This is a genomic window from Bosea sp. F3-2, from assembly GCF_008253865.1.
GTDB lineage: Bacteria > Pseudomonadota > Alphaproteobacteria > Rhizobiales > Beijerinckiaceae > Allobosea.
In genome coordinates, this window is the sequence record NZ_CP042331.1 from 1353102 (window position 1) to 1410075 (window position 56974).

Annotated in this window: 52 protein-coding genes (1 of these 52 running past the window's edge); 29 read left to right on the forward strand and 23 right to left on the reverse strand. The window is 65.8% G+C overall.

All coding sequences use genetic code 11. The features are described from left to right. Nucleotides 1-124: 124 nt before the first annotated feature. Nucleotides 125-1270, reverse strand: a complete 1146-nt coding sequence (locus tag FQV39_RS06255) for a fructose-1,6-bisphosphatase (RefSeq protein ID WP_149129504.1) — start codon at nucleotides 1268-1270, stop codon at nucleotides 125-127. Nucleotides 1271-1659: 389 nt separating this feature from the next. On the opposite strand from FQV39_RS06255, the gene FQV39_RS06260 reads away from it, so the two are divergent. The 4 genes from FQV39_RS06260 (at nucleotide 1660) to FQV39_RS06275 (ending at nucleotide 4432) form a co-directional block, all read left to right on the forward strand. Beyond that, a complete protein-coding gene (locus FQV39_RS06260; RefSeq protein WP_149129505.1) occupies nucleotides 1660-2346 on the forward strand; it encodes a L,D-transpeptidase in 687 nt (228 codons plus the stop codon). A gap of 87 nt (nucleotides 2347-2433) precedes the next feature. After that, nucleotides 2434-2625, forward strand: a complete 192-nt coding sequence (locus FQV39_RS06265; RefSeq protein ID WP_149129506.1) for a hypothetical protein — start codon at nucleotides 2434-2436, stop codon at nucleotides 2623-2625. A gap of 50 nt (nucleotides 2626-2675) precedes the next feature. Then, entirely contained in the window at nucleotides 2676-3227 is a 552-nt protein-coding gene (locus FQV39_RS06270) for an acyl carrier protein (protein WP_149129507.1), read from the forward strand. Continuing rightward, entirely contained in the window at nucleotides 3224-4432 is a 1209-nt protein-coding gene (locus tag FQV39_RS06275) for a beta-ketoacyl-[acyl-carrier-protein] synthase family protein (protein ID WP_149129508.1), read from the forward strand. The genes FQV39_RS06270 and FQV39_RS06275 overlap by 4 nt, the downstream gene beginning before the upstream one ends. Nucleotides 4433-4467: 35 nt before the next feature. On the opposite strand, the gene FQV39_RS06280 is transcribed toward FQV39_RS06275, so the two are convergent. Genes FQV39_RS06280 through FQV39_RS06290 form a run of 4 tightly spaced genes read right to left on the reverse strand, consistent with a single transcriptional unit; the run spans nucleotide 4468 to nucleotide 6544 of the window. Next, entirely contained in the window at nucleotides 4468-5259 is a 792-nt protein-coding gene (locus FQV39_RS06280; protein ID WP_149129509.1) for an SDR family NAD(P)-dependent oxidoreductase, read from the reverse strand. 13 nt (nucleotides 5260-5272) lie between these two features. Continuing rightward, a complete protein-coding gene (locus FQV39_RS34090) occupies nucleotides 5273-5401 on the reverse strand; it encodes a hypothetical protein (RefSeq protein WP_282570246.1) in 129 nt (42 codons plus the stop codon). 7 nt (nucleotides 5402-5408) lie between these two features. After that, nucleotides 5409-5996: a thiamine pyrophosphate-dependent enzyme gene (locus tag FQV39_RS06285; RefSeq protein WP_149129510.1), complete on the reverse strand. Its 588-nt coding sequence runs from the start codon at nucleotides 5994-5996 to the stop codon at nucleotides 5409-5411. Nucleotides 5997-6001: 5 nt separating this feature from the next. Continuing rightward, nucleotides 6002-6544: a thiamine pyrophosphate-binding protein gene (locus FQV39_RS06290; protein WP_210251217.1), complete on the reverse strand. Its 543-nt coding sequence runs from the start codon at nucleotides 6542-6544 to the stop codon at nucleotides 6002-6004. A 126-nt stretch (nucleotides 6545-6670) separates the two neighbouring features. Between FQV39_RS06290 and FQV39_RS06295 the strand changes: the two genes are divergently transcribed. The 4 genes from FQV39_RS06295 to FQV39_RS06310 all read left to right on the forward strand — a co-directional run bounded on the left by FQV39_RS06295 (nucleotide 6671) and on the right by FQV39_RS06310 (nucleotide 10889). Then, nucleotides 6671-7630, forward strand: coding sequence for a LysR family transcriptional regulator (locus tag FQV39_RS06295; protein WP_149129511.1), 960 nt, complete (start codon nucleotides 6671-6673; stop codon nucleotides 7628-7630). Between the two features lie 92 nt (nucleotides 7631-7722). Continuing rightward, nucleotides 7723-8883, forward strand: a complete 1161-nt coding sequence (locus FQV39_RS06300) for an acyl-CoA dehydrogenase family protein (protein ID WP_149129512.1) — start codon at nucleotides 7723-7725, stop codon at nucleotides 8881-8883. A gap of 10 nt (nucleotides 8884-8893) precedes the next feature. Next, nucleotides 8894-10006 (forward strand): CaiB/BaiF CoA transferase family protein, encoded by a 1113-nt coding sequence (locus FQV39_RS33630; protein ID WP_149129513.1) that lies wholly within the window; start codon nucleotides 8894-8896, stop codon nucleotides 10004-10006. Between the two features lie 22 nt (nucleotides 10007-10028). Continuing rightward, nucleotides 10029-10889 (forward strand): HTD2 family dehydratase, encoded by an 861-nt coding sequence (locus FQV39_RS06310; RefSeq protein ID WP_149129514.1) that lies wholly within the window; start codon nucleotides 10029-10031, stop codon nucleotides 10887-10889. Nucleotides 10890-10973: 84 nt separating this feature from the next. Here the strand turns inward: FQV39_RS06310 and FQV39_RS06315 are convergent, their stop codons facing one another. Then, the gene (locus tag FQV39_RS06315) at nucleotides 10974-11885 is read right to left on the reverse strand and encodes a LysR family transcriptional regulator (protein ID WP_149129515.1); all 912 of its coding nucleotides are present in this window, start codon (nucleotides 11883-11885) and stop codon (nucleotides 10974-10976) included. A 125-nt stretch (nucleotides 11886-12010) separates the two neighbouring features. Between FQV39_RS06315 and FQV39_RS06320 the strand changes: the two genes are divergently transcribed. From FQV39_RS06320 to FQV39_RS06335, 4 genes are all read left to right on the forward strand, one after another. Beyond that, nucleotides 12011-12199 carry a hypothetical protein gene (locus tag FQV39_RS06320; protein ID WP_149129516.1) on the forward strand — a complete coding sequence of 63 codons (189 nt, stop codon included), beginning with the start codon at nucleotides 12011-12013 and terminating at the stop codon, nucleotides 12197-12199. After that, the gene (locus FQV39_RS06325; RefSeq protein ID WP_149129517.1) at nucleotides 12196-13125 is read left to right on the forward strand and encodes an AEC family transporter; all 930 of its coding nucleotides are present in this window, start codon (nucleotides 12196-12198) and stop codon (nucleotides 13123-13125) included. The genes FQV39_RS06320 and FQV39_RS06325 overlap by 4 nt, the downstream gene beginning before the upstream one ends. A gap of 140 nt (nucleotides 13126-13265) precedes the next feature. Further along, nucleotides 13266-14471: a trans-sulfuration enzyme family protein gene (locus tag FQV39_RS06330; RefSeq protein ID WP_149129518.1), complete on the forward strand. Its 1206-nt coding sequence runs from the start codon at nucleotides 13266-13268 to the stop codon at nucleotides 14469-14471. Nucleotides 14472-14663: 192 nt separating this feature from the next. Then, nucleotides 14664-15239 carry a LysE family translocator gene (locus tag FQV39_RS06335; RefSeq protein ID WP_149129519.1) on the forward strand — a complete coding sequence of 192 codons (576 nt, stop codon included), beginning with the start codon at nucleotides 14664-14666 and terminating at the stop codon, nucleotides 15237-15239. A gap of 14 nt (nucleotides 15240-15253) precedes the next feature. Here the strand turns inward: FQV39_RS06335 and FQV39_RS06340 are convergent, their stop codons facing one another. Genes FQV39_RS06340 through FQV39_RS06350 form a run of 3 tightly spaced genes read right to left on the reverse strand, consistent with a single transcriptional unit; the run spans nucleotide 15254 to nucleotide 19223 of the window. Further along, the gene (locus tag FQV39_RS06340) at nucleotides 15254-16876 is read right to left on the reverse strand and encodes an ATP-binding protein (RefSeq protein ID WP_149133695.1); all 1623 of its coding nucleotides are present in this window, start codon (nucleotides 16874-16876) and stop codon (nucleotides 15254-15256) included. Nucleotides 16877-16935: 59 nt separating this feature from the next. Then, a complete protein-coding gene (locus FQV39_RS06345) occupies nucleotides 16936-17640 on the reverse strand; it encodes a response regulator transcription factor (RefSeq protein ID WP_149133696.1) in 705 nt (234 codons plus the stop codon). Further along, nucleotides 17640-19223: a DUF4153 domain-containing protein gene (locus tag FQV39_RS06350; protein ID WP_149129520.1), complete on the reverse strand. Its 1584-nt coding sequence runs from the start codon at nucleotides 19221-19223 to the stop codon at nucleotides 17640-17642. Before FQV39_RS06350 ends, FQV39_RS06345 begins: the two co-directional genes overlap by 1 nt. A 588-nt stretch (nucleotides 19224-19811) precedes the next feature. On the opposite strand from FQV39_RS06350, the gene FQV39_RS06355 reads away from it, so the two are divergent. Next, nucleotides 19812-22163, forward strand: a complete 2352-nt coding sequence (locus FQV39_RS06355; protein ID WP_210251178.1) for a xanthine dehydrogenase family protein molybdopterin-binding subunit — start codon at nucleotides 19812-19814, stop codon at nucleotides 22161-22163. Between the two features lie 306 nt (nucleotides 22164-22469). Here FQV39_RS06355 and FQV39_RS06360 read toward each other — a convergent pair whose 3' ends face one another. Further along, nucleotides 22470-23696, reverse strand: coding sequence for an MFS transporter (locus tag FQV39_RS06360; protein WP_149129521.1), 1227 nt, complete (start codon nucleotides 23694-23696; stop codon nucleotides 22470-22472). Nucleotides 23697-24036: 340 nt separating this feature from the next. Between FQV39_RS06360 and FQV39_RS06365 the strand changes: the two genes are divergently transcribed. From FQV39_RS06365 to FQV39_RS06440, 16 genes are all read left to right on the forward strand, one after another. Beyond that, complete coding sequence (locus FQV39_RS06365) at nucleotides 24037-25074, forward strand: ABC transporter ATP-binding protein (protein WP_149129522.1); 1038 nt, start codon at nucleotides 24037-24039, stop codon at nucleotides 25072-25074. A 54-nt stretch (nucleotides 25075-25128) separates the two neighbouring features. Next, nucleotides 25129-26418 carry an ABC transporter substrate-binding protein gene (locus tag FQV39_RS06370; RefSeq protein ID WP_149129523.1) on the forward strand — a complete coding sequence of 430 codons (1290 nt, stop codon included), beginning with the start codon at nucleotides 25129-25131 and terminating at the stop codon, nucleotides 26416-26418. 195 nt (nucleotides 26419-26613) lie between these two features. Next, complete coding sequence (locus FQV39_RS06375) at nucleotides 26614-27492, forward strand: carbohydrate ABC transporter permease (RefSeq protein WP_149129524.1); 879 nt, start codon at nucleotides 26614-26616, stop codon at nucleotides 27490-27492. Beyond that, nucleotides 27489-28352, forward strand: coding sequence for a carbohydrate ABC transporter permease (locus tag FQV39_RS06380; protein ID WP_149129525.1), 864 nt, complete (start codon nucleotides 27489-27491; stop codon nucleotides 28350-28352). The genes FQV39_RS06375 and FQV39_RS06380 overlap by 4 nt, the downstream gene beginning before the upstream one ends. Nucleotides 28353-28368: 16 nt before the next feature. Next, complete coding sequence (locus tag FQV39_RS06385) at nucleotides 28369-29211, forward strand: endonuclease/exonuclease/phosphatase family protein (RefSeq protein ID WP_149129526.1); 843 nt, start codon at nucleotides 28369-28371, stop codon at nucleotides 29209-29211. Then, nucleotides 29208-30032 carry an inositol monophosphatase family protein gene (locus FQV39_RS06390; protein ID WP_149129527.1) on the forward strand — a complete coding sequence of 275 codons (825 nt, stop codon included), beginning with the start codon at nucleotides 29208-29210 and terminating at the stop codon, nucleotides 30030-30032. The genes FQV39_RS06385 and FQV39_RS06390 overlap by 4 nt, the downstream gene beginning before the upstream one ends. A 160-nt stretch (nucleotides 30033-30192) precedes the next feature. Continuing rightward, nucleotides 30193-31089, forward strand: a complete 897-nt coding sequence (locus FQV39_RS06395) for a LysR family transcriptional regulator (RefSeq protein WP_149129528.1) — start codon at nucleotides 30193-30195, stop codon at nucleotides 31087-31089. A 307-nt stretch (nucleotides 31090-31396) separates the two neighbouring features. Beyond that, nucleotides 31397-32203 carry a carbon-nitrogen hydrolase family protein gene (locus FQV39_RS06400; protein WP_149129529.1) on the forward strand — a complete coding sequence of 269 codons (807 nt, stop codon included), beginning with the start codon at nucleotides 31397-31399 and terminating at the stop codon, nucleotides 32201-32203. Between the two features lie 12 nt (nucleotides 32204-32215). After that, on the forward strand, nucleotides 32216-32884 hold the full coding sequence (locus FQV39_RS06405) for an RraA family protein (protein WP_149129530.1): 669 nt from the start codon (nucleotides 32216-32218) through the stop codon (nucleotides 32882-32884). An 89-nt stretch (nucleotides 32885-32973) separates the two neighbouring features. After that, on the forward strand, nucleotides 32974-34020 hold the full coding sequence (locus tag FQV39_RS06410) for an ABC transporter substrate-binding protein (protein WP_149129531.1): 1047 nt from the start codon (nucleotides 32974-32976) through the stop codon (nucleotides 34018-34020). A gap of 12 nt (nucleotides 34021-34032) precedes the next feature. Then, nucleotides 34033-35100 carry an ABC transporter ATP-binding protein gene (locus tag FQV39_RS06415; protein ID WP_149129532.1) on the forward strand — a complete coding sequence of 356 codons (1068 nt, stop codon included), beginning with the start codon at nucleotides 34033-34035 and terminating at the stop codon, nucleotides 35098-35100. Then, nucleotides 35097-35981 (forward strand): ABC transporter permease, encoded by an 885-nt coding sequence (locus tag FQV39_RS06420; protein WP_149129533.1) that lies wholly within the window; start codon nucleotides 35097-35099, stop codon nucleotides 35979-35981. The genes FQV39_RS06415 and FQV39_RS06420 overlap by 4 nt, the downstream gene beginning before the upstream one ends. A gap of 12 nt (nucleotides 35982-35993) precedes the next feature. Further along, nucleotides 35994-36788 carry an ABC transporter permease gene (locus FQV39_RS06425; RefSeq protein WP_149129534.1) on the forward strand — a complete coding sequence of 265 codons (795 nt, stop codon included), beginning with the start codon at nucleotides 35994-35996 and terminating at the stop codon, nucleotides 36786-36788. A 117-nt stretch (nucleotides 36789-36905) separates the two neighbouring features. Beyond that, nucleotides 36906-38954 carry a hydantoinase/oxoprolinase family protein gene (locus FQV39_RS06430; RefSeq protein WP_149129535.1) on the forward strand — a complete coding sequence of 683 codons (2049 nt, stop codon included), beginning with the start codon at nucleotides 36906-36908 and terminating at the stop codon, nucleotides 38952-38954. Between the two features lie 10 nt (nucleotides 38955-38964). Next, on the forward strand, nucleotides 38965-40665 hold the full coding sequence (locus FQV39_RS06435) for a hydantoinase B/oxoprolinase family protein (RefSeq protein ID WP_149129536.1): 1701 nt from the start codon (nucleotides 38965-38967) through the stop codon (nucleotides 40663-40665). Continuing rightward, nucleotides 40662-41687 carry an Ldh family oxidoreductase gene (locus tag FQV39_RS06440; protein ID WP_149129537.1) on the forward strand — a complete coding sequence of 342 codons (1026 nt, stop codon included), beginning with the start codon at nucleotides 40662-40664 and terminating at the stop codon, nucleotides 41685-41687. Before FQV39_RS06435 ends, FQV39_RS06440 begins: the two co-directional genes overlap by 4 nt. A gap of 143 nt (nucleotides 41688-41830) precedes the next feature. Here FQV39_RS06440 and FQV39_RS06445 read toward each other — a convergent pair whose 3' ends face one another. From FQV39_RS06445 to FQV39_RS06505, 13 genes are all read right to left on the reverse strand, one after another. Then, nucleotides 41831-44995, reverse strand: coding sequence for an efflux RND transporter permease subunit (locus tag FQV39_RS06445; protein ID WP_149129538.1), 3165 nt, complete (start codon nucleotides 44993-44995; stop codon nucleotides 41831-41833). After that, the gene (locus tag FQV39_RS06450) at nucleotides 44992-46410 is read right to left on the reverse strand and encodes an efflux RND transporter periplasmic adaptor subunit (protein WP_149129539.1); all 1419 of its coding nucleotides are present in this window, start codon (nucleotides 46408-46410) and stop codon (nucleotides 44992-44994) included. Before FQV39_RS06450 ends, FQV39_RS06445 begins: the two co-directional genes overlap by 4 nt. Then, on the reverse strand, nucleotides 46407-46805 hold the full coding sequence (locus FQV39_RS06455) for a FixH family protein (RefSeq protein WP_149129540.1): 399 nt from the start codon (nucleotides 46803-46805) through the stop codon (nucleotides 46407-46409). Before FQV39_RS06455 ends, FQV39_RS06450 begins: the two co-directional genes overlap by 4 nt. 128 nt (nucleotides 46806-46933) lie before the next feature. Then, a complete protein-coding gene (locus tag FQV39_RS06460) occupies nucleotides 46934-47287 on the reverse strand; it encodes a hypothetical protein (RefSeq protein WP_149129541.1) in 354 nt (117 codons plus the stop codon). 267 nt (nucleotides 47288-47554) lie between these two features. Continuing rightward, a complete protein-coding gene (proX, locus tag FQV39_RS06465) occupies nucleotides 47555-48589 on the reverse strand; it encodes a glycine betaine/L-proline ABC transporter substrate-binding protein ProX (RefSeq protein ID WP_248313269.1) in 1035 nt (344 codons plus the stop codon). A 142-nt stretch (nucleotides 48590-48731) separates the two neighbouring features. Further along, entirely contained in the window at nucleotides 48732-49688 is a 957-nt protein-coding gene (locus FQV39_RS06470) for an ABC transporter permease (protein ID WP_149129542.1), read from the reverse strand. After that, the gene (locus FQV39_RS06475) at nucleotides 49681-50868 is read right to left on the reverse strand and encodes a quaternary amine ABC transporter ATP-binding protein (protein ID WP_149129543.1); all 1188 of its coding nucleotides are present in this window, start codon (nucleotides 50866-50868) and stop codon (nucleotides 49681-49683) included. Before FQV39_RS06475 ends, FQV39_RS06470 begins: the two co-directional genes overlap by 8 nt. Nucleotides 50869-51026: 158 nt before the next feature. After that, complete coding sequence (locus FQV39_RS06480; RefSeq protein ID WP_149129544.1) at nucleotides 51027-51341, reverse strand: NIPSNAP family protein; 315 nt, start codon at nucleotides 51339-51341, stop codon at nucleotides 51027-51029. Then, a complete protein-coding gene (locus FQV39_RS06485; RefSeq protein ID WP_149129545.1) occupies nucleotides 51338-52189 on the reverse strand; it encodes an alpha/beta fold hydrolase in 852 nt (283 codons plus the stop codon). Before FQV39_RS06485 ends, FQV39_RS06480 begins: the two co-directional genes overlap by 4 nt. A gap of 3 nt (nucleotides 52190-52192) precedes the next feature. Further along, nucleotides 52193-53293: an LLM class flavin-dependent oxidoreductase gene (locus FQV39_RS06490; RefSeq protein ID WP_149129546.1), complete on the reverse strand. Its 1101-nt coding sequence runs from the start codon at nucleotides 53291-53293 to the stop codon at nucleotides 52193-52195. Between the two features lie 35 nt (nucleotides 53294-53328). Then, entirely contained in the window at nucleotides 53329-54840 is a 1512-nt protein-coding gene (locus FQV39_RS06495; protein ID WP_149129547.1) for an aldehyde dehydrogenase, read from the reverse strand. 21 nt (nucleotides 54841-54861) lie between these two features. Next, complete coding sequence (locus tag FQV39_RS06500) at nucleotides 54862-55836, reverse strand: flavin reductase family protein (protein WP_149129548.1); 975 nt, start codon at nucleotides 55834-55836, stop codon at nucleotides 54862-54864. A gap of 127 nt (nucleotides 55837-55963) precedes the next feature. Beyond that, nucleotides 55964-56974 carry the 3' portion of a helix-turn-helix domain-containing protein gene (locus tag FQV39_RS06505; RefSeq protein WP_149129549.1) on the reverse strand. 801 nt of this gene lie beyond the right edge of the window, so 1011 of the gene's 1812 nt are visible here — the last part of the coding sequence; its start codon lies beyond the right edge, outside the window — the gene reads right to left on this strand; it ends in the stop codon at nucleotides 55964-55966.

Genomic DNA, 56974 nt, shown 5'->3' on the forward strand with positions numbered 1-56974 from the left:
TTCCCATAAGGAGCGTCGGCTTTCGGGCTACGCGCCAATATCAGCATGCCGGGCGACGCCAACAGCAAGCCGCATCACGGTCGCGACCGCGTCCGGGAGGGGGCGCTTTAGATGACAGTCCCCGCTATTCAGCCGCTGCGGGCTCACGCTCGTCGCGAATCTTGAACCGCTCGACCAGCTCGCCCACGGTGTCGCGGAAGCCGCCATATTCCAGCTCCGAATAGGGCAGCATCGCAGCCCCGGACCAGCCCTGGCTGCGCATCTCGATCGCCTTGCTCTGGGCGCGCCGGCGGACCTCGTCCCATGCCAGGTTGTCGAAGAAGTCCGTATAGGCTTCGGAGAAGCGGCCCTGCTTGTCGATGGAGAAGCCGATGCAGGAGACGATGGGCAAGCAGTAAAGCCCCGTCACCGGCGTGTTGAGCGGCACGGGCATGAGCGGCATGACATGCGAGCCGCGCGCATCGCCACCCACGAAATGCGCCTTGGCGAAGGGCGAGATGACCTCCTCCGGCGCCGGGAAGATCCCCTGGTTCCGGAGGATCGCGACGGGATCGTCCTTGCCCGTGTACTTGCCGGCGATCGAGTGCAGGCGCTGCGCCGAGACGGCCGCGGCTGGCTCGCCATGGGTGCGGGAGACGATGCGGTCGATGCCGAAGCGCTCATTGTCGCGCAGTAGCGCGGCGATACGGTAACTGTCTTCCGGCGCATCGAGTTCGATCACACTGTCGCCGGCCGTATTGTCCATGTCGATGATGTGGAAGCGAAATCCCTTGATCATCGGCGGCAGCATCAGCCCGGCGCAGTACATCGGGTCGGCAAAGGCCAGGTAGAGCGGCAGGTTGTAGGCGCCGGGGCCGCATTTGTCGGCGGCGAACACCATGAAGGACTCGGCCGGCCGCACGCCCGAGAGGCTGTGCTCGAAGGTGAGCTCGGCGACGGCCGGGCCGGCACCGCGAACATTGCCCGATGGCGCGTCGACCAGAAGATCCTGGCCCGCGCCGTAGAGCCCGGAGGTCTTCGCGATCGCGGTCGCCGCCAGAAAGGTGTTCCAGGCGAACTGGTGCACATCGCGGCTCCCCGAGCCCCTCAGATGGGTCATGAGGATCGCGATATCGTCGCCGGTATGGCAGACGAAGCCGTCGATCAGCAGACCACTCTCGATCGCCTGCGAAACCTCGCCCCTGACGCTGTCCAGCATGCGGGGGGACGGCTTGGTGTGCCCGCCGACGGAGCCTACGTCAGCCTTGATGACGGAAACGGTTAATCGCATGGCAATTCCCCGACCAATCTCGGCGGCCGCATAACCGCCCCGGCGCTCGCCGCGGGAGCGGAGCGGACCCAACGAGAATAAACATCGTGCCCTGCGAACGGTTCCGCACGAGTTTGACGCCGCTCCAGAGCGACCAACTACGGCTTCTCTCCACTTACCGCCGCAGCAGGCCACCGCCATCGAGCCGGGCGCCGCCTGCCCGTTCATGCCAGCGCGAAGTGAGACTGCGTGGACGTTACCGGCCTTGGCGCATGGCAAGCCCCGCGCAGCGAAGGCCAGAGCTTGCCAGCCGAGCCATGTGACGGCAATCTCCGCACGGCAAGACGTTCAGCGGGTGTATGCCGGAGTATTCTCTCGTTGGGCAGCAGGACATAGGAAACGGCCAAATCATGATCATGGACGATGAGAATGCCGATGCGCTTGGGCTTCGGTCGGGGCTTCTCAACCGCCGCTCGTTTCTGGTCGGCTCTGCGACCAGTCTCGGCGCGCTGGGGCTGGCCGGTTGCGCGGCAACCGACGGCATGAGCCTCGCCGAAGCGGAGAAGGTCTACGGGCCGGTGCCCGAGGAGAAGTTCCCGATCCCGGCGGTCGACGTCACTAAGGTCGATCCGAAATATTTCCGCCGGACCGTTCGCTACGAGACCAAGGAAGCGCCCGGCACGATCATCGTCGATCCCGGCAATTACTACGTCTACCGCATCGAGGACGATGGATCCGCCACCCGCTATGGCGCCAATGTCGGCCGCGACGGCTTCCGCTGGAGCGGTGACGCCTATGTCGGGCGCAAGTCCGAGTGGGCGACCTGGACACCGCCCAAGGAGATGATCAAGCGCCAGCCCGAGGCGGCCAAATACGCCCGCGGCATGCCGGGCGGCCTCGACAACCCGCTCGGCGCGCGCACGCTCCATCTCTATCAGAACGGCGCTTACACGCTCTACACGATCTATGCCTCCAGTGACCCCGAGTCGATCGGCAACGGCATCACGAGCGGCTGTGTCGGCCTGCTCAGCCAGGACATGATCCACCTGTACTCACGCACGCCGGTCAAGACGAAGGTGGTCGTCCTGCCGGCTTGAGCCGACGGCTCGGCCCCCGGTCCAGGCGCTGCCCCGGTGCGGGCAGCGCAAACGGGCCCGTTCCTGGAGTCTTGGCGATCCTCGAGGATGCAGGCGAAGCTGCGGGACGGCGTCGCCAAGACCAAGCCGGGCGATTGGGTCCGCACCCAGCAGTTCGACGCCAGCATCACGCGCGACGCCAAGATTCCGACGCTGACCGAGCTCGATGCGATCGCGCCGAACCATATCGGCAAGCCGGTTGTCGGACGTTCAGTGATGAGGGTGCTCCTCAGCAACTGATCACGGCACCAGTCGCAGCGCAGAATGCAAGGCCTACCCATCAAACTTAGATGCTTCCGACATTTCATGTCGGAACGCCCTCTGATGCGCCCCTGGCGCTCCTGATCAAGAAGGCGCGTTCATCCGGCACTTTTGGCCAAAATCGCGCAAGTTTCCGCCCACAACACGGCCGCCCGCTCATTCAGGAGGGTTGGCACGGAACCTGCCCTGTGCCCGCGGCCTGGAACGGGCGCGGCGCGGAGCGCGAGGTTCGCCGATCGGCGGCTTCAAGCCTCCCCAGCAAGAAAACGAGCCTTTTCGATCAAGGTGATGGCGGCCTACAGAGGATTCATGCAGGTTTCAGAATGAAAAACCTTGATATCGTGAAAGAAATCGTTGCCGGTCAGATCAGCCGGGATCCTTCCGAAATAACGGAACTGACCAGCCTCGAAGAGGCCGGCTACGATTCCCTGGACGTCCTGGAAACGATTTTCGCGATCGAAGAGAGGTTCAAGATCCGCGTTCCGTTCGACGCCAACGACCCCAAAATCAAGGAGCTGAGGACGGTCGGGGATATCGCGCGGATTGTCGACGACGCTCTCGGTGAGCGGGCGCCGGCGTGAGACGCATCGCCATTACCGGCCTTGGAGCCGTTTCACCGGCCGGATTGACCATGCCAGCGACCTGGCAGCGCATCGTCGCCGGGGAGAGCGCCATCGGGCCGCTGGTGCTGCCACGCATGGATGACGTTCCTTGCCCGGTCGCGGCACAGGTCCATGACTTCGAGCCGGATGCCCATTTCACGGCGAAGCGGCTGGGAGCACTCGATCGCGTCTCCCAGTTCGCAATCGTCGCGGCGCGAGAAGCGGTGGCCGATGCGGGCCTCCAGCCTGAAGACACCGCGTTGGCCAAGGCTGACGTCGTCATCGGCGTGGGCGTCGGCGGCATGAACACGCTGGATGACAGCTTTTATCGAATCTATGGCACGCAAGGGCGAGGTGTTCACCCTCTCACCATTCCCAAGCTGATGGCCAATGCGCCGGCAAGTCAGATCTCGATGGATCTCGGCCTGCACGGCAACACCTTCGCGGTGGCGAGCGCCTGCGCTTCGGGAACACATGCGATCGGCCTGGCCTACCGCGCCATCCTGCACGGGGATTGCGATGTCGCCCTGGCCGGCGGCTCGGAGGCCTGCATCACCAGCGGCACGCTGATCGGCTGGAGCGCGTTGAGAATTCTCTCCCGGGACACCTGCCGCCCGTTCTCGCGCGATCGCAGCGGCCTGGTGCTGGGAGAAGGCAGTGCCATCCTCGTTCTCGAGGAATGGGAGCGGGCGGTCGCTCGCAACGCTCGCATCTATGCCGAGCTTGTCGGGTTCGGCGCCAATGCGGATGCCGGCGACCTTACCTCCCCTGATCAACAGGGAGCGGAAGCGGCGATGCGGCGCGCCATCGCCAGTGCCGGCCTCACCCCCGAGTCCGTCGGTTACATCAATGCGCATGGCACTGGCACGTTGATGAACGATGCCGTCGAAAGCAGGGCCATACGTGCGGTTTTCCCTGCGGAAAACCTGCCCCTGGTCTCTTCGATCAAGGGAGTGCTCGGCCACAGCCTGGGCGCGGCCGGGGCACTCGAGGCGCTCGTCACGACGCTCGCCCTGCATCATCAGATCGTCCCCCCGACGGCGAATTGCACCGAGCCGGACGAGGATTGCGGTCTCGACGTTGTGCCGGAAGGGGCGCGGCACGCGACCATTTCGCACGCGCTGTCAAACTCGTTCGCCTTTGGCGGACTCAATGCCGTGCTGGCGTTCAAGCGCCGCGCGTAAGCGCGCGATCCTTGGACCGCTTCGGTTGGCGCGCGTCACGGCTCGCTTCGCGCCGATCCCTGCTCGGGCATGACGTAGTTCAGCACCCGCCGGCCACCATCCGGATAGATCGTCTCGCCAGTGATGTAGGAGGCGTCGTCGCTGGCGAGAAACGCCACGACCGCAGCGATCTCGGCTGCGGTGCCGTAGCGGCCGAGCGGTGTACGCGCAATGATCGCCCGGTCCGTCGCACTGGCGACGAAATCGCCGCGAACCATCTCGGTGTCGATGGTGCCCGGGCCGACGCCGACCACGCGGATGCCATTCCGGGCGAAGGCCACGGCGGCGGTGCTGGTGATCTGGTTCATGCCGCCCTTGGTGATCGCATAGGTCGCGACATTGGGGTTGGCGAGGCCGGAATTGATCGAGGACATGTTGATGATGACCCCGCCTTGCCCCTGGGCGATCATCTGCCGGGCGGCCGCCTGCGTGCCCCAGAACGCGCCTTCGAGGTTGATGCCGAGGACCTTGTCGTAATCGGCCTTGGTGACGTCGAGGAAGCTCTGCACCATGGCGATGCCGGCATTGTTGACCATGACGTCGAGCCGGCCGAACCGCTTCACCGCCGCGGCGATCAGGGCGTCGACCTGCTCCTTCTGGCTGACGTCGGTGACGACGGCGAAGACGTTATCGACCGAGCCGATGGCGGCGGCCGTTTCCTCGAGCCGTACCTTGTCGATGTCGGCGATGACGACCTTCGCCCCCTCCGCCAGAAAGCGCTCCGCACTCGCGCGCCCGATACCGCGCGCAGCCCCGGTAATGACAGCGATCCTGCCAGCCAGTTTCATGTTCAACTCCCTGCTAAAAGACCGCGGCTTCGCGAAACGGCGTACCGGGCCGGACACGCGCATAGTCCAATGGTAACAGGTCGATCGTCCTGTGTTCGCCATGGGCTTTGAAGTCGGCGACGCCTGCGATCAAGGCGCTCATCCCGCCCTCAGCAGGTGGCAAGGCCGAGATGCCGGCGGAAGCGGTTCTTGACATGGGTCGCATCGCGTGGCGGCAGCGAGCGCGGCAGGTTCTCCGCGGCGATCTTCAGCACGAAGAGCCGTGGCCCCTCGGCCGGCTCGCGCAGGCGCTCGCAGAGCGCATCCACCTCTTCCAGCACGCGCAGTTCTCGTGCGTCAGCGAAGCCGCAGGCCGCGGCCACCTTGTCGAGGGCGATCCCACGCCCCGTGTGGCTCGACTGCATGCCAGTCTCTCCGAAATGCTGGTTGTCGAGCACGATGACGTCGAGGTTCCGCGGACGGGCGACGGCGATCGTCGCCAGCGCGCCGAAGGCCATGAGCTGCTCGCCGTCGCCGGTGATGACCATCACCCGCTTGTCCGGCTGCGCCTGGGCAAGGCCGAGGCCCACCAGAGCAGCGCCACCCATCGCGCCCCAGAGGTAGTAGTTGTCGTCTCGGTCCCCAGCGGCGTGAACGTCATAGCTCGGCGAACCGAGACCGGTGACGACCAGCGCGCCATCGCGCGCATCGAGAAGCTTCTTGACCGCGTCGCGGCGGTCCATGGTCGGAAGGCGCATGAGGCTCACCACTTCTTCTTGCCGAGCAGGCGCTGACCGATCAGCACCGCGATCTGCTGGTCGGCCTCGAAGGCCATGGTCGCGGCCTGCGCCACGGTCTCGACCAGATCCTCGCCGGTTTCGGCACGCAGGACGGTGACCCCGATCGCCTCGAGCGCGGCCTGCGTCGCGCTGCCCATCGGCACCTGCGAGGGATTGAACTCGGCCCATTCGCCACGCATCGTCACCAGCATCAGCAGCGGGAAGCGGGCCTGAACCGGTAGCGACAGCATGTTGATGCAGTTTCCGGCCCCAGAGGACTGCATCAGGACGACGCTGCGCTGCCCGCCGAGCCAGGCGCCGGCAGCGATGGCAATGCCCTCCTCCTCGGTCGTCAGGACATTGGTGACCACGTCGGGGTCTGCGCTGAACAGCTTGATCAGCGTCGAGTGCCCGGCGTCTGGCACATAGGACATCTGGCCGATACCGGCCGATTTCAGCGTATCGTAAAGCTCCACCGGCCAGTCGATGGACAAGTCGCGGGCCTTCTCAGCCCTTTGCGAGGGGATGACGTCAGCGGCAGCCAAGGCGCGCCTCCTTGCGAAACGATCCGATATCCGCGCCTTTATAGCCTTGCAGAATCCTTCTCGACCTCGACCCTTTTTGACGACCAGATATAGCGATATTCGATAGCTATGGACATTTCCCAGCTCAGAACGCTGATCCACGTCGCCGAGCTCGGCAGCCTGTCGAAGGCGGCGGATCGCCTGCATATCGCCCAGCCCGCACTGAGCCGTCAGATTCGGCTGCTGGAAGATGAACTCGGCGCACGTCTCTTCGACCGGCACGGTCGCGGCATGACCGTCACGGAACAGGGGCAGGACGTTCTGCGGCATGCCCTGCGGATCATGGCGGAACTCGAAGAGATCCGGGCGGTGGTCGCGGACGAGAATGCGCCGCTGCGCGGCCATGTCTCGATCGGGATGCCTCCAACCACTTCGGACATTCTGTCCGAACCTTTGGTCGCCGCCTTCCGCGAGGCGCATCCCGAGGCGACGCTGCGGATCGTCAGCGCCTATTCCGGCTATCTGCTCGACTGGCTCCACCGCGGGGAGCTCGATGCGACCATCCTCTACGATCCGAAATCGGCCCGCACGCTGCGCATCCAGCCCCTGCTGGAGGAGACGCTGTTCCTGATCGGCCCGCCGGGGGCCGGTCTATCGCCCAATAGGAGCGTCGACTTCGCCCAGCTCGAGCATGAGCGTCTGCTTCTGCCGAGCCGCGGCCACGGGCTGCGGTCCATTGTCGAGCGCTGTGCCGAGGAATGCGGCATTTTTCTCAACATCAAGGTTGAGGCCGACAACTATTCCACTCTGAAAGGGCTCGTCAGGAGTGGGCACGGCGTCACCGTGCTGCCGCTGGCACCGATCCATGAGGAGTTGCAGGAAGGCAGGCTCTGCGCCGCTCCGCTCGTTAACCCCGTGCCGATGCGCCGCCTGATCATGTCCTACCCGACGGACCGGCCGACGCCCCGGCTGGCGCGTTTCGCCGGTCAGGCCATTGCCAAGACTATTCAAGCGCTGGTCGCGCAAGGAGTCTGGTCCGGCCGCATTCTGGGGGACGACACCTCTGTCGAGGGGCCAAAGAAGCGATAGAAAACAGGCATAGCTGTTCTCGCCAGCTTTTCGTTGTCGATATGCCATCGCGACGGCTACCAAGAGGCGCTGTTCGAGGAGCAACATCGATCATGAGCCAAGCCGTCGAAACCCATGCCGACATCCGCGATGCGGTCGCGAAGCTCTGCGCGGATTTCCCAGGCGAATACTGGCGCAGGCTCGATCGCGAGATGGCCTATCCGGCCGAATTCGTGACGGCGCTGACGGAAAGCGGCTTTCTCTCGGCGCTGATCCCCGAGGAATATGGCGGCGCCGGCCTGCCGCTCTCGGCGGCGGCGGTGATCATGGAGGAGATCCAGCGCCAGGGCTGCAACGGTGCCGCCTGCCACGCCCAGATGTATGTGATGGGCACGGTGCTCCGTCACGGCACCGAGGACCAGAAGCAGCGCTATCTGCCGAAGATCGCCTCAGGCGAGCTCAGGCTCCAGGCCTTCGGCGTCACCGAGCCGACCAGCGGCACCGACACCACAGCCCTGCGCACCACAGCCCGGCGCGAGGGCGACCACTATGTCGTCAACGGCCAGAAGATCTGGACGAGCCGCGCGGCGCAATCCGACCTGATGCTGCTGCTCGCCCGCACCACGCCACGCGACCAGGTCGCCAAGCGCACCGACGGGCTCTCGGTCTTCATCCTCGACATGCGCGAGGCGCTGAAGGACGGCCTGACCATCCGGCCGATCCGCACGATGATGAACCACGCCACCACCGAGGTCTTCTTCGACAATGTGAAGGTGCCGGCGGCAAACCTTGTCGGCGAGGAGGGCAAGGGCTTCCGCTACATCCTCTCCGGCATGAATGCCGAGCGCATCCTGATCGCGTCCGAGTGCATCGGAGACGCAAAGTGGTTCATCGACAAGGCCTCGAACTACGCCAAGGAACGCCACGTCTTCGGCCGGCCGATCGGCCAGAACCAGGGCATTCAGTTCCCGATCGCCAAGGCCTACGCCAATATGCGCGCGGCCGAGCTGATGGTGCGCGAGGCAATCCGACTCTACGAGGCCGGCGCCAATCCCGGCGCCGAGGCCAACATGGCCAAGATGCTGGCGGCGGATGCTTCCTTCGAAGCGGCCAATGCTTGTGTGCAAACGCATGGCGGCTTCGGCTTCGCCGAAGAATACGACGTCGAGCGCAAGTTCCGCGAGACGCGGCTCTATCAGGTCGCGCCCATCTCCACGAACCTGATCCTGTCCTACCTCGCCGAGCACGTCCTCGGCATGCCGCGCTCCTACTGAAAGCCCCAAGATGCCGTCTGCCCGCAGCCCGCTCGAAGGTCTCCTCGTCATCGCGATCGAACAGGCGGTGGCTGCCCCCTTCTGCACCTCGCGCCTCGCCGATGCCGGCGCGCGCGTCATCAAGGTCGAGCGGCCGGAGGGCGATTTCGCGCGCGGCTATGACGACGTCGCCAAAGGGCAGTCGAGCTATTTCGTCTGGCTCAACCGCGGCAAGGAATCGCTCGTCGTCGATCTCGCCTCGCCTGAAGGGAAACAGACGCTGCGCGAGCTGCTCGCCCAGGCGGACGTGCTGGTCCAGAACCTGAAGCCCGGCGCCCTCGCCCGCCTCGGCTTCGGCCCCGAGGAGCTGCGCAAGCGCCATCCGCGCCTGATCTGCTGCTCGATCAGCGGCTATGGCGAAACCGGCCTCCTCGCCGAGCGCAAAGCCTATGACCTGCTGATCCAGGCGGAATCCGGCCTGTCCTCGATCACCGGCGGCCCCGAGGAGCCCGCCCGCGTCGGCATCTCGATCGTCGACATCGCGACCGGCGCCACCGCCCATGCCGCGGTCCTGGAGGCGCTGATCGCCCGCGGCATCACCGGCGAAGGTGCCGATATCCGCGTCTCGATGTTCGATGTGATGGCCGACTGGCTGACCGTGCCGCTGCTGCATCAGGAAGGCGGCAAGGCGCCCAGGCGCATCGGCCTCGCCCATCCCTCGATCGCGCCCTATGGCGTCTTCGCCACCAGCGACGGCAAGCAGATCCTGATCTCGATCCAGAGCGATCGGGAATGGACGAAGTTCTGCGCCGAATTCCTGGGCCGGCCTGAGCTCGCGACCGACGAGCGCTTCGCGCGGAATGTCGCGCGCGTGCGCAACCGCGCCGAGACTGATGCGATTGTCACCGCTGCCCTCAGCGGCTTCGACGAGGCGCAAGCCAGGGAGGCGCTGCTGCGTGCCGATGTCGCCTTCGCGGCGGTCAACGACATGGCTGCGCTTGCGACCCATCCGCATCTGCGCCGCATCACCGTCGAGACCGAAGCCGGCCCGGTCGCCTTCCCCGCACCCGCGCCGATCATCATGGGAGCCGAGCGCGACTACGGCCCCGTTCCAGCGATCGGCCAGCACGCCACGCTCGACTGAAAGCAGCAGGAGGACCCGCATCGTGAGCAGCGAGACATCACCCAAGCTCGACATTGCGCATCTGCGAAGCTGGATCGGCCGCGAGGATATCGGCACCGACATCGTGAGCGAGGATATCGCGCGGAAATACCACGCCACCTTCGACTATCCGGGCGAAGCTCCGAAGGCGGGCGAGGCCGTACCGCGGCTGATCCACTTCTGCCTGGCGCAGCCGGCTGCTCCCACGGCTGCGCTCGGGTCCGACGGCCACCCGGCCCGTGGCGGCTTCCTGCCGCCGGTGCCGCTGCCGCGCCGGATGTGGGCCGGTGGCGCCTTCACCTTCCACGGCGACCTTCGGGTCGGCGACGCGGCGAAGCGCATTTCCCGCATCGCCGATGTGGTGCAGAAGGAAGGCCGCACCGGCACGCTCTGCTTCGTCACGGTGCAGCACCACGTCGAGGCGAATGGCGTGCTCGTGCTGGAGGAGCGGCAGGACATCGTCTATCGCGATCTCGATGGTGCTGCGGGCACCGCGAAGCAGCCGCCGATGGCCGAGGCGGGCACTCACCGGCGCGCGATGAAGGCCGAGGCGCCGCTGCTCTTTCGCTATTCGGCGCTGACCTTCAACGGCCACCGGATTCATTATGACCGCCGCTATGTCATGGAAGTCGAGGGCTATCCGGGCCTGATCGTCCACGGCCCGATGCAGGCGGCCCTGCTCTGCAACTATGCGACCGAGCTGCGCGGCGCTCCGCCGAAGCACTTCAGCTTCCGCGGCCTGTCCCCGCTCTTCGACGACGATGCGTTCGCGCTCCATGCCAAGGAGGACGGCGAGAGCCTGAAGCTCTGGACCGCCAAGGAGAGCGGCCTGCTCTGCATGACGGCCGAGGCTGCCTGGTCGTAAGTTCGGCTTGCGAGTGCAATTCCCCATGCCGACAAATTGCTGGCTCTGATGCCTTGCTTGACTATCGACAGCCAGGTCGGGGGATTATCGAGCTCCGCGAACTCCTTCGCATGCGTTGCTGCAGATCGCCTGATGGGCTTCAGCGACCGCATTGGCCAGCACCCCGGTCAGCCGCTCCGTTCGACGGTCATGCCGTTCGAGGAGGACGATGCGTCGGCTCAACTGGGGCTCGCCGAACGGCAGGGATGTCAGATCAAGCCTCGCATGCACATCATCCGATAGCGGGGCAATCGCGACACCGAGCCCCCTCTCGACCATGCGCAGGATGACCTCCTGGCTATCCAGGATCATTTCCTCCCGCACGGTTATGCGCTGTCGACGCAATTCACGGTCGATCACTCTTCCGGCCCAGGCGCGGCTGTCGAACCTGATGAAGGGCAACCCGCTCAGCAGCTCTCGCGGATCCTTCTGATCGTTGCCTCTCGGCGCAATGAGCCAGAACCGGTCCTCATAGAGCGGCGTCCAGATCAGATCCGAAGGGTAAGGACGCACAGGCTCTGTCGTGATGGCAGCGTCCAACTCACCGGCAGCGACTTGCACCGCGAGCTCTGCCGACATGCCGGCAACAACATGAACACGAATGCGAGGATGGGCCCGATTCAAGGCGCTCAACGCATCCGGCAAGACGCCCGACAGGGCTGTCTGGATCGCGCCAATCTTCAGACGGCCGACCAGCGAGCGCTCATCACTGAGGGCCTCTGGAATCCGGTCATAGAGCGCCAGAACCTCTTCCGACCGCGCGAGGACGATCTTGCCTGCTTCCGTCAGAACCGGCAGCCGCCGCGAGCGATCGAAGAGGGTCACCCCGAACTCGTCTTCGAGAGCCTTCACCTGCAAGCTCACGGCGGACTGCGTCAGCCCGACCGCTTCACCGGCGCGCGCGAATGATCCGTGACGTGCAATCGCGTGCAAGGTCCGAAGAGCGCGCAGCGACATGATCGGCCCCCATTCAGGTCAGATGCAATCAACGAGTTTTTCTTATCAATGGGAAGAGAATTAAGAGTTTTTCCTGCAGCTATTTGACTGATAGGTCTTCGCCAGCTTCGTGACGCGAGATCGACATGGCGGCCTTCCCAAACGCTTCTGACCTTCTTCTGGAAGCGGGCGTCGCGACGGTTCCCGGCGGCACCTTCGGCGCTCCCGGACATCTGTGCCTGTCATTCGTGGCCGATACCGTGACCCTCGAAGACGGTTGCCGCCGCATCGTTGCAGCCTTGGACGCACAGGCAGCCTTGGACGCACAGGCATGACCGGCGATGTCCTGCTAGCCCTTTTGCCCGTCATCATCTTGATCGGGCTCGGGATGGCTCTGCGCCAGAGGCGGTTCCTGCAAGAGAGCTTTTGGCCACAGGCAGAGCGGCTCGGCTACTATGTCCTCCTGCCCTGCCTGTTCTTTCACGGCCTTGCCACCGCGCAGCTGGAAGCACTGCCGGTTCGTGACCTGGCGTTGACGCTGATCCTGTCGACCATTGTAGTCGCGGCGTTGGTCATGGCCATCCAGCCGCTGCTGAAGCTGGACGGGCCGGCATTCACCTCGGTGTTTCAGGGAAGCGTCCGGTTCAACAACTATGTCGGCGTGACCTTGGCTGCGGGCCTCTTCGGAGCCAAAGGCATCGCCTTGGCGGCGATCTGCAACGCGGCAATTGTTCCGACCGTCAATGTCCTTTGCGTGCTGGTGTTCGCCCGCTTTGGCGCAGCAAAGCTCAGCGGCCGCGGCATTCTCAAGCAGCTCGTGACGAACCCGCTGGTGGTGGCCTCTCTCTCCGGGATTCTCTTCCAGCTCATCGGCCTGCGTATTCCTCCCGGCCTTGATCCCGCCATGCGCTCCCTGGGTGCGGCCTCGTTGCCGCTCGGGCTACTCTGCGTTGGTGCGGCACTTGATTTCGGCTCGGCCCGCAGATGGATCAGACCGGTCGCCTCCTCATCGATCATGAAGTTCCTGGCGATGCCTGTCGCAACGGTGCTCATAGCCATCGTCACGGGACTGAATGGCCCGGCCCTGACAACGGCGCTGCTGTTCCAGGCCCTGCCGACAGCGTCCTCCGCCTACATCATGGCGCGCCAGCTCGGCGGGGATGCACCTCTGATGGCCGGGATTACGGCGATCCAGACCGCCCTCGCGGTCGTTGCGATCCCTGTCGTGCTGATCGGCCTGTCAGGCTGGGGCGTGCTTTGAGCGGACTATCCGGGCGTTTGCGGGCTGAGCGGGGCGCGATCGCGGCCATGGCTAATCCGCGCTTCGGCACGCAAACTACGACTGATCGGAATCGAAAGGGCTCTTATCCCTTCGAGAGCCGATGAAGGGAGGCATCGCATATGTCGCTTGATCGCAGACGGAACCGGACCCAGGGCTTTTCCACCCGCGCCATTCACCTCGGCTATGACCCCGCCGAGCATGAAGGCGCGCTCACGCCACCGATCTTCATGACCTCGACCTACGCCTTCGAAAGCGCCGAGCAGGGTGCGGAGATCTTCAGGGGCGAGCGGCCCGGCTATGTCTATGGCCGCTCGAAGAATCCGACGCAGACCATTCTCGAAGAACGCATGGCGAGCCTGGAAGGCGCCGAGGCCGGCATGACCGCCGCCTCGGGCATGGGTGCGATCGCGACCGTCGTGCTGACCCTGCTTTCACCCGGCGACGAGGTCGTGATCGACCATACGCTCTACGGCAACACCTATGCGCTGTTCACACAGGGGCTGGCGAGGCTCGGCATCATCGCCCGCCCGGCGGACTTCACCCAACTCGATACGCTGACGACAATGGTCGGCGAGCGCACGAAGCTGGTGTTCTTCGAAACACCGGCCAATCCGAACCTGCGCGTCATCGACATCGCCGCGGTGTCGCGCATCGCCCATCAGGCGGGCGCGCTGGTCGTCGTCGACAACACCTTCGGCACGCCCGTGCTGCAGCGCCCGCTGGAGTTCGGAGCCGACATCGTCGTCCATTCCGGGACGAAATATCTCGGCGGGCATGGCGATCTGCTGGCCGGCATCGTCGTCGGCCCAACCGAGCTGCTGAAGCAGATCCGGCAAACCGGCCTGCGCTGGATGACCGGCGCGACGCTCTCTCCCTTCAACTGCTTCCTCATGCTGCGCGGGCTGAAGACGCTCGAAGTCCGGGTCGAGCGCCATGCCGCTTCGGCCCTGAAGGTGGCGCGCGAACTGGAGCGCCACCCGCGCATCGTCAGCCTGTCCTATCCCGGCCTGCCGTCCTTCCCGCAATTCGAGCTCGCCCAGCGGCAGATGTCGGGTTCCGGCGGCGGCCTGATTTCCTTCGAGCTCGATGGCGGGATCGAGATGGGCATGGCCTTCATGAACCATCTCCGGCTGATCACCCGCGCCGTCAGCCTCGGCGATGCGGAGACCCTGATCCAGCATCCCGCCAGCATGACCCATGCGATCGTCAGCCGGGAGGACCGGTTGAAGCACGGCATCAGCGACGGGCTCCTGCGGCTTTCGATCGGGCTGGAGAGCGTGGAGGATATCCTCGACGATCTCACCGGAGCGCTCGACGCGCTTTAGAGAACGCGCCGATCTGACTGCAACGCAGTCAGATCGGAGAACGCGTTCTCTCACTCAAGTTGAGAGCCGGATCCGATCAGGTTGATTCAATCTGATCGGATCCGGCTCTAAGCCTGAGAGATTCCGGCGGGCTTGAGCGGAGACTGATCGGGATCAAGGCGCAGAGACCGCGCTTGTGGTACCGGATGCGCCATGCATCTGTCCGTTTTCGCCTTCGCATGCGCGTCGCTGCTCGCGACCCCTGGTCCGACAAACACGTTGTTGGCGACAGCCGGCGCCGAAGTCGGGTGGCGGCGCGCTCGATATCTGTTGGCTGCGGAACTCTCCGGCTATCTGCTGGCTATCACGATCTTGAGGCTCGTACTGGGGCCGGTGATCGCCAGCCTGCCAGTGTTCGCGTTGGTGCTTCAAGGTGTCGTCGTCGTTTACGTGCTTCATCTGGCGATCGCGCTCTGGAGGCGCGGCAATGTTCGCCTTCTCACGGGGCAATCGATCACCTTCCAGCGTGTTTTCCTGACCACGTTGCTCAACCCGAAAGGGCTGATCTTTGCATTCACCCTCATCCCGGCGGCTGATGGCGTGTTGGTCGGGCTCGGAGTGCTTTCAGTGGAGATCGCCACGATTGGTTTCGGGTGGATCCTCCTGGGGAGCGCCTTCCATGCGCGCCTGCAGAATGCGGCCAACGCAAAGATCGGGTACCGCGTAAGCGCTGGGATGCTGGCCCTGCTCGCCGGCGCGGTGGCAGCACGGGCTCTCGCGGCATTCTGACCCCAGAGACCGTTTCAGCGATCAGGTTGAATCAACCTGATCGGATCCGGCCGAAAGGCCGACGTTGAGCTGTGATTGGAGCTTTTCGCGCGGGGTTGTCGCGGGAGCACGATCACGAAATGCGTCCCTCGCGTAGCGTCAGCGAGCGAAATCGAGCCACCATGCGCTTCCAGCATCGCGCGCACGATGGCGAGACCCATCCCCGTTCCCCCGCTGTCGCGGCGTGTTGTGAAGAAGCTGTCGAAGATTCGCGCGCGGTTATTCAGCGATATGCCGTGCCCGTCGTCGCGAATATCGAGGAGGATGAACTCGCCCTGTCGTTCCGCATCGACCGTGAACCGGGCGGCACCATGACGCTCGGCATTGTCGGCCAGATGTGACAGCACGATGCGGAGGTTTTCCGTCGACATGCCCAGCAGGCTCGCCAGCTCACCACGACCCTGGATCGCAAGCCCGGGAAAGGCATCGTGCAGCGTTGCGACGACGGAGCCGAGATAGCTCGAACCGTCCGTGGGCGTGCCTTCGGCGCGCGCCAGCTCGCGGAGGCGATTGGTGATCGCCGTCAGCCGCTTCGTATCGGCGACGATATTGTCGAGGAAGCGGCGGCGCTCCGCCTCGGTCATGCGGTCCTCGCCCGCGCCGATGTCGTCCCGCAGCAGCTCGGCTGCGCCCTCGATCGAGGTGAGCGGCGATTTGAGCTCATGCGAGACATGGGCGGCGAAGGTCGCCACAAAGTCCGAGCGCGTGTTGAGGGCGCCGGCCATGTCGAGGAAGCTTTGCGACAGCGTCGCGAACTCAGCCGTGCCGTGATGCTTGAGTGGACGCAGCGCGCTGCGGTCGCCCTTGCCGATCGCCGCTGTCCTGGCGATCAGCTCCTTGACCGGCCGCGTGATCGTCCGATGGAAGGCCAGCCCGATCAGCAGGGTCAGGGCGATGACCGACAGCCCAGCCGCAATGACCTTGCCGCGCTCCTCATACAGATGGCGGAAGACATTGCTCGGCGTGCGGGATGCATAGAGAACCGCCGCGACGCGTCCATCGATGACGACCGGCATCGCCGTGAAGACCCGCACACCGGTGCCCCGGCTCAGCGAATAGAGCGGTGGCGGCTCGTGCTTGGAGACACGCAGCCTCAGTGCCGCCGCGAACCGGCCGCGCAACGCCTCTGCAACCTCCTCGACATGAGCCAGCGATTGCCCGATCTCCTCTCGCCCGGCGATGACGACGCCTTGCGGATCGAGCAGCCTGAAGCCGGCGAGCGTCACGCGCTGCGTCTCGGCGAGAAGAGGCCTGAGCCGCTCGCCCGCAGCGCGGAAAGCCTCGAGCGCCGGGCGCGGTGCGAGCTGCGCCTCGGGCCGTCGCCGCAGGAGCTGATCTCGCGCCAGATCGAGCTCCGGCAGGATCGGAGCAAGCTCGCCGGGCGCCTCCGGCTGGGTGTCGAGAGGAACCGTCGCCCCCAGCGCAGCATCGGCCGGCAGGTTCATTCGCAGGTCCTGCCCGATGGTTGCGGCCAGCGCCGCACTCTGGGCGATCAGTTCCGATTCCGCCTGATGCACGAGTTGGTTCTCGTAGATCCGGAAGAAGAACAAGCCGACGAAAGGCAGCGCCAGCACGGCTGTCAGCATCATGAAGACCATGAGGCTGAGGCTCGGCCGCCACTTCGGCGTCACCAGCGCCCGCGGCTCACTCCCTCCCGTCACGCCGAGGCCTCGCAACGGCCCAGTCTGAAGCCAACGCCGTGCACGGTCTCGATCGCGTTCTCGCCGCCCGCCCTCAGGATCTTCGACCGGATGTTGCGGATATGGCTGTCGATGGTCCGGTCCGAGACATGGATCGCGCCGCCATAGGCCTGGTCGAGGATCTGGTCCCGGCTGAAGACCTGGCGTGGCCGCGCGATCAGCGTCCGCAGAATTTCGAATTCGATGGCGGTCAGGGAAAGCTCGCTGCCGTTGAACCGCACCTCATGCGTGGATGGGTCGAGGCTCAGGGCCCTCCAGGCCAGGGACTCCTCGACGCTCTTGGCAACCTTCAAGCCGTTGCGGACGCGCTTGAGGATGACGTTGACGCGGGCGACGAGCTCGCGCGGGCTGAACGGCTTGGTGACATAGTCGTCGCCGCCGATTTCCAGCCCGAGGATGCGGTCGATCTCGTCGTCGCGTGCGGAGAGGAACAGGATCGGCACCTCCGAGGATTTCCGGATCTGCCGGCAGACCTCGAGCCCGTCCATCTCCGGCATGCCGATGTCGAGGACGACGAGATCCGCCGGGCGCTGCCTGAAGGCATCGAGCGCCTGCAGGCCGTCGCGCGCGACCACTGTGGCCATGCCGGCCTTCTCCAGCGCGAAGCAGATCACCTCGCAGATATGGCTATCGTCGTCGACCACGAGAATGCGCGGCGCCATCATCTGCCCTCAGGGGTATCGGCCGGTGATACCGGCATCGTCTTGAACGGAGCTTCGCGAGTGTTAGCCAAGTATCGCGACAGCCGCCATCCGCGGAAGCTCCAGCCGCGCCAGTCGCCTTGCGACCTGTGATGGCACTGGGCGAGCCTGTCGCGCCGAGCTGCGAACGTGGCGGCATATCGGGTCCATGGCGAGTGGGGCGGGACGTGACCTGCGGCAGCGATCCGCGGCACATAGCGATCGATCGCCGGGATGGCATGCGGGCCGAGCCCGAACAGATAGGGGATGTCGATATGCTGCCCCTCCCCGCGCATCTCGAAAGAGTGGCGGAGATTGTAGTTGGCGATGACGACCGCCGTATCCACGAAGCTGTAGGTATAGAGCGTCAACGCCAGCGCGACCATATTCGCAGACACCAGCCAGCCAACCGTCCGGCGCGTCAGAATCTGGGCCAATATCAGGACGAGCCCGGCAGCGACGAGCAGCATCCAGACAAACGCCGCCAGCCGCAGACCGGTCAATGAATACGCGTCGACATAGAGATCGAGGCGCAACAGGGCGGAGAGCACGAGCAGGATGTTCTGCCCCACCCAGGCGAGGACCAGCGGCCTGACCAGGGGATCGCGCTCGCTGGACCCCGACGGGCGCATGGCAACCAGCACGAAGGCAGCTGCCAGCAATGCGGTCACCACCAGCGGATAGGCGCCGCGATGGGCATAGCTCGCATGGCTCAACCCTGCCGGCAGGCTGGCGCCGCCCCAGAGATAGACGATGTCCATCGCGGTCTGAATGGCGAAGAGCCCATTGAACAGAACCAGGGAGCGCCTGACCGTCTGGTCGCTCAGCGGATCGAGCGGATGGAGCGCCGACATGGCCGTTGACGGTGCGGGGCGGCTGCGCTTGCGGAGGCGAAGAGAGCGGATGCGGACAAGAGGCCAGATCAGGCACAGCATGACGGCCCAGAACACCGAGCGCCCGGAGAAGAGCTGACCCAGCATCGCAAGGATATCGATCCGGCTCAGCCAACTCTCCAGCAGCGGATTTGCCGATACGAACAGCGAGATGAAGACAGCGCAGAACAGAAGCGGCACCATCCAGCCCAGCAATCCGGACAGGATACCTGTCCGCTGCTTTCGCCGCGCCCCGTAACGGCTCGCCCGCGCGAAGTCGCTGAACAATCGGAAGATGCCTGAAAACGGCATGCGCAGCGCGGCCCGCAGATGCTCCAGCCAGGGCAGATCCCGGACCTCGATCAATGTCCGTGCGCAGACAGCGGTCGTAATCAAAGCGATCGTCACCGACAGCCAATTGATGTCTTCGACGACCGGCAGGATTCCGGCCGCAAGCAGGATGACCGCGCGCCAGCGCCGTGCAGATTCGGCGCGGATCGGGTTGAGGCAGGCCGAAGCCGCGGCGAGAGCAGCGAGGAAGAGTGCGAGCGAGATCCCGAGCCGGTGTCCGTAGAACAGAGCATCCGCCAGAGCGACCAGGGCGGCTGCAGCTGCCAACTGGATCGTCAGCCATCCGGCTGGCCGCTTGGCGCGCGGGAGGAGAGTGTCGTGTTCGGATGCATAGACTGGCATACTCGTCGATCTCGACTGGGACCGCCCGCAGCCGCGGCTGACGCCGAGACCGGAAAGGCAAGGATTTCGGCACAGGCGGGCCGCATCGTCGCCTCCAGCCACCAGCCGTCATTGACCAGCCTGCGCGGCAGCCTTTGGGAGAAGGAGGTGGGAGCGACAATGTCCGCCATGCGCAATCCATGCGCCTGTCGCTTGCAGCGCTTTCGACGGAGATCGGCAGAAGCTCAGGATTTTCGTGCAGTTTTTGCGCAGAGCCGCGGATCTTCCGCGAGCCGTCCCGCTCACGCAGCGGGAAAAGCGCCGTTTTCCGCTGACATCAGCGAATCGGTCGTTGGGGCCCGGCCACTACGTCATTGGCCTTTCCGCAAGGGCAAAGCTTCAAGCCGCTTTCCGCCGCGCTACCCGACACGGTCAATGGAGCTATGTCGCAGCCCCAGGCGCCAATTCGCTTTGGGGCGCATATGGTCGTCGGCAGTTGGGTACGCCGCTCAAGAATGAAGCGGCGCCCGCGCGAGGTTGAAGGCAAAGGCACTTGTCCATTGGATCGGAGCTACCGCCTCGGCTTCCATTCGACTGTGGTGCCTTGCGATGAACATGCATGTTTCTCAGGCCGCTCGCTCGACCGGCCGCGTTGGAATTGGCCAGTCGCTTCCGCGCAACGAGGATGCGGTCCTCGTCCGCGGCGCAGGGCGCTACACCGACGATCTTTCGCTGGAAGGGCAGCTCTACGCGGCCTTCGTCCGCAGCCCGCATGCACATGGCGCCATTCGCGGCATTGATACCGCCGCTGCGAAAGCGATGAAGGGCGTCGTCGCGATCTATACGGCCGATGATCTCGAAGGCCAGCGCTATGGCGCGCTGAAATGCCAGGTGGACCTGCCGAACCGGGACGGAACCGCGATGAGGAAGCCGGTCCGGAAGGCGCTTGCAGCGGACAAGGTGCGCTTCGTCGGCGACCCCGTCGCAATGGTCGTGGCCCGCACGGCGCTGCAGGCGCGCGATGCCGCCGAGGCCGTGTCGCTCGATATCGACATCCTGCCCGCGGTCATTTCGGTGGAGGCGGCGCTTGCCCCCGACGCGCCGCAGCTGTTCGACGACGTTCCAGGCAACCTCATCCTCGACTACCATTTCGGCAACGCCGAGAAGGTCGCCGCGGCCTTTGCCCAGGCCGCGCACGTCACCCGGGTGCGGATCGTCAACAACCGCATCGTCGTGAATCCGATCGAACCGCGCGCAGCGATCGGGACCTATGATCGCAAGGCGGGGCGCTACACGCTCCATGCCCCGAGCCAAGGCGCCTTCGGCATGCGCAACAATCTCGCGGCAGCAATGGGCGTGCCGCAGGACCGGATGCGCCTGGTCACCGGGCATGTCGGCGGCTCCTTCGGCATGAAGGCGGCGGTGTTTCCGGAATATGTCGTGCTGCTGCATGCGGCACGGCTGCTGAAGAAGCCGGTGAAATGGACCGACCAGCGGTCCGAAAGCTTCGTTTCCGACCATCACGGCCGCGACATGGTCTTCGAGGCCGAGCTCGCCCTCGATGCGCGCGGGCGGTTCCTCGCGACGCGCTTCACCGGCACCGGCAATATGGGGGGCTATCTCTCGCCGCCGGGCCCGCTGATGGCCACGCTGAACATCGGCAAGAACAGCGTCGGCATGTATCGCACGCCGCTGGTCGAGGTACAGACGCGCTGCGCCGTCACCAACACCGTGCCTATCGCGGCCTATCGCGGCGCCGGGCGCCCCGAGGGCAACTACTTCATGGAGCGGCTGGTCGATACCGCCGCCCGGGAGATGGGGATCGACAGCGCCGTTCTGAGGCGGCGCAACCTGATCGAGCCCCGGCAACTGCCCTGGAAGACCCCGATCGGGACGGTCTATGACAGCGGCGACTTCCCGGCTCTCTTCGCCCGGGCGCTGGAGGCGGCCGACTGGAAGGGCTACCGGACGCGCGAGCGCGCCAGCCGCAAGGCCGGCAAGCTGCGCGGGCGCGGGATCGGCTGCTATCTCGAGGTCACCGCCCCTCCCAGCAACGAGATGGGCGGCATCCATTTCGAGCCGGACGGAACGGTCACCATCGTCACCGGGACGCTCGACTACGGGCAGGGACACTGGACGCCCTTCGCCCAGGTTCTGACGAGCCAGCTCGGCGTGCCCTTCGAGAAGATCCGCCTCGTGCAGGGCGACAGTGACCGCCTGATCGCCGGCGGCGGCACCGGCGGCTCGAAATCGATCATGGCAAGCGGCTCGGCGATCATCGAGGCGAGCGTGCGCGTCATCGAGAAGGGCAAGCTTCTGGCTGCGCACTTCCTGGAGGCGGGCGTCGCCGACATCGAATTCGCCAATGGCCGCTTCAGCATCGCGGGAACCGACCGGTCGATCGACATCATGGAGCTCGCCCGGAAGCTGCAGGCGGGCGCACCCTTGCCCGAGGACCTGCCCCGGACGCTCAACGTCGATCACGTCTTCAAGGCGGCGCCCTCGGCCTATCCCAATGGCTGCCATATCGCCGAGGTGGAGATCGACCCGGACACCGGGCATGTCGAGATCGCGAGCTACGTCATGGTCAACGACTTCGGGGTGCTGGTGAACCCGATGATCGTCGAAGGGCAGCTGCATGGCGGGGTCGTGCAAGGCATCGGCCAGGCGATCTGCGAGATGACGTCCTATGACGAAACCGGCCAGCTGATGACCGGCTCCTATATGGACTATGCGATGCCGCGCGCGGCGGACGTGCCCTTCTTCTCCTTCATCAGCCAGGGCGTGCCGACCCGAACCAACCCCGTTGGCGCGAAGGGCTGCGGCGAGGCCGGCTGCGCCGGCTCGCTGCCTTCGGTGATGAACGCGATCGTCGACGCCCTCTCGCCCTATGGGGTGCGCCACGTCGACATGCCGGCGACGCCCCAGGCCATCTGGAGGGCCATCCACGCGCGGGCTTAGCCCCGCGTCCGCACCGGCACGGGATCGCCACGCCCCGGGCAGCACTGTGCTGGCTAGCCGAACGCCGCTGTTACGAGGCGCTGCTGGATTTTCACGGAAACTGTCCCGTCATTCCGGACAAGCCGCGAGAGCGGCGCCGATCCGGAATCCATCATATGGCTTAAGCGCTCTCCGATGGATTCCGGGCAAGCCCGGAATGACGGCGCGTTTCCACCGAAAGTCAGCAGGCTCTTGATCCCGAAAAGGCTCGGCGCGAGCGTTTGCAAGTTCTCGCATCCCTGAGCGCATGGCGCTGCTCGGGCTGCATCAATGCGCCGGTGGCGCTCCGGCTGCGGTTTCGTTCAGTCGTGGCAGGAACCAGGCAAGGAGGCCGACCGCCGGGATGAACGAACAGATCTTGTAGACCGTCTCGATGCCGAGAATATCCGCGAACGCACCGAGCAGCGCCGCCGCCAATCCGCCAAGTCCGAAAGTGAGCCCGTAGAAGAAGCCGCCGACGAGCCCGACGCGACCGGGGAGCAATTCGAGCGCATAGATCAGAATCGCGGCGAAGGCGCTCGACATGATCAGGTTGATCACGATGGTCAGCACGCCCGTCCAGAACAGATCGGCATAGGGCAGGATCAAGGTGAAGGGCAGCGCGCCCAGAATCGAGAACCAGATGATCTTGTTGCGGCCGATCCGATCGCCCAGCATGCCCCCGCCCAGGGCGCCCGCCGCCGAGGAGGCCAGGAAAAGGAACAGCATGACCTGCGAATTCTGCACGGAGATGCCGAATTTGCCGATCAGGTAGAAGGTGTAGAACGAGGTGAAGCTGGCGGTGTAGGCGTTCTTCGAGAACAGCAGCACGACCAGGATCGTGATCGCGAAGGCGACCGAGCGCCGGCGTGGCCAGGTGGGTCTTTCGCCCGTTGTCGCAGCGGGCTTGGGCGGGCGCGCACGGTCCAGCCGGGCATAGCTCGACGCCGTCCAGATCATCAGCAGCATCGCGACGAGTGCTGCGACCGAGAACCAGGCGAGGCTCCCCTGCCCGCGCGGCACGATGATGAAGGCAGCAAGCAGCGGCCCGAGCGCGCCGCCCGTCTGGCCACCGACCTGAAAGATGCCCTGCGCGAAACCATGCTGTCCGCCGGAGGCGTTGCGCGCCATCCGCGTCGCCTCCGGATGGAAGATCGACGAGCCGATCCCGACGCAGGCCGCCGAGAGGAGGAGGAGCCCGTAGCTCCCGGCATAGGAGAGGCCGATGAGACCGGCGAGCGTGAAGCCCATGCCCAAGACCATCGAATAGGGCATCGGATGCTTGTCGGTATAGAGCCCGACGGCTGGCTGCAGCAACGACGCCGAGACCTGGAAAGTCAGCGTGATCAGACCGATCTGGCCGAAGTCGAGGCGATAGGCTTCCTTGATGATCGGATAGATCGCCGGGATCAGCGACTGGATCATGTCGTTGAGCAGATGCGTCACGCTGAGCGCGATTAGCACTGGCATCATGGCACGCTGAGGCAAAGAGACGGTCGGTGCGCTAGCGGTCATCGAGGAAACTTCCGGCACGCCCGGCCGGAACGATTCCCACCCGACACGCAGAATGCGCTCTAGACGATCTTTTGGACGCAAACAATTTCGTAAGCCGGCGTCACGGCGATGCAAATAACGCATGCGCCAGCCGTAAACTGGTCGCTGTCCCAGCACCCGGACCGCCAACGCCGTGCGTGCAGCGGAATCCCTTGTTCCTGCACGCAGGAACGTGTGGTCAGGCGTAGTCCCGCTCTTGTCTCCGCATGGATTTTATCTTCAAGTTCGGCCCATCACATTGCCGACAGTCGCAACGTCCAGCGTCGGCTCGATATGGATTGCTGGGACGGCCGGGTCGCGAATGGTTTCGGTAGAGCTCAAGACCGTTTCGAAGAGCTGGGGCGGAGCCGCGGCCGTCGATGCCATCAGCTTCACCGTCGAAGGCGGCAAGCTCGTCGCCCTGCTCGGCCCTTCCGGCTGCGGCAAGTCGACCACGCTCCGGCTGATCGCCGGGCTTGAGGACACCAGCGGCGGGATGATCTCGATCGGCGGGCGTGACGTCACCCATGCTCCGCCCTCGCGGCGCGGCATCGCCATGGTCTTCCAGAACTATGCACTGTTTCCGCATCTGAGCGTGGCGGAGAACATCCTGTTCGGGCTGAAGGTCCGCAAGGTCTCGCGCGCCGAGCGCGACGAACGCCTCGCCCGCGCCGCCTCGATCCTCGGGCTCTCCGCTTTGCTTGAGCGGAAGCCGTCGCAGCTATCGGGCGGCCAGCAGCAACGCGTCGCGCTTGGCCGCGCCATTGTCGCCGAGGCTCCGGTCTGCCTGATGGACGAGCCGCTCTCCAACCTCGACGCCCAGCTGCGCGTCGAGATGCGGCGCGAGATCCGCGAGCTGCAGCAGCGCCTCGGCATGACCATGGTCTATGTCACGCATGATCAGGTCGAGGCGATGACGATGGCCGATCAGGTCGTGCTGATGCGCAACGGCAAGATCGAGCAGGATGCTGCACCGGACATGCTCTACGAGAACCCGGAGACGATCTTCGCGGCGCGCTTCGTCGGCACGCCGCCGATGAACGTGCTGCCGCTCGCCGCGGTGCAGGCACGTGGCGGCACGCTGCCTCCGCCACCCGGCCTCGATCCCGCGGGGCTCGCGGTCGGCATCCGCCCGGAGCAGGTCGAGATCGACGACAGCGGCGTCGCAGCCGATGTCGTCGCGGTCGAGTATCTCGGCTCCGACACGCTGATCGAGACCCGCGTCGACGGCCATTCCTTCATCGTCAAGCGGCCCGGCAAAGTGCGTGTCACAGCCGGCGAACAGATCTACATCGCGTTGTCACAATCGGCGCTGCACTGGTTCGACCTGGCGTCGGAACGGAAGGTGGTTCGAAACTGAACCGGCCGCGAGTGTCGGACGCTCGAACCATCCCAGCAAGGGAGAGAGGACATTATGGACAGGCGTGAATTTTTGGGCGGCTCGGCCGCTCTCGCGGGCGCAACCGCCCTGCCCGGCATTGCCCGCGCGCAGAGCAGCGAGCTTTCGTTCTTCTATCCGGTCGCCGTCGGCGGGCCGATCACCAAGCTGATCGACGCCTATGCCGCCGGCTTCGAGAAGGAGAACCCCTCGGTCAAACTGAAGCCGATCTATGCCGGCACCTATCAGGAGACGATCGTCAAGGCGCTCACCGCGCATAAGAGCGGCACGCCGCCGGTGCTCTCTGTGCTGCTCTCGACCGATATGTTCACGCTGATCGACGAAGAGGCGATCGTGCCCTTCGACGATTTCGTCAAGACCGACGAGGACAAGAAGTGGCTCGGCAGCTTCTTCCCGGGCTTCATGGCGAACAGCCAGACCGGCGGCAAGACCTGGGGCATCCCGTTCCAGCGTTCCACGGTGGTCCTCTATTGGAACAAGGAGCTGTTCAAGGAAGCCGGCCTCGACCCCGAGAAGCCGCCGAAGACCTGGGCCGAGCAGCTCGAATTCGCGCAGAAGCTGACCAAGCGCGACGCCGCCGGCAACGTCACGCAATGGGGTATCCAGATCCCCTCCTCCGGCTTCCCGTACTGGCTGTTCCAGGGTCTCTCGACCCAGGCCGGCGCGATCCTCGCGAACCCGGCGGGCGACAAGACCGACTATGCCAATCCGGGCGTCGTCGAAGCGCTGCAGTACTGGGTCGACCTCGCGCAGAAATATAAGGTCCATCCGCCCGGTATCGTCGAGTGGGGCACCACGCCGCGCGACTTCTTCGAGAAGAAGGTCGCGATGATGTGGACCACCACCGGCAACCTCACCAATGTCCGCGCCAACGCCAAGTTCCCCTTTGGCGTCGCGGTTCTGCCGGCCGGCAAGAAGCCGGGCAGCCCGACCGGCGGCGGCAATTTCTACCTGTCGAAGAAGGCCACCAAGGCCGAGCAGGAAGCCGCGTTCAAGTTCGTGCGCTGGATCACCACACCCGAGCGTGCCGCGCAGTGGAGCGCCGATACCGGCTATGTCGCCGTGACGCCGGCCTCCTACGAGACCGAGGCGATGAAGAAATACGTCGCCGACTTCCCGCAGGCCCTGGTCGCGCGCGACCAGCTGCCGAGCGCGGTTGCCGAGCTCTCGACGCATGAGAACCAGCGCGTCACCAAGGCGCTGAACGACGGGCTGCAGGCGGCACTGACCGGCACCAAGACCGCGCAGAAGGCGATGGAAGACGCGCAGGCCGAGGCCGAGCGCATCCTCAAGGCCTATCGGTAAGATCAGAGGATTTTGCGTGGATCCACGACGTCATCCCGGACAAGCGGCGAAACCGCGCAGATCCGGGATCCATCCTAAGGTGCCGTCGCTGCTTTATGATGGATCCCGGGACGACCTCCGGTCGCCCGGGATGACGGCGGTGGCTCCGTGCGAAGCCATCATGATCGGCATCGAGCCGATGCAGAGCATAAGCCGATGACGAACCGCGCGACCGCGACCCTCCATGGCTGGCTGCTCCTGCTGCCGGCCATGGCGTGCCTGGCCCTGTTCACGCACTGGCCCGCGGTCGCGAGCTTCATCGAGAGCTTCTATTCGACCCCGAAGGCGCGCCGCCCGGCCCGCTTTGTCGGCCTCGACAACTATCAGCAGATGCTGGCCGACCCGATCTTCTGGAAGGCGCTGAGCAACAACTTCTGGTTCGCGCTCGGCACCATCCCGACCTCGATCGCGCTGGCGCTGCTGATGGCGGTCTGGGTCAATGACAGGATCGCGGCGCGGACCCTGGTCCGCATGGCCTATTTCACGCCGACGATCCTGCCGATGATCGCGGTCGCCAACATCTGGCTGTTCTTCTATACGCCGCAATACGGCCTGCTGGAGCAGATCGTCGGCCTGTTCGGCGGCCGCTCGACCAACTGGCTGGGATCGCAGGACACGGCACTCTACGCGATCACCATCGTCGCGATCTGGAAGGAGGCCGGCTTCTTCATGATCTTCTACCTCGCGGCGCTGCAGGCAATTCCGCCCAGCCTCGGCGAGGCGGCCGCGATCGAAGGCGCCTCGCGCTGGACCTTCTTCCGGCGCATCCAGTTCCCGCTCCTGATGCCGACGACGCTGTTCGTGCTGATCAATGCGGTGATCAACGCCTTCCGCATGGTCGACCACATCGTGGTGATGACGCGCGGCGGCCCGGACAACGCGACCACCCTGCTGCTCTACTACATCTATCAGGTCGGCTTCGGCTTCTGGGATACGGCCTATGCCGCGACGCTGACCTGCGTGCTGCTGGTGCTGCTCGCACTGGTGGCCTTCGTCCAGTACGGCTGGCTCGAACGCAGGACGCACTATCAATGAGCGCCCCGACGCAACCCGTCCCGGCCACGACGCGCACCGACCCCTACGCGCCGAAGGGCCTTTCGCTGACGCTGGAATCGACAGGCGCGATCCTGCTCGCCCTGCTCTGGGTGCTGCCGCTGGCCTATGCCGTCTGGGCCGCGTTCCACCCGACGGAATACACGACGCGCTTCGTGCTGACCGCGCCGCTGACGCTGGAGAATTTCACGCGCGCCTGGGCGGCAGCGCCCTTCGCCCGCTATTTCCTCAACACCTTCATCCTCGTCACCATGATCCTCGCCTTCCAGCTCGTGCTGGGGACGCTCGCGGCCTATGCGCTGGCGCGGCAGGATTTCTGGGGGCGCGACATCGCCTTCGCGCTGATCCTGGCCCAGCTGATGATCATGCCGGACGCGCTAATCGTCGAGAACTACCGGACGCTCGCCAAGGTCAATCTGATCGACACGATTCCCGCGATCGCCCTGCCCTACATCGCCTCCGCCTTCGGCATCTTCCTGCTGCGGCAGACCTTCAAGACCGTGCCGAAGGAGCTCGACGACGCAGCGCGCGTCGAGGGCGCGAACCCGCTGCAGGTCCTGATGAAGGTCTATGTCCCGCTCGCGAAGCCGACCTATATCGCCTATGGCCTCGTCTCGGTCAGCTATCACTGGAACAACTTTCTCTGGCCGCTACTCGTCACCAATTCGGTCGAGTCGCGGCCGCTGACCGTGGGCCTGCAGGTCTTCTCCTCGGCCGACCAGGGCATCGACTGGGCGGTGATCTGCGCCGCGACGCTGATGACCTCGGCGCCACTGCTCGTCGGCTTCCTGCTGTTCCAGCGCCAGTTCGTGCAGAGTTTTATGCGCGCGGGCATCAAGTGACCTCGTGGCGGACCGGATGAAACTGATCACCTGGAACATCCAGTGGGCACGCGGCGTCGACGAGCGCGTCGATCCGCGCCGCATCATCGACCACGCCCGGCAGATGGCGGATTTCGACGTGCTCTGCCTGCAGGAGGTGGCCGCGAACTTCGCCGATCTCGACGGCAACGACCGCACCGACCAGTTCGCCCTGTTCAGCGATTTGCTGCCAGGCTTCACCGCGATCGAGGCGATCGGCGTCGACGTTCCAGATGGTGCGGGCGGCCGCAAGCGTTTCGGCAACCTGCTGCTGTCGCGGCTGCCGGTCGCGCAGGCGCTGCGCCACCTCCTGCCCTGGGAGGCAGCGGCGACGCGCAACATGCCGCGCGTGCTGGTCGAGGCGATGGTCGAGACGCCCTTCGGTCCGATCCGGGTGATGACGACCCATCTGGAATATTCCTCGGCGAGCTTACGTGCCGCGCAGATCGAGGGCATCCGGCAAGCCCATCGCATGGCCGCAGCAAGACAGGCGACGCCGCGCGTGCCCGGCCCGCACACCTATGCGCCGACGCCCAATTCCGCGAGCGCGATCCTGACGGGCGACTTCAACATGCGCCCGGACGATGCCGGGTTAGCGCAGCTGCTCGCGCCGTTCGAGGGCGATGTGCCGCCGATGGTCGATCTCTGGCCGGTGCTGCAGGGTGACGCGCCGCATCCGCCCTCGGCCTTCATCTGCGACCAGACCTATGGCCCGCCCGGCTGCCTCGACTATGTGCTGGCGACGCCCGATCTCGCCACGCGGGCGCGATCCATCACCTACGACATTGAGACACACGCCTCGGACCACCAGCCGATCCTGGTCGAGTTCGACCTCGGATGAGCTTCACCCGGCAGGACCACGACCGGCTCGACGCCATCCTGAGCGAGGCGGCCCGTCGCGAGGTGATGCCCCGCTTCCGCCGCTTGGCCGAGGGCGACGTCCGGGCCAAGCAGGCGCCCGGCGATCTGGTGACGGAGGCCGACGAAGCGGCCGAGCGCTTCATCTGCGCCGAGCTGGCGAAGGCCTTTCCTGGCGCCGCCTTGATCGGCGAGGAAGCGGTGACGCGCGAGCCCGCCCTGCTCGGCAGGCTGGCTGAAGCCGACCTCGCCTTCGTCATTGATCCGATCGACGGCACGCTCAACTACGCCAGTGACCTGTCACTCTTCGCGGTGATGGCGGCCGTCATCGTCAAGGGCGAGATCGTCGCCGCCGTGATCCATGACCCGACGGCCGAGGACAGCGCCATGGCGCTGCGCGACGAAGGCGCCTGGCTCCGGCGTGCGGACGGCTTCAGCCGCGATCTGCGCGTCGCACCGGCCGTCGCGCCGGAGCTGATGAACGGCATGGCGAGCTGGCAATATTTCCCCGAGCCGCTGCGCAGCACGCTTCCCGGTCGCTTTCCGGCTTTCCTCGAAGTCGGCTCATTGCGCTGCTGCGGCCATGAATATCGACTGGCTGCGGCGGGACGCTGCCAGTTCCTGCTCTACGGCGCCCTCAACCCCTGGGACCACGCACCGGGCGTGCTGCTTTACAGCGAGGCCGGCGGCCATGCGCGGCTGCTCGACGGCCGCTGTTATTCCCCTGCCGAGCGCCCGGCCGGGCTGCTCTGCGCGCCAGACGCAGAAAGCTGGAAGGAAATCCGCGGGATTCTGCTCAATTGACAAGCCGCCGCCGCATACCGCCAATCGCCGGCGTGGATCGGTCTCGCCAATGCCTCACTGCCACCGTGGTCGATGAAGCCTGGCACTTCACCGACGGACCGGAATAACGCTAGCTTGCCCTTCGAGCGGGCCGCCTGTCTCCAGTGAAAGCATCGCCACATTGAATCTGAAATTCCTCGAAACCTTCGTCTGGGTTGCAAGGCTCCGGAATTTCTCACTCGCCGCGGAGAAGCTCTGCACGACGCAGGCGGCCGTCTCAAACCGCATTGCGACGCTCGAGCGCGAACTGGGCGTGCGCCTGTTCGAGCGCGATCTCCGGACGGTGAGCCTGACGCCCCACGGCCAGCGAGCGCTTCCGCAGGCCGAGGCGATCATGCGGCAGGTCGCCGAGCTCGAACGCTCGGTCGCCGATACCGGCCAGATGCGCGGCACGGTGATGATCGGCGCGATCGACTCCATCGTCTACGCCTGGCTGCCGCGCCTGATCGAACGGGTGAAGGAGAGCTATCCGAATGTCGCCATCGACCTCAATGTCGATACCAGCCTGAATCTTGCCCGCCAGATTCAGGACGGCCAGATCGATCTCGGGCTCGTCATGGGGCCGGTGGTCGCCCCGCATATCCGCAATATCGAGCTCTGCGTCTTCGACTGCCTCTGGATCGGCTCACCCAGGCTTGCCCTCAAATCCGGGCGGCTCGCCATCGCCGATCTCACCGACTACCCGATCTTCGCCTATTCGAAGGGCTCGCAGCCGCACCAGTCCGTGCTGCGAGCGATCGAGGTCGCGGGCGTCGACGCCGAGACGGTCCGGGTCTTCAACTCGAACTCGCTCGCCACCATCACCCGGCTGATCCGCGACGGCGTCGGCGTCGCGGTGCTCCCGCAAGTCGTGGTGCAGGAGTTCCTCGACAGTGGCGAGCTGCATGTGCTCGATGTCGAGGCAAAGCTGCCGGCGCTGCATTTTCACGCCGTCTACAACGATAACCCCGGCAACGCGTTGCCGGCGCTCATCGCCGGCATGGCGGCTGAAGTCGCAGCGTCGACGCCCCGGCGCTAGAGCACGCGCCGAGCGAGCTGCCTCGCAGGCCGATCGGATCACGCGTTCTCTATCAAGAGTTTAGAGCCGGATCCTTTCAGGTTGATTCAACCGATCGGATCCGGTTCCAGGCGCCCGGCGACTGCCGCCAAAAGCGGCAGCGCCTGACCATGCGGCTGTCATAAGCAATTCTTGTCGAGCCGAACAAGAATTTCGCGTTTGCCGGCAGGGCACGGCTTTGGTCTCCTGCGGCCTGGCCGAAATGGAGCAGAATATCCGCCTCAAGGCGAACTCGCTCCCGATATCCTGGCCCGCAGGGAGGACGCCGGTGAAAGTCTCGCTCATCCAGATGAATTCGCAGGACGACAAGGCCGCGAACCTCAAGACCGCGCGCGCCATGATCGAGAAGGTCGTCGCCGAGGACAATCCGGACCTGATCGTGCTGCCGGAATATTACGCCTTCCTCGACGGCAGCCCGGCCGCGATGCGCGAGAGCGCCGAGACCTTCCCGAATGGCGAGAGCTATCGCCTGATGTCCGGTCTCGCCGAGAAGCACGGCGTCACCATCCATGCCGGCAGCGTCGCCGAGCGCGACGGCGACGACTACTTCAATGCGACGGTCGTGTTCGGGCCGGACGGCAAGGAACTCGCGCGCTACCGCAAGATCCATCTCTTCGACGTCGATGCGCCCGGAGGCGTCAGTTACCGCGAATCCAACATGGTCTCGCGCGGCAAGGACATCGTCACCTACAAGGTCGGCGACACCACCGTGGGCTGTGCGATCTGCTACGACATCCGCTTCCCCGAACTCTTCCGCAAGCTGCGCGACGCCGGCGCCGACGTCATCGTCCTGCCGGCCGCCTTCACCCTGATGACCGGCAAGGACCATTGGGAACTGCTGGCGCGAGCGCGAGCCTGCGAGACGCAGACCTGGTTCCTCGCCACCGGCCAGACCGGGACGCATGCCCAGGGCAAGAACGCCTGCTACGGCCACTCGATGGTGATCAACCCCTGGGGCCACATCACCGCCCAGGCCTCGGACGGCGTCGGCACCACCAGTGGCAAGCTCGATTTCTCCTACACGGCCAAGGTCCGCGCCGCCGTGCCGGTCGCCAACCACCACGTCATCGCCTGAACGGGAGCCGCCATGTTCATCGTCAACCCGATGCCGGAACAGATCTCCGGCGAGCTGGTCTCCCTGCTGCAGCAATGCGAGGTGGCTACCATCGGCCATGTGCTGCATTCCGGCTTCGTCGATCGCGACATCAAGGCCGTCCTGCCGACCAAGCGCATCGCCGGCACGGCCGTCACCATCCGCATCCCGCACGCGGATTCGACCGCGCTGCACTACCTCACCAAGCTGGTGCGCCCCGGCGACATCGTCGTCATCGACCGCTGCGGCGACAGCAAGCATGCCTGCTGGGGCGGCGTCGTCACCCATGCGATGAAGAATGCGGGCGTCGCGGCGGGCGTCATCGACGGGCCGGCAACGGACTTCTCGGAGATCGTCAAGACCGACATGCCGATGTGGTGCCGCGGCCCCTCGCCGATCACGACCAAGATCCTCGGCACCGAGGGCGCGATCAACGTGCCGGTCAGCGTCGGTGGCCAGACGATCGAGCCGGGCGACGCGGTGCTTTGCGACGAGAGCGGCGTCGTCGTCCTCAAGGCCGCTACGGCCGAGACTTACGCTCGCAAGGCCATCGAGATGCAGCAGCAGGAACTCGTGCTGCTCGAACGCCTGCGCAAGGGCGAGAGACTACCCGACATCTCGGGCGCGACCGCGCTGGTGGAGGGCAAGCTCGCCAAGGCCTGAGCCTTGCACCGGATTCAGCACATGAGCGACCAAAGCTGACGACGGGCGGCACAGACCGCCCGCACAACCACAACAGAGGGGATCATCGCATGAATCTATCGACCAAACTCGCCATCGCAGTCGTCCTCGCCGGAGGCGTCTCCTCCCAGGCGCTCGCGCAACAGCAGACCGTGACGGTCATGGCTTATTCCGGCCTCTTCCAGGAGCGCTACACCAAGGCGGTCGTCGAGCCGTTCATGAAGGCCAATCCCGGCATCAAGGTCGAATATTTCCCGATGCCGAACTCGGCCCAGATGCTCGGCACGCTGCGCGCCCAGAAGGCCGCGCCGCAGGCCGACGTCGTCATCATGGACGTCTCCGTCTCCAAAGCCGCGACCGACGAGAAACTGCTCACCACGATCGACGAGACGGTCTCCAAAAATGTGGCCGATCTCTATCCGAACGCCCGCATCGCCGATGTCGACGGCGTCGCCGTGACCTTCGACAACCTCGTCATGCTCTACAACAGCGAGGTGGTGAAGGAGGCGCCGAAGAGCTGGATGGACCTCGCCAAGCCCGAGCTCAAGGGCAAGGTTGCGATCCCCGGCATGCCCGATATCCAGGGCCTCTCGCTGGTCCTGATCATGGACAAGGCGCGCGGCGGCACGGACTATCTCAAGAGCGTCGACAAGGGCATCGCCGCGCTCGGCGAGATCGCGCCCAATGTCCAGACCTGGGAGCCCAAGCCGGAAGTCTACCCGGTGATCATCTCCGGCCAGGCCGTCGCCGGCGCCGGCTGGAACGCCCGCGCGCAGGTCAACGCCGACGCCTCGGGCGGCAAGCTCAAGGCGATCCTGCCGCAGGAAGGCAGCGTCTTCCAGATCAACACGATCAACTACGTCGCCAATGGCCCGGGCAAGGACGCCGGCGCCAAGTTCATCGACTACGCGCTCTCGCCGGAGGCCCAGAAGGCCTTCACGGAGAGCATGTTCTACGCGCCGACGAACGCCAAGGCGCAGATCTCGGACGCGGCAATAGCCCGCACCGCCGTCAAGTCGATGGACAAGGTCATCCCGGTCGACTGGATCGCGCTCGCCAAGGTGCGCGAGCCGATCATGGAACAGTGGCGCCGCAAGGTGATCCCGCTGAGCCGCTGAGGACGCGCGATCATGACCGACCAGAGCAAGGCATCGGGCCAGGGCTTTCTCTCGATCCGCGGGCTGACCAAGCGCTATGCCGGGTTCACGGCGGTCGACAACTTCGATCTCGAAGTGCCCAAGGGCGAGCTCGTCGCCTTCCTCGGCCCTTCCGGCTGCGGCAAGACGACCTCGCTCAGGATGATAGCCGGCCTCGTGCCGGCGACCTCCGGCCGCATCCACGTCGGCGGGCAGGACCTCACCACCGTCGAGACGCATCGCCGCGACATGGGGCTCGTCTTCCAGAGCTATGCGCTCTTCCCGCATATGAGCATTGCGAAGAACGTCGCCTTCGGCCTGGAAATGCGAAAGGTCCCGCGGGACGAGATCGCGCGCCGTGTCAAGGAGGCGATCGCGCTCGTCCATCTGACCGGCAAGGAAGAGCACAGGCCGGCGCAGCTCTCCGGTGGCCAGCAGCAGCGCGTGGCGCTGGCTCGCGCGCTGGTGATCCGGCCCTCGATCCTGCTGCTCGACGAGCCGCTCTCCAATCTCGACGCCAAGCTGCGCGACGAGATGCGCAACGAGATCCGCGACATCCAGAAGCGCCTCGGCATCACCGCGATCTTCGTGACCCATGACCAGGGCGAGGCGCTGACCATGTGCGACAAGGTGGTGGTGATGAATCAAGGCCGGCTCGAGCAGGTCGGCACCCCGGTCGACCTCTATGAACGGCCGAAAACCGCCTTCGTCGCGAGCTTCGTCGGCCGCACCAACCGGCTGAAGGCTGTTGCAAAGGACGGAACTGCGGAGTTCGCCGGCCAGCAGATCGCCGCCCCCCCCACCCTGTCCGGGCCGGTCGAGGTCATGATCCGGCCGCACCGCGTCTCGCTCTCGCCGGCGGCTGATGGTCAGGGCATGTCCGGCACGATCTCGCGCGCGATCTTCGCCGGCGACGTCCTGCAATATGACGTCGACGTCGCCGGGCAGGTCGTCTCGGTCGAACTCGCCACGCGTGGCGGGGAAACCGTGCTCGCCCCCGGCACGCCGGTCAGCCTGTCATGGCGCCCGCAGGACATTTTCGTCTACGGGGCGGCAGCATGAGCACGGCAGCGGCCATTGCGGCTCCGGTGCAGGCCTCCCCCGCGCGCAGCAGCGGGCTCGGCCTCGTGGTCGCGCTGCTTGCGCCGATCGCGCTGGTCAATGCCGTCGGCTTCCTCACACCGGTCATCAACCTCGCGCGGATGTCCTTCTACGAGGTCGAGCCAAGCGGCGCGATGCGCGAGGTCTATACGCTGGCGACCTGGGCCAAGATGGTCACGGACAGCTTCTATGCCGAGCTGATCGTCAACAGCATCACGGCGAGCCTCGGCATCACGCTGCTGACACTCATCTGCTCCTACCCGATCGCGCTCTATCTGCATCGTTCGAGCGGCAGCTGGAAGACCATTCTGCTGGTGCTGGTGATCTCGCCGCTGCTGACCTCGGCGGTGGTGCGCACCTATGGCTGGATCGCGATCCTCTCCGACAACGGCCTCGTCAACAATGCGCTGGCGGCGCTTGGCCTCGCACCCCAGCGGCTGATGTTCAACCTCACCGGCGTCACCATCGGCCTCACCGAGATCCTGATGCCCTATATGATCCTGGCGCTGCTTGCCGGCTTCGGCCGGCTCGACCCGCGCGTCGAGGAGGCAGCCTCCACCCTCGGCGCGCCGCCCTTCACCATCTTCCGCCGCATCATCCTGCCGCTGACCCTGCCCGGCATCGCGCTCGGCTGCCTGCTCTGCTTCGTGCTCGCGGTGTCGTCCTTCATCACGCCGAAGCTGCTCGGCGGCGGGCGCGTCTTCCTGCTCGCCACCGAGATCTACGATCAGGCGATCGTGACGCTGAACTGGCCGCTCGCCTCGACGCTCTCGATCCTCATCCTGATCATCTTCGGCGGCGCGCTCGTGCTTTACACCCGCGCGCTGCGCGCGATCCTGTGAGGGAGGCCAGCCATGGATGAACGCCCAGTCTCGCTCACCCTGAAGCTGCTCGCGGCCGCGATGTTCGTCTTCCTGCTGGCGCCACTCATCGTCGTCGTGCCGATCTCCTTCTCCGGCGACGCCTATATGACGTTTCCGCCGACGAGCTGGAGCCTCAAGTGGTATCCCGCGATCTTCACGGACGGCAAGATGACGGCCGCCTTCTGGACGAGCCTCGTCCTCGCCGCCGTCGTCACCGCCTTGAGCCTCGCCATCGCGCTCCCGGCGGCCTATGCGCTGGTCAGGCTGAAGCCAAACGGCGCGGAAGCACTTTCGAGCCTGTTCACCGCGCCGCTCCTGCTGCCGACCATCGTGCTCGGTCTCGCCATCCTGATCGTCTTCGCCAGACTCGGCCTGCTCGCCACCTTCCCCGGCCTCGTCGCCGCGCATTTGGTGGTGACGCTCCCCTATGCGCTACGCGTGCTGGCGACGGCGCTCGCCACCCTGCCGATCGCGGTCGAGGAAGCAGCCTCCACGCTCGGCGCCTCGCCCTTCACCGTCTTCCGCCGCATCACCCTGCCAATGATGAAGTCCGGGCTGATCGGCACGACGGCGCTTTGCTTCCTCGTCTCCTTCGACGAGGTCGTGCTCTCGCTCTTCATGACCGGCCCGCGCATCTCGACGCTGCCGGTCGCGATGTATCACCATGTCGAGCAGCAGGCGGACCCGCTCGTTGCGGCGCTCTCCGTGCTGCTCGTCGTCCTCACCCTTCTCATCGTGCTCGTGGTCGACCGCAGCTCCGGCCTCGCCAGGACCTTCGTAAAATGACGCCCATGCCTTTGTCTGCGACCGCCTGAAGCGCGCGCCAGCTCGAACGAACGCCAGCCCCCCGATCAACCTGCCCCGCTCGCACCGCCGCGAGTGGGAACCCTGGAGCTTTGCCCCGTGGAGCCCGACATCCGTATCGCCGTCGATATTGGCGGCACCTTCACCGACATCGAGATCCTCGATGCCAATTCCGGTGCGATCCACCAGATCAAGACACCGAGCACGCCCGCCGATCCCTCAATCGGCCTGCTCACCGGCATCCGGCAGGCGTCGGAGCGCTTCGGCTTCCCGATGGAAGCGGTGCAGTACCTGCTGCACGGCACCACGATCGCGACCAATGCCGTGCTCGAGCGCAAGCTGCCGCTCGGCGCGGTCGTCACCACGGCCGGCTTCGAGGACGTGATGCAGATCGGCCGCCACGGCCGCAGCGATGTCTATGCGATCACGCTCGCCCAGCCGCAGCCGTTGGTGGCGCGCCGGCTCTGCTTCGGCGTGGCGGAGCGCGTCAACGCAGCCGGCGAAATCACGGTGCCGCTCGACGAGGACGATGTGCGCCGCATCGCGACCGAGATTGCGCGTGCCGGCGTCAAGTCGGTCGCGATCTGCCTGCTGCACGCCTACGCCAACCCGGCTCATGAAAGGCGGGTCGGCGCGATCCTCGCCGCGCTGCTGCCGGAGGTCGCGATCACGCTCGCCTCCGACATCTCGCCCGAGATCCGCGAATATGAGCGCATGTCGACGACGGCGCTCAACGCCATGCTGGTGCCGATCGTGCAGCGCTATACCGACCGGCTCGCCGGGCGGCTCAAGGACGAACTGCCCGAAGCGCAGGTCTACCTTGTGCAGTCGAATGGCGGCGTCTCCGGCCTTGCCAAGGCCGGGCGCGAGCCGGCCCGGCTGCTGCTCTCCGGGCCGAGCGGCGGCGCGGCGGCGGCCAGGCGCCTCTCGGCCGAGCTCGACGAGCCCCATCTCGTCGCGGTGGACATGGGCGGAACCTCCTTCGACATCTCCGTCGTCCATGACGGCGCGGTCGCCATGGTCAACGAGGGCGAGGTCGACGGTCTGCCCGTGCGCCTGCCGATGATCGAGATGCGCACCATCGGCGCCGGCGGCGGCTCGATCGCCTGGGTCGACGAGGGCGGGCGGCTGCGCATCGGCCCGCATTCGGCCGGAGCCGATCCGGGCCCGGCCTGCTACGGCAAGGGCGGCACGCAACTCACCGTCACCGACGCCAACCTCCTGCTCGGCCGTCTCGACGGGGGGAGCTTCATGGGCGGCGCCATGCCGCTCGACCGTGAGGCGGCTCGCAGGGCTGCCGAACCGATCGCCGCGAAGCTCGGTCTCACGGTCGATCAGGTTGCGGCCGGCGTCATCGACGTCGCCAATTCGGCGCTGGCGACGGCGACGCGGCTCTCGCTGTTCGAGAAGGGCATGGATCCCGAGGATTTTGCGCTGCTCTCCTTCGGTGGTGCCGGCGGCGTCCATGCCTGCGAGGTCGCGGAGGAACTCGGCATCCGCCGGGTCATCTTCCCCGCCCATGCCTCGACGCTCTCGGCCTGGGGCATCCTCTGGTCCGACATCGCGCATGATCTGAGCGCGACGCAGATCGGCCTCCTGACCGATCTTGCGCCCACGCTCGCCAAGATTTCGGAGCGCCTCGTCTCCGAAGCCAAAGCGCTGCTCGCGGAGGACGGCGTGCCGGATGGCGCGCAGCGCTTCGAGTGGGCGCTCGACCTGCGCTATGCGGGTCAGGCCTTCGACCTGCGCGTGGAGCTCGACGGCGCCGATTTCTCGCCAGCCGGGGTGGCAAAGGCCACCGCGGCCTTCCATGCGCTGCACCGCCAGCGCTTCTCCTATGACGAGCCGGCGGTCCCGGTCGAGATCGTCGCCCTGCGCCTCAAGGCGGTGGGCGGCCTCGCCAAGCCGATACCGGGCCATGCCGAGGTGGAACATGCGCGGCATGCGAGCCGCAACCGGCCGGTGCACGGCCGCAGCGGACCCGTGACAACGCCGGTCTGGGACCGGGACGCGATCGGCGGCACCGAGGCCGTGTCCGGCCCGGCCATCGTCGAGGAGCCCTACACCTCCATCTATCTGCCGGCCGGCTGGACGATCCTGACCCATGCGTCGGGTGCGCTGATCGCCGACCGTCTCGCCAGCCATTGAGGGTGCCGCCATGACCGATCTTCAGCCGGGCATCGACCCGATCCGCCTCGAAGTCATCCGCAACGCACTGGTCGCGGCCTCCGAGGAGATGAGCATCACGATCTGGCGGACCAGCCGCTCGACCGTGGTGCGCGAGATCCTCGACTTCTCGACCGCCGTCTTCGACGCGCAAGGCAACAACATCGCGCAATCCGCCCGCATTCCGGTCCATCTCAACTCGATGTCGGACTGCCTGCGCACGATCCTCGACCGGTTCATCCCGCTGGAGAAGTGGCAGGACGGCGACGTGATCGTCACCAACGATCCCTATTCCGGCGGGCAGCATCTGCCGGACATCCAGACCTTTCGCCCTGTCTTCGTCGACGGCAGGCGCATCGCGATCGTCGGCACGCTCTGCCATCATGTCGATGTCGGCGGCGGCGCGGCCGGCAGCTACTATGCCGCCGCTACCGAGGTCTTCCACGAAGGCATCCGCATCCCGCCGCTCCGGCTCGTCGACAAGGGCGTGCTCAATAGCGGCGTCTTCGAGATGCTGCTGCACAATGTCCGCCAGCCTGACGAGACGCGCGGCGATCTCAACGCCCAGATCGCCGCGCTCGGTATCGGCGAGCGGGCGGTCGCGCGCATGGCCCGCAAATACGGCACGGCCTCGCTGACCGCCGCCATGGCCGCGATCCTGGACGGTTCCGAGGCAATGATGCGCGCCGCGCTGAAGGCGCTGCCGGACGGGGAATCGTCCTTCGTCGAGCTCGTGGATGATGATGGCCAGTCCGAGGAGCCGATCAGGCTCGCGGTGAAGATCACCAAGGCCGGCGACAGCATCGCGCTCGATTTCGAAGGCTCGAGCCATCAGGTGCGGGGGCCGGTCAACAACACACCCGCGATGACCTGCTCGGCGGTCTACTACGCGTTGCTGGCGGCGTTGGGCGGCGATATTCCGGCCAATTCCGGCTGCTACCGGCCGGTGACGGTCAAGCTGCCCGAAGGCAGCGTCGTCAACGCGGCCTTCCCGGCGCCGGTCGCCGGCCGCATGGTGGTCAACCACCGCATCGCGACCGCCGTGTTCGGCGCTCTCGCCGCGATCATGCCGGAACGCATCCCGGCGGCCTATTACGCGATTTCGTATGTCTACGCCCTGCAGACCACGAACAAGCAGGGCAAGCAACAGGTCTATTTCGACATCGAGGTCGGCGGCTGGGGCGGCCATGCCGGCGGCGACGGCGCCAGCGCGTTGTCCTGCGGCCTGCACAACAACACCAATGCGCCGATCGAGATGGTCGAGGCGAAATATCCGGTGACCTTCATGAAATACGGCCTCATCCCGGATTCCGGTGGTGCTGGCCGGTTCCGCGGCGGCCTTGGTCTCGTGCGCGAATGGCGGCTCGATGCCGCCGAGGGCTCACTCTCGACCAATTTCGAGCGCTTCCGCCATGCGCCCTACGGCATCAGGGGCGGCGAGCCGGGCTCGCTCAGCCGCACGACCGTGACGCATCCGGACGGCTCGACCCTCTCCTTGCGCTCGAAGGTTTCCGGCATCCCGCTTCGGCGTGGCGATGTCGTCACCATCGAGACCTCCGGAGGCGGCGGCTATGGCGATCCAAGCGGCCGCGATCCGGAGCGGCTTGCCCGCGATCTCGCCGAGGGGCTCGTGACATCGGAAAGGGCCGCAGCCCTCTATGGCCGGAACGAGCGAAAGGAGATCGCAGCGTGACTGCCAACGCTCCGCACGACGCCGTCACCCTGAGCCTGACGGAAGTGGAAGCCCTGACGCGTTCGGCGTTGCTGGCCTGTGGCGTCGATCCGCGCAACGAGCCCGCGATCACGGCCTCGATGGTCGCGGCGGAAGCCGAAGGCATTCATAGCCATGGGCTGGCGCGCCTGCCGACCTATTGCGAGCACGCAAAGGTCGGCAAGATCGACGGCAAAGCGCGCCCCGTGCTGGACAGCCCGCGGCCCGGCCTCGTACGCGTCGATGCGAAAGGCGGCTTCGCCCATCCGGCGATCGATTTCGGGTTGCCCGCACTCTGCGAGGCGGTGAAGACGCAAGGCATAGCCGCGCTCGCGATAACAAACTCCTATAACTGCGGCGTCGTCGGCTATCATGTCGAGCGCGTCGCGGCGGAAGGGTTTTTGGCGCTTGGGTTTGTCAACGCGCCTGCTTCGATCGCGCCGATGGGCGGCACGAAGCCGGTCTTCGGCACCAACCCCATCGCGCTTGCGGTGCCGCGCTCGGGCCGGGAACCGCTCGTGCTGGACCAGTCTTCGAGCGTCGTCGCCAAGAGCGAGATCGTCGTGCATCAGCAGCGCGGCGAGCCGATCCCGCTCGGATGGGCGCTCGACAAGGACGGAAACCCCACGAGCGACCCTGCCGCTGCGCTCGCCGGTGGCACCATGGTTCCCGCGGGAGGGTATAAGGGGGCCGGGCTCGCGCTCATCGTCGAACTGCTCGCGGCCTGGCTGACCGGCGCCAACCTCTCGATCGATGCTTCCTCCTTTGCCGACAATTTGGGCCGCTCGCCGCGCACCGGCCAGTTCTTTATCGCAATCGACAGCGGTGCCCTCGCCGGCCCGAACTCGAACGAGCGTCTGGAACGCCTGTTCGGCGCCATCTTGCAGCAGGATGGTGCGCGACTGCCGGGCGAGCGGCGGAGCCGTGCGAAGAGGCGGACGGCAGCGCAGGGAGTAACCATTCCCAATGCGCTGTTCGAACGCTTGCAGCGCTACGCCGCCTGACAGGTAGAAGGGCAGCTCAAGGCCACCATAGATCGCCGCGCGTCCGATAGGACGCGGTAACGGTGATCTATGCTTTTGTTATCGCATCGGATCTTTCCGAAAAGTGGTTTCCACTTTTCGGTCCGATTCTACAGTTCGACCGATTACACGGCTGCGGGCTCCGCCAGCTCCAATTTTGAAGCGACCGTCGTGCCCATGGCCGGTAGCCGCCAGCCCTTGATGAGGCCATAGATCGCCGGGATCACGAGCAGTGTCAGCACGGTCGACGAGATCATGCCGCCGATCATCGGCACGGCGATGCGCTGCATCACCTCGGAACCCGTGCCGGTATTCCAGAGGATCGGCAGCAGGCCGGCCATGATTGCGACCACGGTCATGATCTTCGGTCGCACCCGCTCGACTGCGCCCAGCATGATCGCCTCATGCAGGTCGGCGCGGGTAAAGGCCCGCTCTTGCCCGACGCAGCGCGCGCGCACCTCACTGAGCGCGTGATCGAGATAGATCAGCATGATCACACCCGTCTCGGCGGCGACGCCAGCGAGAGCGATGAAGCCGACGGCCACGGCCACCGACATGTTGAAGCCGAGCCACCAGAGCAGCCAGATGCCCCCGACCAGGGCGAAGGGCAGCGAGAGCATGACGATGAAGGTCTCGGTCAGCCTGCGAAAGTTCAGGTAGAGCAGCAGGAAGATGATCGCGAGCGTCACCGGCACGACCAGCTTGAGGCGTGCCTCGGCCCGTTCGAGGTATTCGAACTGGCCGCTCCAGGCGATGCGGTAGCCCGCGGGCAGCTTGACGCTCTGCGCAATCGCGTTCTGGGCATCGCGGACATAACCGCCGAGATCGCGCCCCGCCGTGTCCACGAAGATATAGACCGCGAGCTCGCCGTTCTCGGTGCGGATCGAGGCGGCGCCGCGCTTGCGCTCGATGCTCGCGACCTCTCCGAGCGGCACGCTGGCGCCGGACGGCGTCGAGACCTGGACCTCGCGGGCGACCGCCTGCGGATCGGAACGCAGATCCCGCGGGTAGCGGATGGCGACCCCATAGCGCTCGCGGCCCTCGACCGTCGTCGTCACGGTCTCTCCGCCCATCGCCATCAGGATCGCATTCTGGACGTCGCCGACGGCGAGCCCGTAGCGGCCCAGGGCGATCCGATCCGGCACGATGTCGAGGAAGTAGCCGCCGATGACGCGTTCGGCATAGGCGCTGCTCGTGCCCGGAACGGCCTTCAGTACGGTCTCCACCTGGCGCGAGACCGCCTCCATCTGCGCGAGATCGGTGCCGAACACCTTCACTCCGATCGGCGTGCGGATGCCGGTCGCCAGCATGTCGATGCGCGCGCGGATCGGCTGGGTCCAGGCATTGGAGACGCCCGGGAACTGGAGCGCCTTGTCCATCTCGGCCTTGAGGCTGTCGAGCGTGACGCCTGCGCGCCATTCCGTCTTGGGCTTCAGGTTGATGATGGTCTCGAACATCTCGGTCGGCGCCGGATCGGTCGCGGTCTGGGCGCGGCCGGCCTTGCCATAGACCGAGGCAACCTCCGGAAAGGAGCGGATGATCCGGTTCTGGGTCTGGAGCAGCTCGGCCGCCTTGGTTACGGAGATGCCGGGCAAGGTGGTCGGCATGTACATCAGCGTGCCCTCGTCGAGGGTCGGCATGAACTCCGAACCGAGCTGGCGTGCTGGCCAGAAACTGAATCCGAGGACCGCCAGCGCGAGCAGGATCGTCAGGGTCTTGGCTCCGAGGACGCCGCGGATGATCGGGCGGTAGACTGCGATCAGGCCGCGATTGATCGGATTCCGACTCTCCGGGATGATCCTCCCCTTGACGAAGATGACCATCAGGGCCGGCACGAGCGTCACCGACAGGAGCGCTGCCGCCGCCATGGCGAAGGTCTTGGTGAAGGCAAGCGGCCCGAACAGGCGACCTTCCTCCGCCTCCAATGTGAAGATCGGCAGGAACGAGACGGTGATGACGAGCAGGCTGAAGAACAGCGCCGGACCGACCTCACTCGCCGCCTCGATCAGGATTTCGACGCGCGGCTTGTCCGGCGGCGCCCGTTCGAGATGCTTGTGAGCGTTTTCGATCATGACGATGGCGGCGTCGATCATGGCTCCGACCGCGATGGCGATCCCGCCCAGGCTCATGATGTTCGAACCGAGCCCGAGTGCCTTCATCGCCGAGAAGGCCATCAGGATGCCGACCGGCAGCATGATGATCGCCACCAGCGCGCTGCGCAGATGCAGCAGGAAGACGATGCAGACCAGCGCGACGATAATGCTCTCTTCGATCAATGTGCCCTTCAATGTCTCGATCGCCCGCTCGATCAGCCCGGAACGATCATAGACAGGCACAATCTCCGCCCCGCCCGGCAGGCTCGAGGCGATCTCCGCAAGGCGCGTCTTGGCCCGCTCGATGACGGAGAGCGCGTTGGCGCCGAAACGCTGCAGCACGATGCCGCTTGCGACCTCGCCCTCGCCATTGAGTTCGGTGATGCCGCGCCGCTCATCGGGACCGAGTTCGACACGGGCGACATCGGATAGGCGCAGGGGCACGCCGCGCTCGCTCTTCAGGACGATGTTCTCGATGTCGGCGAGCGACTTGAGATAGCCGCGGCCGCGCACCATGAACTCGAACTCGCTGAGCTCGACCGTACGGCCGCCGACATCCATGTTGCTGCTGCGCACGGCCTCGCGCAGTGCCGCCAGCGAGACACCCTGAGCACGCAGGCGCACGGGATCGACGACGATCGCATATTGCTTGACGAAACCGCCGACGCTCGCGACCTCGGCCACGCCCTCGGCACGTGAAGCGGCAAAGCGTACGACCCAATCCTGCACGGAGCGCAGCTCGGCCAAGGTCATGTCCTTGGCCATGACCGCGTATTGATAGACCCAGCCGACTCCGGTCGCGTCCGGCCCGAGCGTGGGCGATACGCCGGCCGGCAGGCGTCGCGGAGCGGCGTTGAGATATTCGAGCACGCGCGAGCGCGCCCAGTAGGGATCGGTGCCCTCCTCAAAGATGACGTAGACGAAGGAGACGCCGAAGAAGGAGAAGCCGCGCACGACCCGCGCCTTGGGCACGGTCAGCATCGAGGTCGTGAGAGGATAGGTGACCTGATCCTCGATCACCTGCGGCGCCTGGCCGGGATATTCGGTGTAGACGATGACCTGGACGTCGGAGAGGTCGGGAATGGCGTCGAGCGGCAAGGTCTTCAGCGCATAGATACCGGCGGCCACGGCAAAGGCCGTGGCAACGAAGACGAGGATCAGGTTACGCGCCGACCAGGCGATCAGGCGGGCGATCATGGCTTGGCTTCCGGCTGTGCGAAGCCGCTCAGGGCGGCCTTGAGGTTGCTCTCGGCGTCGATCAGGAAGTTGGCCGAGATGACGACGCGGTCGCCCTCGGAGACGCCCTCGGTGATCGCGACCATGCCGTCGCCGCGACGGCCGAGCTTGACCTCGCGCGGTTCGAAACGGCCCTCGCCGCGATCGAGGATAACGACGCGGCGCGTGCCGCTATCGATTACGGCGCTGTCGGGAACCGCCAGTTCCGGAGCTGCATCACCGGAGCCGATTTCGACGTCGGCATACATGTTCGGCAGCAGCACGCCCTCGCGGTTGGCGATTTCGATGCGGACCTTTGCCGTGCGCGTTGCCTCGGCGATCTGCGGATAGATCACGCTGACCCGCCCCTCGAACGAACTTCCGGGGCGACCACGCAGCTGCACCGCAGCCGGTGCGCCGATGCGAACGGCGGCCAGCTCGCGTTCCGGCACGTCGGCCAGAACCCAGATCGTCGAGATGTCGGCAAGCCGGAACAGGCTGTTGCCGGCCACGATTTTCATGCCGTCGCTGACCGTGCGTTCAAGCACGATGCCGTCGCGTGGCGCCGACCAGTTGATCGTCAGCGGCACCTTGCGGCTGCGCTCGATCTCGGCGATGACCTCGGGTGGAAGGCCGAGGTTTTCGAGCCGCTGCCTTGCTCCGCCTTCGGGCACGCCGCGCGCGGCAGCATTGAGCTCGGTGATGAACTGGGCCCCCGCCGTGCTGATCTCGGGGGAGTAGATGCGCACGAGCCGCGTGCCTTTCGCGACGCGGTCACCCGTCGTGACCGGCGCGACCTCCTGGACGAAAGCATCCGCACGCATTGCGATGACGGAAACCCGGCGCTCGTCGAGCTGGACGGAGCCGGGTACGCGGATCGATCGATCGATTGCCTTGCGTCTGACCGGCTCCGAGCGCACGCCGCTGCGCTGGATGCGCCCCGGCGAGAGCTTGACGATTCCGGCCTCGTTTGCCTCGCCTTCGTAGACGGGGAGATAATCCATCCCCATCGAGTCCTTCTTCGGCACCGGCGAGGTGTCCGGGAGACCCATGGGATTGCGGTAGTAGAGGACGCGCTTCGCGTCGGCCTGCGCCGTCCGCTCCTCACTCGGGGGCTTCTCCTCGAAGCTGATGTCCTGGCTGGCGTGGACGGCCGTGAAGGGCCGGCCGTCCTCGGTCTGGCGCGGCCCTGCCGAATAGACGGGCTTTCGATCGGGATCCTGATAATAGATCACCGGTCCGGTTCCGACGGGCTCGTTTGCCGCGAGCGAACCCTCGATGCCGAACCAGGTGCGGAGGCCCGCCACCGCGATACCGCGTTGCCCGGCCCAATAGCCTGCACCTCCCGCCGCCAGAATGGCGGCGAGAGCGAGGCCCGTGAGGGCAATACGCTTCATGGCACGGCCTTGAAGATCAGCTTGTTTTCGAGCGCGCCAGTCTCGCCCTGGATCTTGGCGCCCAGCGAGAGGCGCCAGCCGCCGGCCATGACCAGATTGGTCTTGAAGCGATAGGTTCCGGGCTCGGTCGATGGCATCGCCTCGATCGGCGACGCCATCATCTCCATGCCGTCAGGCGCCATATCGATGCGCTGGGCGAAGATCACCGCATCCGGGACCGACTTGCCCGAGCGCTTATCGACGAGCTGAACGGCTAAGATGACGCCGTTGCCCTGCTTGAGCTCGTTCTGCACAAGCCGGAATTCGTAGTCCTTGATGTCCGCGAGCGCCGGAAGTGAGGCAGCCGCGAGCGGAAGCGCTGCGGCGAGCGCACGCAAAGTGTTGATGAAGGTCATGATCGTAGTCCTGAGTGCATCAGGCATGCCGCGCATGCGCACAGCCCTAGACGTGGCGATGGCCACGGCTCACCGCCCGCCCGGAGCTTCCGCGCGGACGAAACCAGCGCCGACGCGCTGGCGATGCCTCAGGCTCGTGGAGGTCGTGCAGGCGGCTCGAACGGCCGCGACATACGGGCAGCGTCATCCCCTGCCAGCACGAGTTGGGCGATGACGGGCTGGACGAGTGTGACGAATGACGTGGGTTCGCTCGCGAAGCACTTGGCCAGGCAGAAGCTCAGCGCCGGGCAGTTGGTCGTGCAGTCCTTCGCCTTGCCCTGATCGGTCGGGCAGCACGGCATGCCGACATCCATCGGCATCACCGTTTCCATGACGTCCATCCGGCCAAAACTTGCCTGCGCCGGGCTGACGAAGGCAGCCAGAACGGTGGCCGCGACAAACACGGCCAGCACCAGACAATGCGCAAGCAGCCGAAGCTTCATGCGGATGGAATGGCATGGCTGGAACATCCGCGAAAGGCCGCTCGCTTCAAGACTTCGTCATCGCGGACTCTCGCGTTCCAAAATGCTGGGCAGCCTCAGGCAGAGACCGTGCTCGCAGGCACAACCGCACTGAAAATTGGCGCAGGCAGTTCCCGCTGTAGCCAATCGACGCGCCACCAGAAATGACCGTGGCCGGTGTCCAAGACTCAAAAGGCGAGGTCGAAAACCGGCCTCGCCCCTGCACGAGAGATGAGATGAGGTCTCGGCTTACTTCGCCGTGCGCGCAGCCGCGACCCAGCTGTCGAACTGAGTCTTGTGCGCGCCGACCCATTCATCAGCCATCTTGGTGATGAGGGCGTTGCTGCCGCCGTTCTTGTTGATGTTGAATTCCCAGTGCGACCAGTCCTCGAGCGGGAACTTGATGTTCTCGACGAGGGCCTTCACGGCCGGGTTGGCGGCAACGAATTTCTTGTTCGCGACAGCGCCCCAGTTCCAGGAAGCCATGGCCATGCGGCAGGGATCGGCGCCGCCGGCGCAGCCCTTCACACCCTTGACCAGCGCCGAGCCCTTGTTCGGGACGGAGGGCGGCAGCGCATCCTCCGGCGTCGGCAGCCAGACCACGTCCTTGCCCGGAACGAGCGCATTGTTCACCCAGGACGGGCTCCAGGCGTAGAAGAAGGCCGGCTCGCCGCGCTTCACGCGCGCCACGGCCTCGACCATCAGCGCCTCGTACTTGCCGCGGATCGACTTCACCGTGTCCTTCAGGCCGAACTTGTCGAGCTGGAAGTCGACGACGTCGCCGCAAGACCAGCCGGGATCGCAATTGATCAGGTCGGCCTTGCCGTCCTTGCCGAACAGCGCCGCGATCTTGGGATCCTTCATCTGGATCAGCGAGGTGATGTTATGGGCGTCGGCCGTCTTCTTGTCGATCAGGTAGCCGTTGATGCCGCCGCCGACGATCAGGCCGGCGCCGACGATCTCGGCATCCTTCTCGACCGCGCGGAAGCCCGGCTCGCGCTGCGGGAAATTGACGTCGGTCGCGAGATCAAGGTCGCCCTGCGCCGCGGCCTGGAAGAACAGCGTGGTGTTCACGGTGCTGAGCTTGACGTCGTAGCCGAGCTCCTTCAGCGCCTTCATCACGATCTGGGCGGTGACATAGTTGGCGCCGAGGCTGTCGCTCTGGGCATAGCGCACGGTCTTGCCCTTGCCGGGCATGTCCTGAGCAACAGAGGGCATTGCCGCAAAGGCGAGCACGCCCGCGGCAACCGCCGCCGTCAGCATCTTCAATCTGGCCATGGTCATCGTCTCGTTCTCCTCGTGGTCGCCGGTTCGCGCCGGTCTGTCTGCTGATGGTTTTCGTTGTTTCCCCTCCCCGCCTCGCGGCGGGTCTCAAAGACCGGGCGCAACCGCGCTCCGTCCCTTCTCCTGCGCATCATGCGATGCGTCAGACAGCCTGCTTCGCCGGGGCCGCCACCGCCGCCGCCTCCGCATCGGGCTGACCACCCCTGAACAGGCGCGCTATCGTGCCGAGCAGCGAGGTGCGTGCGGCGGACCTGCCGCCCGCCTTCGGCGCGGCCAGCTTCTGCGTGATGCGGTCGAGCACCATGGCGAGCAGGACGATGGCGATGCCACCGACCGCCGCACGGCCGACGTCGAGGCGACCGAGGCCTTGCAGCACGACGAGGCCGAGCCCCTCCGCGCCGATCATCGCGACGACGACCGAGAGCACCATTGCCGTCAGCACGGTCTGGTTCAGGCCGCCGAGGATGGTCGGGATCGCGAGCGGCAGCTGGATCTCGAAGAGGAGCTGGCGCTTGTCGGCACCGAAGGCGAGGCCGGCCTCGACGATCTCGTGCTCGACCATGCGAATGCCGAGATTGGTGAAGCGGATCAGCGGCGGTGCGGCGGCCGTCACGACCGCGACCTCGCCCGGCACGGTACCGACGCCGAACAGCATCACCACGGGGACGAGATACACGAAGCTCGGCGTCGTCTGCATGATGTCGAGGATCGGGCGCACGACGTTCCAGACCCGGTCGCTGCGCGCGCACCAGATGCCGATCGGAATGCCGATGACGGCGCAGAAGACGATGGCGGTCGAGATCAGCGAGAGCGTCGTCATCGCCTCGCTCCAGACGCCGAGCGCGGCGATGACGATCAACGAGACAGCGCTGAACACCGCGATGCCGAGCGTGGAGAGCCGCCAAGCCAGCAGGAAGAAGCCGACCACGAAGAGCGGGAACGGAATGGCGTGGAGGACCCAGTCGTTCAGGCTCAGCAGGTTCTCGACCGGCCATTTGATGGCGAGGAAGATCGGACGCAGGTTGAGCGCGACCCAGCTGACGCCCTGCTGGATCCAGGCGTCGATCGGGAAGACGGCAAGATCGTCGGCCTTAAACATGGCGCTCTCCGGCGGAAACGGTCTTGGGGGTGGTGGAGGAGATGCGGGCCAGGATGTCGTCGGCGCCGAGCGAGCCCATGAACTTGCCCTGCTCGTCGACGACCGCGATCGGACGGCCGTCGCGATAGCTGCGCGCGACGTCGAGCAGCTTCGCGCCGGGTCGGACGCTGACATAGTCGCTGCTCGGCGCAGCGATCTCGCCACTCGCGCGGGCGCGCACGCAGGCTTCGGCGTCGAGCGCGCCGAGCACCTTGCCCTCGCGATCGAGCATGAAGCCGGCGCCGCCGGCCTCGCCGACGAGCGTGCCGCGCTCCGACCGCAGGATCGGCTCGCCGGCCCGCATCACAGAACGCGCATCGAACAGCCGGGCGCGATCGACCTCGCGGGTGAAGGCCGCGACATAGTCGCTGCCCGGCTCCAGCACGATCGACTGCGGCGTGCCTTCGCGCACCAACTCACCCTCGGACATGATGGCGATGCGGGTGCCGAGCTTCAGCGCCTCCTGGAAATCGTGGGTGATGAACAGGATGGTCTTGTTCAGCGTGCGCTGCAGGCGCAGCAGCTCGTCCTGCATCTCGGTGCGGATCAGCGGGTCGAGCGCGCTGAAGGCCTCGTCCATGATCAGGATGTCGGCATCGGTGGCGAGCGCACGGGCGAGGCCGACACGCTGGCGCATGCCGCCCGACAGCTCGTGCGGGTAATGGTAGCCCCAGCGGCCGAGGCCGACGACGGTGAGCACCTCCTCGGCGCGGCGGCGACGCTCGGCCGGAGCGATGCCGCGCAGCTTCAAGCCGAACTCGACATTCTCGATGACGCGCTTGTTGGGCAGGAGCGCGAAATGCTGGAAGACCATCGAGATGCGGGTGCGGCGCACCTCGCGCAGATCCTCCTCGCCCAGCGCGACGATGTCGCGCCCGTCGAGCAGGATCTTGCCGGCGCTCGGCTCGTTCAATCGGTTGATGCAGCGCGCCAGCGTGGACTTGCCGGAACCCGACAGGCCCATGACCATGTACATGGCACCCTGCGGCACGCTCAGCGAGACATTGTTGAGCCCGACCACCGCGCCGAGCTTCTCGAAAACCTCGTTCTTGTTGCCGCCCTTCGCCAGGATCTCGAGCGCCGGGCGGGGCGTGTTCGAAAATATCTTGTACAGATTCTGGATCTGCAGTCGCTCGGTCATATCCGGACCCCTCCTCTCGGCACCCGATTGGGTCGGGCTTGTTCGACCTGCCTGCCGACAGCAATTAAGTGCCGGCCAGGATGGCGCGTCTTCCTGCGATCCGATGGAGGAACGAGCTCCCCCCTCGTCCCCCCAGAGGAAGATGCGCGCGACCGCCGCTAGCGCAGCGGCGAAAAATCCGTCGGCAGCAGGATCCGGTTCTCGGCCTGCTCGATGTTCTCGGACAGCTTGGGCAGGAAGGCCTGCCAGTGCGGGTCGTCCGCGAGCTGCTGGCGCCGGCGCGTCCTGTCCTCGAAATCGGCATAGGCCCACAGATGGGTCACATGGCTGAGCGGCCCGATCTCGGTGGTGAAGTAGCCGATCAGATGCCCGAGGATCGGCTGCTGGATCGCCAGGCCCTCCTCGCGCACGAGCTGGAGATAGCGGCCCATGCGGCCGTTGCGGATCCGGTAAATGCGTTCCTCGACGATCATGCCGACTGCCCTCTCGCACCATCGCCGAGGAAGTCGCGCATCAGCCCGGCAACCTGCTCCGGTGCTTCCGTCAGGATCGAGTGACGCAGGCCCGACAGGATGTGCAGCTTCGAGGCGGAGATGCGCTCGTGCATGTAGAGCGCCATGCGCGGATTCGACCCGGCGTCGTGCTCGCCGGTCGCGATCAGGACGGGGACGCGGATCTGATCGAGCAGCCCGCCAAAATCCGTCTGGGCCAGCACGCGATAAGCCGCGGCATAGCACTCGGGATCGTTTTCGGCGTTGCGCTGACGCAGCTTGGCGATGAGCTCCGGATTCCTTGCCTGGAAGCCCTCGGTCAGCCAGCGCGACAGCGAGGCATCGTAATGCGAGCCGCGGTCACCCGCCTGCAACGCCGCAAGCCGGGCGGCGACGCGCTCGCGCTCCTCTTCGGTGCGCCCGGCGACGGTCGCCAGCAGCACGAGGCGGCGGATGCGGTCCTGATGCGTCAGCGCCAGGCGTTGCGCGATCAGCCCGCCGAGCGAGAAGCCGGCGAGGTTGAAGGTCTCGAAACCGGCATGGTCGGCCAGCGCCAGCACGTCACCGATAAAATCGTCGATCTCGTAGCGGCCCCGCACCTTGCTCGAACGGCCATGACCGCGCAGGTCGAAGGTGAGAATCCGGAAGCGGTCGGAGAGGCGCTCGACCACGCCCTCCCAGGCTTCGAGGTAGGAGCCGACGCCGTGAATGCAGATCAACGGCTCGCCCTGCCCTTCGATCCGATAATTCAGCGTCACACCGCCGACGGTCAGGCTCTGCAGCTCTTCCGCCGGCTCGGCGCGGTGGACAATCGATGTTGCGGCAGCCATGGCTCAGTTCCCCACCGCGGCGAAGCGAGGAGTTTGCTCCACCGCCTTGGCCTTTTCCCGCTCACGAGCGGCGAAGTACGGCATTACCTCGTCGATGAAGAGACGCAGCGTCTTCACCTGCAATTCGAAGGGCAGGTTGAAGGACAGGCCCAGCGCGAATTGGTCGACACCGGCATCCTCGTAGATTTGCAGCTTGCGGATCACCTCGTCGGGCGTGCCGAACATCAGATTGTCGCGCACGGCCTGGGGGTTGTAATTGTCGCGGTTGGCGATGGTCTCGAAGGGGATGGCCTCGGGGAAGCCGTTCATCACCGCGCCGCTGTTCTGCATCAGGTTCTCGAAATAGCCGCCGTAGTCGACCGAGTGCCGCACCGCGAGCTCCCAATCCTCCTTGCGGTCGTAGACGCAGGTGCGCCGCTGCATCATCAGGCGCGGACGCGGGCGCTCCGGATGGCCGGCCACCGCCTTGCGGAACTTCTCACCGAGCACACCGACCTCGACCGGCGGCGCCGAAAGCGGCGTCGAGAGGATGTTGGCGCCGATGCCCACCGCCCAGTCGAAGGTGCCGGGATCGCGCGCCGCGACCCAGATCGCCGGATGCGGTTGCTGCAGGGGCTTGGGCACCGAGGTGGCGAGTGGGAACTGCCAGTAGTGGCCATTGTGCTCGTAGTCGCCGGCCCAGAGCTTCTGCACCGCCGGCACCAGTTCCTTCATGAAGGCGACGCCTTCCTGCTGCGGGATGCCGCCGGCCATGCGGTCGAACTCGTATTGGTAGGCGCCACGCGCGATGCCGAATTCGAGGCGCCCCCCGGTCAGGTGGTCGCAGAGTGCTGCCTCCCCCGCCAGCCTGATCGGCGACCAGTAGGGCGCCACGATCGTCGCGGTGCCGAGCCGAATGCGGTCGGTGTGCTGGGCGAGCCAGGTCAAGGTCTGAAAGGGGTTCGGCGAGATCGTGCACTCGATGGTGTGGTGCTCGGCGGTCCACAGCGTCTCGAATCCGCCTTCGTCGGCGATCTTCGCCAGCGCGCGGAAGTTGCGGACGGCGTCCTGCATGGAATCCTGCGGCGAGAACCGCTCCATGAAGAGCGAGACGGCGAATTTCATGGCTTTCCTCCGTTCTGGCTTCTGTCGCGGACAGCTCAGCGCAGGCGAATGACGAACGGGTCCTGCATGGCGCCCGAGTAGTCGATGAGAACGTTCTTCAGGCGCGAGAACTCGCGCATGACCTCGAAGCCGCCGCGGCGGCCATAGCCGCTGTTCTTCATGCCGCCATTGGCGGACATGTAGGCGGCGGAGCGGTAGGTGTTGATCCAGACGGTGCCGGCATCGATCTCGCGGGCGAAGCGCATCGCCCGGTCGATGTCCCTGGTCCAGATGCCGGAAGCGAGACCGTATTCGGTGTCGTTGGCGAGCTGGATCATTTCGGCCTCGGTCTTGAACGGCACGATGCCGACGACCGGTCCGAAGATCTCCTCGCGCATGAAGCGCATGTCGTTGCGCGCCTCGACCAGCACGGTCGGCTCGAAATACCAGCCGCGCGCCAGCTCACCGTCCTGCGGCTTGCGGCCACCGACCGCGACCTTGGCGCCCTCGCGCACGCCGGAGCCGACATAGTCCTCGACCTTGGCGAGTTGGGACGCCAGCGCGACCGGGCCGATATCGGTGTCCTCGACCTGGGGATGGCCGACCTTGATGCGGCGCGTGCGCTCGACCAGCGCCTCGACGAAGCGGTCGTAGATCGGCTGCTCGACGAAGCAGCGCGAGCCGGCGACGCAGGTCTGGCCGGCGGCGGCGAAGACGCCGGAGACGACGCCGTTCACCGCCCGGTCGATGTCGACATCGGAGAAGATGACATGGGGCGACTTGCCGCCGAGCTCCATCTGGCAGGGCACGAGGTTCTGCGCAGCGTTGCCGGCGATCTTGCGCCCGGTGAAGGTCGAGCCGGTGAAGACGTATTTCGCGATGCCGGGGTGACGCGTCAGGGCCTCGCCGGTGGTGGCACCGTCGCCGGTGACGACGTTGATCACGCCGGGCGGAATGCCGGCCTCGATCGCGAGTTCTGCCAATGCGAGGCTCGACGCCGTAGCGTGCTCGGAAGGCTTCACCACGATGGTGTTGCCGATGGCGAGGCACGGAGCGAGCGTGCCGGTCAGCATCATCAGCGGCGAGTTCCAGGGGATGATCATGCCGATCACGCCCAGCGGCTCGCGCAGATTGAAGTTCAGCGAGTCGAGCTTGTTGACCGGAATCGTCTCGCCGAGCAGCTTGTCGGCCATGCCGGCGAAATAGAGATAGGAGTCCGGGATCGCCCGCATCTGGGCCCGCATCTCCTTGAGCAGCTTGCCGTTGTCGCGGCACTCGATCATCGCCAGCTCGTCGGCGTTCTGCAGGACGAGCTCGCCGAGGCGGCGCACCAGCTTGCCGCGTTCGGTCTGGGTCATCCGGCGCCAGGCCGGGTTGACGAAGGCAGCCCTGGCCGAGCGCACGGCGGCATCGACATCGGCGGCGTCACCCTGAGCGAACTCGTACCAGGGCTCGGCCGTCGTCGGATCGTAGGAGGGGACGTAGACGCCGCTCCTGGGCGCGACGAACGCGCCGTCGATGAATAGGCCCTGGCGCGAACCTTCGAGAGATTTGACGGTGGTCTTCATGGTCGCTCTGCCGGCTCAGATTTACGGGAGGTTGGCCCAGGGCTGCGCGTCGCCGACCATCGCGAGACGGCCGCCGTCATCGGAATCCATGTAGATTCCGAAGCGCTTGCTGGCGCTTTCGCGGGCATAGCGCCGCAGCATCGAATTGATTTCCCCGGTCGGAATCTCGTCGTAGGGGAGCCGGTCGATCGGGAAGAAGCGAAGCCCAGCGGAGAGCGCCAGCGAGGCGGATTCCTGAGCAAGGCGGGCGCGATAGATCAGGTAACCCGGGTCGCCGTCGCTGACGTCGAAGACGGAGTAGAGGAAGGTGTCGTCGGGCACGAGCGTCAGCGCGTCGCCGCCATCGAGCTTCAGCTCGTTATCGGCGATACGGCGCTTCGCGCTCGGCAGCACCCAGCCACCCTTGCCGTCCGATCGCAGCAGCAAATGCCCATCTGCCTCAATGAGGTAGCCGACGATCATGCCATGCGACTCGAGCCAGCCCGGCGGCAGCGGATCCTTCACATTGGCGTAGCGGCCGCGGCAGAAGCCGAGCGGCGCGCTCGGGCTCGTGCCGAAAGCCTGCACCTCGCCGATCAGCACGACATGGTCGCCGGCATCGACGCGGTTGTGGATCGTGCAGTCGAACCAGGTCAGGCAATCCGTCAGGACCGGCGCGCCGGTGTGGACGCGGTCGTGATTGACCGTGTCGAACTTGTTCGCGGCCTTCGAGGCGAAGAGGTTCGAGATGTCGGTCTGCGCCTCGTGCAGCAGATTGACCGCGAAGGACACCGAGCTGTTGAAGGCGCCGTAGCTATGGGCACTCTTGCCCACGCAAACCAGCAGCAGCGGCGGGTCGAGCGAAACCGAGGTGAAGGAGTTCGCGGTCATGCCGCGCGGGGTGCCGTCGGCATCGCGCGTCGTGATGACGGTGACACCGGTCACGAAGGTTCCGAAGGCGCGTCGCAACGCGACCGGGTCGATCGCGGTAACTGTCTTTTCCGCGGGAGCGAGCATCCGCCTCACCTCGATCAATGCGGGATCGTGGTGAGAGGCTAGGCGCCGAGAATGCCCTTCGCTTCCTAGGAACAGCCGGACGGATGCGGGAAATGTTTCGTCGGATTGATGGAGCCGATGCTTCTTCTCAGGCCACCTTCACTTCGCTGCCCTCGATGACGCCATGCAGCCGGATGGCAAGCTCGATGGCGAAACGCTTGTCGGCCGTTTCGGGGTCAATCCCGAAGAGGTCCTGGATGCGCGAGAGCCGGTAGCGCAGCGTCGTGACGTGCAGCCCCATGGCATCGGCGCAGGCCTGGGCGCGGCAACCCTCGCGGAGATAGGCGGACAGCGTCTCCAGATAGGGCGTGTCGTGCTTGCGGTCATGCGCGATCACCGCGCCGATCGCGCCATCGACGAAGCTGCGGACATCCGCCGACTCGGCGGCGCCGATCAGCATCGGCATCGGACCGAAATCGAAGGCCGATAAGGTTCCGCTGCGCCCGAAGGACCGTGCAATGCGGATCATCCGCCAGCAGCGCTCCCATTCCTTGGGATAGCTATCGAAGCCTTCGCAAATCCCACCCAGGACGACGGTCGGTTCCCGGCTGAAGTTGTGGCGTAGCGTGTCCACGATGCGCCGCGCCAGTCGCTCGATCCGGCCGGGCTCTCCTTCCTTTTCTTCCGGCACCAGGCAAACGAGGCCGCCGCCAATGGCAATCACGCTCACCGACAGGTTCATCTGGCGTGCGATGCGCGTTACGGCATGGTGACAATCGACGCCAATGTCGGCCGGCAATGACGGCATGTCAGGAAAATCGACGACAAGCATGCGCGCCGGCCTGCCGAGCGCCAGTCCCAGCCGCCGGCCCCTCTCAACCACATCCTGGGCATCGCGCCAGCGGTGCTCGACGATCTCGAAGAACAGCTCGGTCAGGGTGCGCGTCTCGAAGCGGAAGCGGATGACACTGCGCATCATCTGCACGCTAAGGGCGAATTTCACGCTATCGAGCAGCAAACGCTGGAGGTCGCCGCCTGCCTCCCCGGCTTCCGGAAAGATGACCAACGCCCCCACCGGCTGCCCATCGACGTCGAGCGCCTCGATCCTTGCCATAATCTGCAGCCGCTGCGTCCCGTCGTCGAGGCGCAGGCTCTGCGG

Excerpts from the sequence above, each read along its gene's own strand:
- FQV39_RS06255 (WP_149129504.1), bottom strand. The coding sequence starts at position 1,270 with ATGCGATTAACCGTTTCCGTCATCAAGGCTGACGTAGGCTCCGTCGGC.
- FQV39_RS06260 (WP_149129505.1), top strand. The coding sequence starts at position 1,660 with ATGATCATGGACGATGAGAATGCCGATGCGCTTGGGCTTCGGTCGGGG.
- FQV39_RS06265 (WP_149129506.1), top strand. The coding sequence starts at position 2,434 with ATGCAGGCGAAGCTGCGGGACGGCGTCGCCAAGACCAAGCCGGGCGAT.
- FQV39_RS06270 (WP_149129507.1), top strand. The coding sequence starts at position 2,676 with ATGCTTCCGACATTTCATGTCGGAACGCCCTCTGATGCGCCCCTGGCG.
- FQV39_RS06280 (WP_149129509.1), bottom strand. The coding sequence starts at position 5,259 with ATGAAACTGGCTGGCAGGATCGCTGTCATTACCGGGGCTGCGCGCGGT.
- FQV39_RS34090 (WP_282570246.1), bottom strand. The coding sequence starts at position 5,401 with ATGAGCGCCTTGATCGCAGGCGTCGCCGACTTCAAAGCCCATGGCGAA.
- FQV39_RS06285 (WP_149129510.1), bottom strand. The coding sequence starts at position 5,996 with ATGCGCCTTCCGACCATGGACCGCCGCGACGCGGTCAAGAAGCTTCTC.
- FQV39_RS06295 (WP_149129511.1), top strand. The coding sequence starts at position 6,671 with ATGGACATTTCCCAGCTCAGAACGCTGATCCACGTCGCCGAGCTCGGC.
- FQV39_RS06300 (WP_149129512.1), top strand. The coding sequence starts at position 7,723 with ATGAGCCAAGCCGTCGAAACCCATGCCGACATCCGCGATGCGGTCGCG.
- FQV39_RS33630 (WP_149129513.1), top strand. The coding sequence starts at position 8,894 with ATGCCGTCTGCCCGCAGCCCGCTCGAAGGTCTCCTCGTCATCGCGATC.
- FQV39_RS06315 (WP_149129515.1), bottom strand. The coding sequence starts at position 11,885 with ATGTCGCTGCGCGCTCTTCGGACCTTGCACGCGATTGCACGTCACGGA.
- FQV39_RS06320 (WP_149129516.1), top strand. The coding sequence starts at position 12,011 with ATGGCGGCCTTCCCAAACGCTTCTGACCTTCTTCTGGAAGCGGGCGTC.
- FQV39_RS06325 (WP_149129517.1), top strand. The coding sequence starts at position 12,196 with ATGACCGGCGATGTCCTGCTAGCCCTTTTGCCCGTCATCATCTTGATC.
- FQV39_RS06330 (WP_149129518.1), top strand. The coding sequence starts at position 13,266 with ATGTCGCTTGATCGCAGACGGAACCGGACCCAGGGCTTTTCCACCCGC.
- FQV39_RS06335 (WP_149129519.1), top strand. The coding sequence starts at position 14,664 with ATGCATCTGTCCGTTTTCGCCTTCGCATGCGCGTCGCTGCTCGCGACC.
- FQV39_RS06340 (WP_149133695.1), bottom strand. The coding sequence starts at position 16,876 with ATGGTCTTCATGATGCTGACAGCCGTGCTGGCGCTGCCTTTCGTCGGC.
- FQV39_RS06345 (WP_149133696.1), bottom strand. The coding sequence starts at position 17,640 with ATGGCGCCGCGCATTCTCGTGGTCGACGACGATAGCCATATCTGCGAG.
- FQV39_RS06350 (WP_149129520.1), bottom strand. The coding sequence starts at position 19,223 with ATGCCAGTCTATGCATCCGAACACGACACTCTCCTCCCGCGCGCCAAG.
- FQV39_RS06355 (WP_210251178.1), top strand. The coding sequence starts at position 19,812 with ATGAACATGCATGTTTCTCAGGCCGCTCGCTCGACCGGCCGCGTTGGA.
- FQV39_RS06360 (WP_149129521.1), bottom strand. The coding sequence starts at position 23,696 with ATGACCGCTAGCGCACCGACCGTCTCTTTGCCTCAGCGTGCCATGATG.
- FQV39_RS06365 (WP_149129522.1), top strand. The coding sequence starts at position 24,037 with ATGGTTTCGGTAGAGCTCAAGACCGTTTCGAAGAGCTGGGGCGGAGCC.
- FQV39_RS06370 (WP_149129523.1), top strand. The coding sequence starts at position 25,129 with ATGGACAGGCGTGAATTTTTGGGCGGCTCGGCCGCTCTCGCGGGCGCA.
- FQV39_RS06375 (WP_149129524.1), top strand. The coding sequence starts at position 26,614 with ATGACGAACCGCGCGACCGCGACCCTCCATGGCTGGCTGCTCCTGCTG.
- FQV39_RS06380 (WP_149129525.1), top strand. The coding sequence starts at position 27,489 with ATGAGCGCCCCGACGCAACCCGTCCCGGCCACGACGCGCACCGACCCC.
- FQV39_RS06385 (WP_149129526.1), top strand. The coding sequence starts at position 28,369 with ATGAAACTGATCACCTGGAACATCCAGTGGGCACGCGGCGTCGACGAG.
- FQV39_RS06390 (WP_149129527.1), top strand. The coding sequence starts at position 29,208 with ATGAGCTTCACCCGGCAGGACCACGACCGGCTCGACGCCATCCTGAGC.
- FQV39_RS06405 (WP_149129530.1), top strand. The coding sequence starts at position 32,216 with ATGTTCATCGTCAACCCGATGCCGGAACAGATCTCCGGCGAGCTGGTC.
- FQV39_RS06410 (WP_149129531.1), top strand. The coding sequence starts at position 32,974 with ATGAATCTATCGACCAAACTCGCCATCGCAGTCGTCCTCGCCGGAGGC.
- FQV39_RS06415 (WP_149129532.1), top strand. The coding sequence starts at position 34,033 with ATGACCGACCAGAGCAAGGCATCGGGCCAGGGCTTTCTCTCGATCCGC.
- FQV39_RS06420 (WP_149129533.1), top strand. The coding sequence starts at position 35,097 with ATGAGCACGGCAGCGGCCATTGCGGCTCCGGTGCAGGCCTCCCCCGCG.
- FQV39_RS06425 (WP_149129534.1), top strand. The coding sequence starts at position 35,994 with ATGGATGAACGCCCAGTCTCGCTCACCCTGAAGCTGCTCGCGGCCGCG.
- FQV39_RS06435 (WP_149129536.1), top strand. The coding sequence starts at position 38,965 with ATGACCGATCTTCAGCCGGGCATCGACCCGATCCGCCTCGAAGTCATC.
- FQV39_RS06445 (WP_149129538.1), bottom strand. The coding sequence starts at position 44,995 with ATGATCGCCCGCCTGATCGCCTGGTCGGCGCGTAACCTGATCCTCGTC.
- FQV39_RS06450 (WP_149129539.1), bottom strand. The coding sequence starts at position 46,410 with ATGAAGCGTATTGCCCTCACGGGCCTCGCTCTCGCCGCCATTCTGGCG.
- FQV39_RS06455 (WP_149129540.1), bottom strand. The coding sequence starts at position 46,805 with ATGACCTTCATCAACACTTTGCGTGCGCTCGCCGCAGCGCTTCCGCTC.
- FQV39_RS06460 (WP_149129541.1), bottom strand. The coding sequence starts at position 47,287 with ATGAAGCTTCGGCTGCTTGCGCATTGTCTGGTGCTGGCCGTGTTTGTC.
- proX (WP_248313269.1), bottom strand. The coding sequence starts at position 48,589 with ATGACCATGGCCAGATTGAAGATGCTGACGGCGGCGGTTGCCGCGGGC.
- FQV39_RS06470 (WP_149129542.1), bottom strand. The coding sequence starts at position 49,688 with ATGTTTAAGGCCGACGATCTTGCCGTCTTCCCGATCGACGCCTGGATC.
- FQV39_RS06475 (WP_149129543.1), bottom strand. The coding sequence starts at position 50,868 with ATGACCGAGCGACTGCAGATCCAGAATCTGTACAAGATATTTTCGAAC.
- FQV39_RS06480 (WP_149129544.1), bottom strand. The coding sequence starts at position 51,341 with ATGATCGTCGAGGAACGCATTTACCGGATCCGCAACGGCCGCATGGGC.
- FQV39_RS06485 (WP_149129545.1), bottom strand. The coding sequence starts at position 52,189 with ATGGCTGCCGCAACATCGATTGTCCACCGCGCCGAGCCGGCGGAAGAG.
- FQV39_RS06490 (WP_149129546.1), bottom strand. The coding sequence starts at position 53,293 with ATGAAATTCGCCGTCTCGCTCTTCATGGAGCGGTTCTCGCCGCAGGAT.
- FQV39_RS06495 (WP_149129547.1), bottom strand. The coding sequence starts at position 54,840 with ATGAAGACCACCGTCAAATCTCTCGAAGGTTCGCGCCAGGGCCTATTC.
- FQV39_RS06500 (WP_149129548.1), bottom strand. The coding sequence starts at position 55,836 with ATGCTCGCTCCCGCGGAAAAGACAGTTACCGCGATCGACCCGGTCGCG.